We start from the raw sequence: 57,671 nt of genomic DNA, 5'->3' as shown, positions 1-57,671 counted from the left end.
GTTTTTTGGTGTATTTATTTTTCAATAGTCGTTTCGTTTGTACAATATCAATATTATACCTCTGCGACAATTTTAATATGACTTCTTTTTCTTTGGATGAGATGATTCCATCCCTTTTTATTATCTGTGCCAATAGCTTTATGACTTGCTCCCAGTCTGCATCGTCGTACAGAAGGGCATAAAACTCCGAATCAGACATTTTGCTATCTGTAGCAAACGATGAAGCGATTTTCTCTTTTACGGCTTCTGCCTTACGGTCTTTATCGTCTACCAGCAATGCTCCCTCCAGCATACACACTTCCTTCTTAATTTTATAGAAGAACTTATCCAGCTGTGAAGTTTGAAATCTGTTTTTCTTTTCCTGATATCGTATGTAAAAATCAGCTATCAGGAGGTTCTCGAATACATTGTTATTCATAGGGTAAAAAGTATTTAGTTGTCACTATTATTCAAAGGCTTTATCACTATTTTTATCTCTTCATAACGTATTTTATCTATATATACAAAAAGAGCGCAAACTCACTTTAAAACTTATCCGTTAGAGAAGGCTCTGGTAAACCCGTAATCAAGAATAAGTAAAAGCAGTCCACGCCCTTGGAGGGTGTGAACATCACTTTCAGCTTATTATCCGTGATTACAAAAATAAATTTACCAGACTTATCTCTTAACCGAATAACACGCCGATGATGTTCTGTTAATATGTTCCTTCTGTTTTTATGTCATATTCTCTATTTTATGTTTAGCTTTACAAAGCTAAGAAAAACAAGAGAAAACTCCAAAAAAATAAGAAGTAAAAATAACCGGACTGCTTTTATCTTGCAAAATTACATAGAGCTTGCCCAATATTTTTAGGCAAGTTCTATGTATTTTTGTAGCAAACAATAGTACAAATCAATATGAAGACTAAATTTTGCATCTGGTTAATTAATTTTTTATTAAAGAGAAAAGCCACACGACAGGAAATAAACAATGCTTGGAGAAGGTCCGCCTACTATGATGGCAAAGATATTTCCAGAAATACATTCTTAGAATATAAACGGAAAGCAGAAGAACTGTTTGATATTGATATTATCTGTGACCGCAGAACCAATCAATATCTTATAAAAAAACCGGAAGTGCTTGAAACTGACCATTTGAAAAAGTGGCTATTATCTTCTCTTTCGGCGGCTACAACCATAGAACAATGTAAGAATCTGTCGCAACGCATTATGCTGGAACAGACATTTGGAGGGGAGTCATTCCTTCCAACTATTACAGAAGCGATGTCATCTAATCTGTGTATCAACGTGATATATAAGCCGTTTTGGTATGAAGAACCTTATACTTTTTGCTTAGAACCTTATTTTATCAGGCTATTCCGGCAACGATGGTATATGATCGGTTTTTCACACAAACACAAGATGATCAGAGTTTTTGCATTTGACAGAATATTGGAAGTGAATATTATCGGACAAAAATTCACCATGCCCGAAGGATTAAACGTGGAAAATTATTTCTTCGATAGTTTTGGAATCATGCAACAAGATAATATAAAACCGGAAACCATACGTTTGAAGTTCATTGCAGAACAAGGTATCTATATCGAAACAAGACCATTGCATTCTTCACAAAGACTGGTGTCTAAGGACGACGATTATATGGTGTTTAAACTTCGCTTGAAGCCAACCTTTGACTTCTTTCAGGAATTGTTGTCGTATGGTTCGGACATGGAAGTGCTTGCTCCGGCATCGTTGCGCGAACAGATGGCGCAATGCGTCCGAGCAATGGCAAATATCTATTGTCCTGCACAAATCATCCCAGAAAAAACACAATAAGAACATTTGCTTCTGTGTTGTGTCATTCATGAATATGCCGCTCCATATTTTTAGATTACCGATAATGGACTATTTTTATAATTTATTATTTGCAAATAATATAAATAAAAGATGAGAATGTCGCTGTTTTCGGGAAGATGTTTATCGCCGTATGGAATATTGGCAATGGGTAAATACATTTTGTGTAAAGTCTTATTATATGCACTGATTTTTGATACTTTCTGCATCGGTGTCTCTATATTAAATATTTTATCATTATCTTTGCATAAGATAGGATTCGGCTCGGCAAAGTCAACTCCGGTAAAACACCGTTTTCCCTTTTTGCCTCTGCTCTCGCCTTTCGCTATCTTTACAGACAGAATGATGGGCACGGTAATGGTGTGGACGGGAATTATCCCGGTCACGTCTTCGTTTCCGGATGTGTTTCAGATAATTTTGTTTGTAGCAGTGCTTGCGTGACTGTCATTAATGTAATTGATCGGTGTTGGAGATATGCACTCTAATTACAGGACAGCGGAGCCACAACCTAAAGCTATTTTTTAATATTAACTGATAAATCATGAAAAGAATAATTGCTATGCTTATATGCGGAATGTTTGTGTTTTCCGCATACGCACAGAAAGTTTTTACATTGAAGTCGCCGTCGGGTAAACTGTCCGCGACAATCTCTGCCGGTAAACAGCTCACGTATGATGTGTCGTGCAACGGGCGGCAGGTCATGGCGCCTTCTGCCATATCAATGACGCTTGACAACGGCGAAGTGTGGGGAGCCGGTGCGCGTCTGTCTGGAAGCAAGACAACGAGTGTTGACGAGATGGTGGCTTCACCGTTCTATCGCACAAGCGAGATGAGAGATCATTATAACGGACTGGTGCTGCGTTTCAAGGGCGGATACAATGTTGAGTTCCGTGCTTATGACGATGGTGTGGCCTATCGTTTCGTTAACAATACAAAGAAGAAGTTCAATGTGGTGAACGAACAGGCTGACTTCTCTTTCTCGTTCGACGCTACAGCCTCTGTGCCTTATGTCAACAGAGGTGATGATGACAATATGGAATCGCAGTTCTTCAACTCGTTCGAGAATATTTATGAAACCAACAGCATTTCCGAACTTAACAAAAAACGTCTGATGTTCCTGCCGCTGGTGGTGGACGCCGGAGAGGGTGTGAAGGTGTGCATCACCGAAACTCATCTGGAGAACTATCCGGGACTTTATCTTTCCAGCGCGAAAGGCGGCAATCAGCTCACATCCGTATTCGCTCCGTATCCTAAGAAGGTGGAGCAGGGCGGACACAATCAGCTTCAGCTGCTTGTGAAGGAACGCGAGAATTATATTGCTCGTGTCGATGGTCAGCGCTCCTTCCCATGGCGCATTGTCATCGTGACAACCGAAGATAAGGACCTTGCCGCAAGCAACCTCAGCTATCTTCTGGCTGCGCCTTCGCGTGTGAAGGATCTGTCGTGGATCAAACCTGGAAAGGTGGCATGGGAATGGTGGAATGACTGGAATATCGAAGGTGTTGATTTCGAAGCGGGAATCAACAACGATACATACAAGGCTTACATCGACTTTGCCGCATCAAAGGGCATCGAATATGTTATCCTTGACGAGGGATGGGCAGTGAACCTACAGGCCGACCTCATGCAGGTTGTCAATGAAATCAACCTGAAGGAACTGGTGGACTATGCTGCGCAGCGCAATGTAGGAATCATACTGTGGGCTGGATATTATGCCTTCGAGCGCGATATGGAAAATGTATGCCGTCACTATTCGGAGATGGGTGTGAAGGGATTCAAGGTGGATTTCATGGACCGTGACGATCAGCTCATGACAGATTTCAACTACCGTGCGGCGGCTATGTGTGCCAAATACAAACTGCTTCTCGACCTGCACGGCACGTCTAAGCCTGCCGGACTTAACCGCACCTATCCTAATGTGCTCAACTTCGAAGGCGTGAACGGTCTGGAACAGCTGAAGTGGAGCCCCGAATCTCACGATCAGGTGAAGTACGACGTGATGATTCCTTTCATCCGTCAGGTGGCAGGTCCTATGGACTATACACAGGGTGCAATGAAGAATGCTGTGAAAGACAATTATTATCCTTGCTATTCCGAGCCGATGAGTCAGGGCACCCGCTGCCGTCAGCTGGCATTGTATGTCATACTCGAATCGCCAATCAATATGCTGTGCGACGCTCCGAGCAACTATATGCGCGAACCGGAGTCAACCGATTTCATCGCTGCAATACCTACAGTATGGGACGAGACAAAGGTACTGGATGCGAAGATGGGCGAATATATCATTACTGCACGCCGCAAGGGTGATGTGTGGTATGTCGGCGGTATCACCGACTGGACCTCGCGTGAAATGAATGTCGATCTGTCGTTCCTGCCGCAGGGCGACTATAACGTCGAGCTTTTCGCCGACGGTGTGAACGCCCACCGCAAGGGTACCGATTATCGCAAAGTGACGGAAACGCTGTCGTCGGATAAGAGTCTTAAGATAAAGATGTATCCGGGCGGAGGATTCGCTGCCAAGATACAGAAGAAGTAACATCGCTTAATAGTCGTTCTCAATAATATGCATGGACCTTTTGTGGCGTGCCTGATGTCATGCAGGCGTCGTGGCCATTACAGGTTCATGCTTTTTTTGCAGTATTCTCGTGAATGGTTTTCGCTAATCATCTGTTTACAGTCATTTACAATTCGTAGAACTCGCATTGATAATTATAATTTGTGGTTATGATAAAAAAAGTGGCATTAGCCTTATGTCTTGCAGTAGTAACTGATGTATATTCTTCTGATACTGTCTGGAACATAGGTAATTTAGATGGAAGGGCTGATGAGTTTGCGTTGGCTCCTGATAAATTCAAAGATTTTTTGTCAAAGGATTTTGGATATGAGGATAAGTTCTTTGTTATTGGTAAGTCTTCTATAAATAAAGACTTTCCTTATATATTACCGGGTCCTGTTGATACTTGGGGAGGCACATGGCCTACTTCAGGATGGAGAACTCATGAAGTAAATCTTCTGTTCGATGTAGCTGATAAACCGGAATCGGGTGATTATAAACTTGTTGTGAATCTTGCTGATTTCGCAAAAGAATTTTTGCCTCTTGTAAAGGTTTCAGTTAATAATCTTGATTATAAGGTTCAGTTGTCTGCGCCGGGATATGATGTGGCTTCTCAAAGAAAACCTTCACAAACGGAGAAAGTACAGGAGAGTGGGGCTCTATATGGCAATTATGACAAGGCAACGCCTTATTGTATAGAGGTTCCTGTCAAATCGTCTTACCTTAAAAGGGGTGGTAATAGTGTAAAGATTACGGTGTTGGAGGGTTCGTGGATTCTTTTTGATAACATAAGACTGGAAGGACCTGAAGATACAAGATTGTCTTCTGTAAAAGATGTTTTTATCCGCGATGTATATCCGGCTGACTATGAGTTGGCTCAAGGCAATCGGTTTGTCCAGCCTCTCATTGTCGATATGGAGCATCTTACGGGAACTCCTCTGTTGGAAGTGGAGCTGGATGGGAAGGTTATATTGAAAAAGTATATCGAGAAAGGGCGTTATCAACTGGAAGCACCAATGCCGGCAGTTGATGAAAAAATATCCGGTAAATATCGCATACTTTTAAATGGACAGCAGATATTTGCAGGTACAGTGGAACGTGCTCCTCAGAGAAAACAGGAGTTGTCTGACTATGTGGATACCCGTATTGGTACGGCTCATTCCCGATGGATGATAGCACCAGGCCCGTGGATGCCTTTCAGTATGGTTAAGATGAGTCCTGATAATCAGAATATGGGATGGCAGGCGGGATATCAGCCTTCTTTTGAGAATATAGGTTGCTTTAGTCATATCCATGAATGGACATTGGGAGGACTGGGCATTATGCCTGCTAATGGTGATCTTAAAGTGAAAGTAGGTGATGAACAGAAACCGGATGAAGGATATCGTTCCAGAATTGATAAACGCTCGGAAAAAGCTGGTATCGGTTTATATAGCGTGGATTTGTCTGATTATAAAATAAAAGCGGAAATAACGGCAACAACGCGATGTGGCTTTGAAAGATTTACATTCCCGGCTGACAGAAAAGATAATCGGATACTTGTAGAGTTGCATCCACAAACGGAATATGACTTTTCTTTGCATAATATTAGTGTGAAGAAAGTCAGTGATTATCGGATTGAAGGAACGTGCAGGCAATATTCTCCTAATGTATGGAGTAATGATGCGGAACAGAATTACACTTTGAATTTTGTTTTGGAGTTTGATCAGCCTGTTGCGGGTATGGGGATTTGGAAAAATGATGAAATAGTATATTCGACAGATGAATTGGTAGCTGAATCATGTAAGGAAGCCGGATTGTTCCTTTCTTTTGATACTGAAGAGAATCCTGTCGTGCAAGTCCGCTCCGGAATTTCGTTGGTCAGTGTGGAAAATGCATCGGAAAATTTACGGAAAGAGATAATAGAGCCATTTGGATGGAACTTTGATGCTGTTGTTCAAAATCAAAAGGATACATGGAATGAACTGCTTGGACGCATTATTATACAGACTGATGATAGATTGGAAAAGGCGCGTTTTTATAATAATATGTATCGTTCCATATGTAGTAGAAATATCTGGAGTGATGTTAATGGCGAATGGATCTCTACCGATGGTAAGGTGAGAAAGGTCTCTGATCCTGAAAGAGATGTTATGTTAGGTTGTGATGCTTTCTGGAATTCTTTCTGGAATCTTAATCAGTTTTGGAATTTGGTTATTCCGGAATGGTCTGGCAAATGGGTGAGATCACAGCTTGCTATGTATGATGCTAATGGTTGGTTGGCCAAGGGACCTGCCGGTTTGAATTATATTCCGGTAATGGTAGGTGAACATGAAATACCGTTAATCGTAGGAGCATACCAGATGGGTATTAGAGATTTCGATGCGGAAAAGGCTCTGGAAGCGTCAATAAAAATGCAGACAACTCCTGCGCAGAAGGTATTTAAGGGCTTTGCTGGTAACAGGGATTTGGTTGCTTATATGGAACATGGATATGTTCCTTTTGACAAGGGACGTTTCTCAAACACAATGGAATATTCGTATGATGACTGGTGTGTCGGACAGTTTGCAAAATCTTTAGGTAAGACGGATTTTTATAAAACGTTTAATGAAAGAGGGTATTGGTGGAAAAATGTGATAAGTAGTGAAGGATATTGTCACATGAAGGATAGCCAAGGTAAATGGCTTCCTGATTTTGATCCGTTTAGAAGTGGAGCTAACCAGCATTATGTAGAAGGTAATGCATGGCAACTTACTTTTTTTGTTCCTCAGGATGTCCCTGAGTTAATAAATCTGATAGGCAAAGAGCGTTTTATGGAAAGACTTACTTGGGGATTTAATCAGGATGAGGCATGGAGATATAATGCTCCTAATGACCAGTATTGGGATCATCCGGTGGTGCAAGGCAATCAGCAATCTATGCATTTTTCTTATTTGTTTAATTATGCAGGTTATCCTTGGCACACTCAAAAATGGAGTCGTTCAATTTTAGACAGATATTATGGATATGGTGTTGCTAACGCATATCTGGGAGATGAAGATCAGGGACAGATGAGTGCATGGGCTGTTATGACATCTATTGGATTATTTCAGATAGATGGTGGATGTAAAGTAAATCCTGAATATGAAATTGCGAGCCCTGCATTTGAGAAGATAATTATTAATCTTGGAGAGAAATATGGAAGAGGTGAAAAATTTGTCATAAAAGCGAAGAATGCTTCTAAAAATAATATTTATGTACAACGTGCTGTCTTAAATGGCAAAAAGTTGGAGTCTTTTAAATTTCCTGCATCAGAACTGTTGAAAGGAGGAGAACTGGTTTTGGAAATGGGAGATACTCCTAATATGAAGTGGGGAGTATCTGATTGATTGAGGTATAATTTCAGTATATCAGTACAATCTTAAAATAAACAAAGAGTTTTGTGTCAAAACTAAAATGACTGTTTTCAAAAGTTACAGATTGTAACTATAACGCTAAAAAGGGTCGTATCAAACTTTGTATTAAGTGATGATATGGCCCTTTCTTTTGTTTCTTACGATGCACAATTTACGCTAATCATCAGGTTTAAAAGCATTTACATTTCGGCAAACTCACGTTATTATGTTCTTGTGGACTGTTTTTATATGAAATATGTTTGGCTTGTAATGTTAATTTTACTAAATTTGCAAAATTATTATTCCCGCCGACTCTCGGCTCCACCATAATATTGATGCTGTCTCACTGACGCCGACTGGGATTCCTTAAAAATAACACTCTATGACCGTAATTCTCAGAACTCTGTTTATGGTTTTTCTTATAGCTTTATCCACCGCAGTGCGTTCGCAGGACGACAATACGGTGTTTACTCTCGTGCGTGATGCGTCGGAACTGAAAGAGGGTGATGTACTGGTTATTGTCAACAAGGCTGCGGGAGTGGCGTTGAGTACAGAGGCGAGTTCTTCTGTAAGTATAGCTCCTGTATCTGTTGAAATAGCCGGTGATGATGTAATCGTAAACGAAAAAGTACAATTCTTTTATCTTAAAGGATCAAGTTCTGCATGGAGGTTCTTTACAGGAAGCCAATATCTTACAACAACATCAAATGCTGCTTTATTTTTACAGGAGACTTTGACAGATTATACCAAAACCAAAATAACGATTGATTCAAATACAGGAGAAGCTGTAATAGATTTCCTGAAGTCTGGTGAAGTAGGATATAATTCAGATCGTGGGATATTTAAGTGTTATGAATCTTCATTGCCAAACAATGGGGAAGTCTGTCTTTACAAAGGCTCTGCCATTCCAGATTTTCCAACTTCTCTCATTCTCAACGGTGATACTCAGGATGCCGACAACAGCGATGCGATAACCTCTTATCTTAATACGACGGTTGACCAGGTGACGCTTCAGCGCACCTTTGTCGGTGATGGCGGATGGTACACCCTTTGTCTGCCTTTCGCTCTTACGGCCGATGATATTGCCACACAGTTTCAGGGCGCCGACTTCCAGAAGTTCACCGGCGTTACCATGAATGCCGATAATACGTTCAATCTTGAATTCCGGTCTGTTTCACAGACTCGGGCCGGAGTGCCGTATCTCGTACGCCCCATTAAGGATACGGAAATAATCAATCCTGTATTCACAGACAAACTGATTTCCGAAGCAAAGCCCGTTACTGTCGTACATGCTCTTCAGACAGAACCTTTATCCGAATACAGTTTCACAGGAATATACAACTCTACGGATCTTTTCACTGTCGATCCGTCTGCAAACCAGACCATCCGTTTTGTTAATGCTGACGGTACGCAGCTTGTAAGGCCCATTAATGATGGTACCAAACTTAAAGCCACAAGAGCATACGTCAAATTGCCATCTGCTGATACAAAAGCCATGATACGACATCACGAAGGAGAAACTGACGGCATACAACATACAATGAGTGATTCACAGTCACGTCATGCCGGTGTTTATGACCTTGGTGGACGTTACGTAGGACCTTCTGCCGAAGGACTTGAGTCTGGCGTTTACATCGTGGACGGAAGAAAAATCATGATAAAATAACAATACACAATAGAATCTATGAAGAAACTTTATGAAGTCCCTACTGTTTTCCTGCTCCGCATCCCGGCACATCTGCTGAGCGGTTCCGGTTCTGCCGTAACAGAGGGTGGAGGCAGTCTGCCTGACGGCGGTGTTGAAGGCTCTGCCGGTGACGGACGCGCCAAAGAGAACAGTGATGCATGGAACAGTTGGAATAAATGATGCGCACATCCTCCGTCGGGACGGGTGGTTCTGCCCCTTGGCGCTGGCCGTTCCCCGACCGATGAGTTAATAATGCGTGACACAGTTTATTTTACACTACCCACATCCTGCGTTTTGTCTTTACACAAATTCCCGCACATTGTTGCATAGCTTTTCTGATAAACGGCCTCAGAATATTTGTCGCGACACTCCAGCCGCACAACATTCTGGGGCCGCCTTATTTTCTGCTGTTCCTTTTCTGTCCTTCTGTGGGTGGTCTTCAATCCACCTCCAATTCATCTCCAATCTAACTCCAATCCGTCTCCGCCATGCCTCCGGCATATCCACTTCCTCATTTTAACGCCATAACTCTTGCCCGTTACTCTCTTTCATATTATTTTTGCATCATGAAGTATCTGTATGTATCCATCGGCTTCGTGTCCGTGGTTCTTGGTGTCATCGGCATTTTCTTGCCGGTCCTGCCCACCACGCCCTTTCTTCTGTTGGCCGCCGCCATGTTCTTCCGCGGATCGCCACGCGCATACCGTTGGCTGATGAATCATCCCCGCCTCGGTCCCTACATAAAAAGTTTCCGTGAGGATAAGTCCATCCCCTTGCGCATAAAGGTCATTGCCATATCCACCCTTTGGCTCACAGCCATCCATTGCGTGCTCTTCATTTTTCCCTGGCTCTGCCTCAAACTTGCAATGATACTCCTTGCCACTGCCATCACTCTCTACATCCTCTCCTTCAAGACACGCCGTCGCTAATACTCGCATCCCGTTATTGTCGCAGCAGTCTTGTTGTTACTTTATTTCAGGATTTAAGATATATACCCAACAGAAACACAATCTATAATTATTCAATATCTTACTTATTTTTTCTGTTTCAATATATGTAAAGCACAGGTGTGTGCATTGCATAAATATGCAAATCCAGAACTGCTGTTGCATATTTATTCATCGTCAACTTCGCGAGAGTTAAATATTTTCGAGCAAAAGCATCCTCGGGCGCAAATTCTCGAGTTTTGAGAGGCTTCGTTATCTGTCTGACAGACAGTGGTTTACGCATTCTGGCAATTCGATGATGTGTTTATGGATTGGCGAAAGAGCCTGTTTCAGGCCCTGATATAGGCTTTATCAGGCCATGATATGGTGCATTTCGGGCTCTGATATGGTGCATATCACAGGCTGAAAAAGCCCGTTTTGCAAGGCCGTCTGTTTTTTGTGCAGTTATGAGGAAAAAAGAGCTGATGCGGAAAAGGCTCTTTGGCTGACCGCGACGGGGTAGCTTTAGGGTCGTCGTTTTCTATTTTGAGAAAAATTTTTGTCAAAATTTTTTACTGTCGGAAATTGCATAAATATTCATTTCCGTGCGGTTAAGGCTTTTTTGTTTGGAGTGGGGAAGAGGCTCCACTGATGCCGCGCGACACGCAGACTGCGCTTTGTCGTATGGTGTGACATGGCATGTGGCGCAGTCGCGAGTGTCGCGCGGCAGATGGAGTGGGGCTTGTGGCGCCGCCGGCAGGCGGTCACCAGTTGTCAGTTCTGAACGGAACTACGGGCAGGCCCGATGCACCGTGCAGGTTGCCTGGCATGAAGTCGCGGAAGCAGTAGCGCACAGCCACGGGATGTTCGACGCTCTTCGACGATACGGCGATGGACGCGTTGCCCACTATGTGCACCTCGTCGGCGGGATGGAACACGCGGTCGTCGCCTGCCACCTCGAAGCCCGTGATGCCGCGGTCGCGGCTGAAGCCACCCGACACGTGATCGAACGTAAGAATGGCGGTGCTGCCTTCGGTGCGCATCTCCCTGTAGCGCGGTCCGTCGCACGGCAGCCACGAGTGGCCGTAACACCTGTTTAGTGCCGTCAGGGCGAGGCGCATGCCCACCTCACGTTTCTTTTTCGGATGAATCTGTCCGCACTCGTAAGGCTCCACAAGGTCGTTGGTGGATATGCAGGCAGAGTTTGGTATGAGTCCGGTCGAGCGGTGCTGCTGCTCGCGAAGGAACGGACCGCTGCCGCCGTAGCCCTCGTATGGCGCTATCTCGACGCTGTAGAACGGTATGTCGCCAAGGCCGAGTTCCTCCCTCCACGACTTCACCATGAGTGCCAGACGGTCGGCGTATGTCCGGTAGCTGCCGGTGTTCGACTCACCCTGATACCAGATAATGCCTTTGTATGTGTAGGACGTCACGGGGTGGAACATGGCGTTGTACATGAGCAAGGGGCGCGACCACTCCTGTTCCTTTTCCACATCCTCGCGCTTGAGACTTATGTCAGGGAAGTCCTCGAGCAGACTGCGCTTCATCCAGCTCTCCACTCTCGAGCCGCCGTAGGCGCACACCACCACACCCACAGGCACGTCGAGCGCACGACTCAGCGTCGTGGCGAAGTGGTAGGCCGTGGCACTGAACTCGGCGGCGTTCCGCGGTTCAGACCTCATCCACCGTCCGTCGCACGAGTCGGCAGGCTGCCAGCTCTGTGTCTTGGGTACGGTGAAGAGGCGCACGTCGTGGTTCTCGCCTGCCCGGAGTATTGTCTCGGTGCTGTTCTCCACGGGGCAGTTGTCGAATCCCCGCAGCGGCATCTCCATGTTGCTCTGTCCCGACGCGAGCCACACCTCGCCCACGAGCACGTCGTCAATGGTCAGAGGCTCGCCGTCGTCGAGTGTCAGCGTGTGTGGCTTGTGATCGGCCTGCGGGGTGCGTATGGTTACGGTCCAGCGTCCGTCGTCGTCGGCCTTGCATTTCAGTGTGCGTCTGTCCCACGACGCTTTTATCTTTATCGTTGCACCTTTGCGCGTTGTCGTTCCGCTCAGGTGCACGTCGCTGTTCTGCTGTATCACCATGCCCGGCGCTATGAGCGGTGCGGTTTTTATTTTCGCATAGGCTCCGCTGTGCGGCATGAGGGCTATGACCAGTGCGGCCATCAATGATGTTCTGTGCATGATTTCTGGTTTTATATGTTGGGTGTGTCCCATGTCTTTGTCTCGTTGCAGTGTATGGTGAGATTCTGTCCGCCGCAGGTCATGACGAAGTCGCCTTCCTCAAGAGTCCATCGGCCGTCGGCTCCTACAAACGCAAGGTCCGAAGCCTTGATGCTCATCTTCACCGTGCGGCGCTCGCCCGCCTTCAGTTCCACCTTGTCAAACTGGCGCAACCGTTTGTTGTCGGGCGACAGACTTGCCACCACGTCCGACGAGTAGAGCAGCACGGGTTCCTTTCCGTCGCGGTCGCCGGTGTTGGTGATGTCGATGCTGAACGTCAGAGTGTCACCGGCACCGAAGTCGGTCTTGTCGGCACGCAGGTTGTCGTAGGCGAACGTTGTGTAGCTCATGCCTGCGCCGAAGGGCCACTGCACGTCTATCACGGCTTCGTAGTTGTAGTTGCCGTCCATCTGTCCCATGTTCTCACACGGCTTGTGGTCGTAGGTGGTCAGCGAGTTAGGATGACTCGGATAGGTGAAAGGCAGCTTGGCCGAGAAGTTGCTGTTGCCTGCTATCAGCGAGGCGAGGGCGTCGCCACCGTAGTTGCCCGGCAGCATGATGTCTATCACCGCCTTTGCCAGCGGCACAATGTCGCTTATGATGCGTGGGCGTCCCTCGTTGAGTATGAGCACTACGGGCTTGCCCGTTGCGGCGAGAGCTTTCACCAGACTGCGCTGTGTGTCGGGCAGCCAGAGGTCGGATATGTTGCCCGGAGTCTCGGCATACGATGTCTCGCCTATGCATGCCACGATTACGTCGGCATCGCTTGCGGCGTTCACGGCAGCCTCTATGTCTGTCGTTCCCATCTCGTCTATCTTTCCGCCTTTCTTGTAGCTCACGCCCTCCACGAGCTTCACGTTGTCGCTTCCGAAGCGGTTGCACATGGCTTCGTATATGGTGTTGTATTGCGCTGCGCACTCGTCGGCCTTGTCGCCCTGCCACGAGTATGACCATCCGCCGTTGAGGCAGCGCATGGAATTGGCGTTAGGGCCGGTGAGGAGTATTCTTGTTCCCTCGCGCAGAGGCAGCGTGTTGTCGTCGTTCTTCAGCAGCACCTGCGACTCAGTGGCGAATGTGCGCGCCTCGTCGGCCCACTCCTTGCAGCCGAAGTCTGGATAGTCGGCCGGCCGGGTGTCGGGACGATTGAAAAGATTAAGACGGTATTTCAGTCGGAGTATGCGGCGCACGGCGTCGTCTATGCGGCTCATGCTCACCTTGCCTTCGTTCACAAGCGCCTTCAGATCGTCGCAGAAGCTGACGTCATAGGGCACCATCGACATGTCGATGCCGGCGTTTATGGCTATGCGTATGGCGTCCTTCTTAGTGGCGGCTATGTGGTCGCGTACGCACAGATTGTTGATGTCGGCCCAGTCGGTCACAATCATGCCGTCCCAGTTGAGGCCCTCCTTCAGCCAGTCGGTGAGCAGAGTCTTGTTGGCATGGAACGGAATGCCCATGTTGATGGACGAGTTGGGCATGAGCGTAAGTGCTCCGGCACGCGCCGCATGGAGGAAAGGCATGAAATATTTCTCGCGCATCTCCCTCTCGCCCACGGCCGACGGAGTGCGGTCGCGGCCTGTCACGGGCACACCGTAGGCCATGAAGTGCTTCATGCAGGCAGCCACGTTCTCAGGTCCTATGTGGTTGGGGTCGTCGCCCTGGAATCCTTTTACCGCCCGGCTTCCCATCACGGCGTTGACGTAGCAGTCCTCACCGAACGACTCCCATGCGCGTGGCCACACCGGATTGCGCCCGAGGTCCATCACCGGAGCGTATATCCACGGTATGTCGCATGCGCGCGACTCGTAGGCACACACTTGTGAAACGCGGTAGGGCATGTCGCGGTTGAAGCTCGCCGCCTGGTTTATCGGTTGCGGGAAGAGTGTGCCGCCGAGTGTGTAGGTGGTGCCGTGTATCTGGTCGACACCATAAACACACGGTATGCCTATGGCTTCTATCGAAACCTTCTGAATCTCGGCTATCGACTCCGCCCATTTCTCCTTGGTCTGCGCCACGCTGAGCGGAACGTTCAGAATGGAGCCCACCTTGTACTGACGGATGATGGTGTCGAGCTTCTCGCGGCTCAGTCTGAAGTCATCGGGTGAGTTCCAGTCGGTCACCACATCGACCGTTATCTCGCACATCTGACCTATTTTCTCGTCGAGAGTCATGCCGGCGAGCGTCTGCTCCACCTTGCGTTCTATTTCCTTGTCCTGCGGTATGGCGGGCTTAACGGGCGTCTGCGCCATGACCACGGCAGCCATTGCTGAGGTTGCTGTCATAATGATTGTACGTTTATTCATATATTCCGAGTTTATTCCAAAGCCATTCACACCATTCGTCCCATTGTTCCTGATACCAGTAATGTCCTGTCTGCAGGTAAGGCTTGAATTCCTTCGGTGCCTTCACCGAGTTGTAAGCGGCCTGCATTGAAGTAGGCGGACACACCTCGTCGTTGTATCCCCAGCTGAACCATCCGGGCACCGTGATGCAACGTGCGAAGTTCACCACGTCGTAGTGGCGTATGTTCTCAATGGTCTTGTCAGACGGTTTCGTGTCGTAATAGTAATAATGCGGCCATCCGCCAGCCCTGCCTTTGAGAAACGCCTCGTGGTCGCACAGTGCTGGATGTACGGCTGCATAGCACGTCACGCGGCTGTCCAGTCCGGCTGCCATTATCGAAAGTGCGCCGCCCTGGCTCGAACCTGTCACTCCGAGAGCCTTGTGGTTGTATTGCGGCAGCTGGTCGATGAAGTCGATGGCACGTATCACGCCGAGCACCACGCGACGATAGTAGAACGATGTGGGGTTGTCGGTGTTGAAGCGGTAGTACTCGCGCAGCGCGCCGTCGGCAAGCCGGTCGTACACGTCCTGGCTCATCGTCACCGGTATGCCGTGTATGCCTATCTCCAGAGTTATGGCTCCTTTGGATGCCGTATAGGTGTCGCCCGAGTAAGGACGCACGCCTGCTCCCGGCACACGCAGCAGAGCCGGATATTGTCCTTCGGCCTTAGGCATGCAGAGTATGCCGTAGATGCGCGAGCCGTATTGTTCGTTCTGGAAGCTCACCTCATACACGTTCACCTTGTCGGTGCAGCGTTCGGGCAGCAGATGCATGCGGCTGTCGAGCGGAGTCTGGCGCGCCTGACTTATGTTGCGTTCCCAGTATGCCTTAAAGTCGGCCGGCATCTGAGCCGCCGCTTCTATCTTCTCCGGCGCGAAAGCCACCGTGGCGAGTCCCTCGTATGTGCGTCCCCCGGAGTGGGCACGCACCTTGCAGCGATAGTATCCGGGCTTGTCCATGCGTCCGGTCAGCCGGCATGTGCCGTCCTTCAGCCTTACGTTCTCCTTCTTCACGTCGGCATACATCACCGGTCCGAGCTCATAGTCGATCACGACATCGCGCAAGAGGTTCTGCGCCTTGTACACCGACACGGTGAATTCGCATTTATCTCCGAGCCCGTAGTTCCAGTCGTCGTGGTCGGGCGACACCATCACCGTGATTTCGTTGCCCTTAATCTGGGCAGAGGTGCGGCATTGCCATGTCATCAGAAACAATATGGCAATGACAATAAAAAATCTGTCTCTTATCATTGTGTTTTTGTTTTTAGGTTTATTCTGTATGCAAAGTTAGTCGTAATGCTTTTATATGGACTGTATTATTTTTGCAGAATCGCGTACGATTATGCTTATTGGTGTGGTCTTGAGGATGTTCCCGTGTCGTGCTCTGCGGGCAGTCTTTGCTTTCTGTTTGCGTCGTGACGACAGGCCGGTTGCCGTAATATGTCAGACCGAATATTGCACAAAACGCCTCAAAATGTGCGGTATTTTCTTTTGAATTGCAATATTTATTATTGTTTTGTTGTTAAATTGATATTTTTATCGAATAAATAATGACGGTTTGTTTGTTCTTTACACAAAAACTGACTACCTTTGCATGCAGACCGTCTGAAAAGCCGTCGTAGGCTTATGTGTCGCATGAGGCGACGCGCATGGCGGTGTTTGTTATTTTTATATGGTTAGCGTTCCACCGCATACGGAGATGAACTGTAGTGCGGATTGGAACTGAAAGGGAGAACAGAGATGAAACACAAGTTGAGAAGTGCGGTATGTACCGAAGGCCGCCGCATGGCCGGAGCAAGGGCTCTGTGGGTGGCCACGGGCATGAAGCAGGAACAGTTCGGCAAACCTATAATAGCAGTTGTGAATTCGTTCACGCAGTTTGTGCCGGGACATACGCATCTGCACGAAATCGGACAGATAGTAAAGAAAGAAATAGAAAGCATGGGGTGCTATGCCGCCGAGTTCAACACGATTGCCATTGACGACGGAATCGCCATGGGACACGACGGCATGCTTTATTCACTTCCGTCGCGCGACATCATCGCCGACTCGGTGGAGTATATGGTGAACGCTCATAAGGCCGACGCCATGATATGCATATCCAACTGCGACAAGGTGACTCCGGGCATGCTCATGGCTGCCATGAGGCTCAACATACCGACCGTGTTCTGCTCGGGTGGGCCGATGGAGGCCGGACGGTGGCGCGGCGAGAATGCCGACCTCATTACGGCAATGGTGAAGGGAGCCGACCCTTCGGTGAGCGACGAGGAGATGCGTCAGATTGAAGGATGCGCGTGTCCGGGATGCGGAAGCTGCTCGGGCATGTTCACAGCCAACTCCATGAATTCGCTCACGGAGGCTATCGGACTGTCGCTGCCGGGCAACGGCACGATACTTGCGACGCATGCCAACCGCATCAGACTGTTCCGCGACGCGGCACGACAGATAGTAAAGAACGCGCTGGCCTACTATGAGGACGGCGACGAAAGCGTGTTGCCGCGCAACATCGCCACGCGCACGGCGTTCCTCAATGCCATGACGCTCGACATAGCCATGGGCGGAAGCACCAACACTGTGCTCCATCTGCTGGCCGTGGCAAACGAGGGCGGCGTGGACTTCAGCATGAAGGACATCGACCGTCTGAGCCGTAAAGTGCCGTGTCTGTGCAAGCTCGCGCCCAACACACAGAAGTACAGCGTGCAGGAATGCAACCGTGCCGGAGGCATACTCGGCATAATGAACGAGCTGAGCAAGGGCGGGCTGGTGGACGGAACCGTTAAGCGTGTTGACGGAATGACGCTTTCTGAGGCAATGGCCAAATACGACATAACGTGCGACTATGCCGACGCCGAGGCGTTGCGTATCTATAGCAGTGCGCCCGGACAAAGGTTTTCCACCGTCATGGGCAGCCAGGACTGTGAGTGGGAGACACTCGACACCGACCGCGCCACCGGCTGCATAAGAAGTCTGGAGCACGCCTATACCAAGGACGGCGGTCTGGCTGTGCTCTTCGGCAACATAGCCCAGGACGGTTGTGTGGTGAAGACGGCCGGCGTGGATCCGTCGATATGGAAGTTCAGCGGACCGGCCCGTGTGTTCGACTCGCAGGAGGAGGCTTGTGACGCCATACTGGGCGGACGTGTGAAAAGCGGCGACTGCGTGGTCATCACCCACGAAGGACCGAAGGGCGGACCGGGCATGCAGGAGATGCTTTACCCAACGTCGTACATCAAGAGTATGCATCTCGGCAAGGAATGCGCGCTCATCACCGACGGCCGTTTCTCCGGAGGAACGAGCGGACTGAGCATAGGTCACATATCGCCGGAGGCTGCCGCGGGCGGCAATATTGGTAAGATTGTCGACGGCGACATTATTGATATTGACATCCCGGCACGCACTATAAGTGTCCGTCTGAGCGACGAGGAACTGCAGGCACGTGGACAACGTCCTGTCAGACGAGTGCGCGAGGTGAGCAAGGCACTGAAAGCCTACGCACGAAGCGTAAGTTCTGCCGACAAGGGAGGAGTGAGAATAATTGATTAAAAACATAAAGCCGACGGCAGACATACAAGGTTTCTTCCTGCTGCATGGTTTTACAAAACATATTATAAATGTCGAAGGAAATTATAACAGGAGCTGAGGCACTCATGCGCTCGCTGCAGAACGAAGGGGTGAAGACCATCTTCGGCTATCCGGGTGGAGCCATAATGCCGGTTTTTGATGCTCTTTACGATTATACGGTAGGTGACAAACATGCTTTCAACCACGTGCTGGTGCGCCACGAACAGGGTGCTGCCCATGCCGCCGAAGGCTATGCGCGTGTGAGCGGTGAGGTGGGAGTGTGTCTTGTCACGAGCGGTCCGGGAGCCACAAATACGCTCACCGGCGTGGCCGATGCCATGATGGACTCTACTCCGATAGTGGTGATAGCCGGTCAGGTGGGTGTCAGCGCGCTCGGTACAGATGCTTTTCAGGAAGTCGATCTCGTGGGTATCGCCCAGCCAATTTCAAAATGGAGTTACCAGATACGCCGTTCGGAGGACATCGCATGGGCCGTCAGTCAGGCATTCTACATAGCCCGTTCGGGCCGTCCGGGACCTGTTGTGCTCGACTTTCCAAAAAATGCGCAGGTGGCGACAACCGAGTGGAAGCCTGTAAAAGTGACTTCCGTGCGCAGTTACGAACCTTACCCCAAGCTCGACGATGATGCTGTGGCGCGTGCCGCCGCACTCATCAACTCGGCCAAACGTCCGCTCGCCCTCGTGGGACAGGGCGTTGAATTGGGAGGCGCGCACAACGAACTGATAGAGTTTCTTGAGAAAGCCGATATACCGGCGGCACGCACATTGCTCGGTCTTTCGGCTCTGCCGTCGGGCCATCCGCTCAATATGGGCATGCTCGGTATGCACGGCAGCTATGCGCCCAACGTGAAAGAGCAGCAGTGTGACGTGCTGATAGCCATCGGTATGAGATTCAGCGACCGTGTGACAGGTCGTCTTGACACTTATGCCAAGCAGGCGAAGATAATCCACTTTGACATCGACAACGCCGAGATAGACAAGAACGTGAAGACCGACGTGGCCGTTCTGGGCGACTGCAAGATGTCGCTGCCTGCCGTGACACGCCTGCTCGACAAAAAGAGCCACCGCGAATGGATAGACAGTTTCGGCCCGTTGCGCGACGAGGAAGACGCACGTGTCATACAGCCAGCCATACATCCACAGGACGGTCCGCTGCTCATGGGCGAGGTGGTCAATGCTGTGGCCGAGGCCACTAAGGGCGATGCGGTGCTCGTGAGCGATGTGGGACAGAACCAGATGTTCTCCTGCCGCTACTTCAAATACAACAACAAACGTAGTGTCGTTACCAGCGGCGGCCTCGGAACAATGGGCTTCGGTCTGCCGGCAGCGGTTGGAGCTACGTTCGGAGCGCCACAACGCACGGTGTGTCTTTTCACCGGCGACGGCGGATTCCAGATGAGTATACAGGAACTCGGAACCATAATGGAGCAGCAAGCCCCCGTAAAGATTATACTGCTCAACAACAATTATCTGGGCAATGTACGCCAGTGGCAGTATATGTTTTTCGACAAACGCTATTCCTTCACCCACATGCTCAATCCGTCGTACGAACTCGTATGCCGCGCCTACAACATTCCTTACGAAGCCGTGACCGGGCGCGAGACACTGCACGAAGCCGTTGCCCGAATGCTCGCAACGCCCGGACCGTATGTGCTCGAGTGCGCCGTGAGAGAGGAAGACAACGTCCTGCCGATGACGCCTCCGGGCTGCAGCGTGGACGAGATGCTTCTTGAAATAAAATAACAATCAACAGTAAGGACATGGAGAAGAACTTATATACATTGCTCGTTTACTCGGAAAACCTTGCCGGCATACTGAACCAGATAACCTCTGTGTTCACCCGTTGCCAGATAAACATAGAAAGTCTGAACGTGTCGGCATCGAGCAAACGCGGCATACACAAATATACCATAACGGCATGGAGCGACGAAAATCAGATACAGAAGATAACAAAGCTTATTGAGAAGAAGATTGACGTGGTGAAGGCCGACTATTATCGCGACGAGGAACTGTTCATACACGAAGTGGGACTTTACAAGATATCGACACCGAAACTGCTCGAGAATCCTGAAATATCGCGCACCATACGCCGCCACGACGCACGTATGATGGAGGTGAATCCTACGTACAGCACAGTGCAGTATGCCGGACTGACCGAGGACGTTACTGACCTGTACTACTGTCTGAGCAAGTTCGGATGTCTGTTGCAGTACAGCCGCTCGGGCCGTATAGCCGTAACAAGAAGTTTTGACGAGCCGGTGGCCGATTATCTTCACCGGCAGAAATATAGTGACGATTATGGAACTGAAGAGTAAAGTAGGCGTCTACGATTTTCTGGTAGAGCCTTTTCACTGCGATTTCTCGCACCGTCTGTTCATGGGACATCTGGGAAACAACCTGCTAAACGCGGCTGATTTCCACTCCAACGAGCGCGGCTACGGCATGAATTATCTTAATCCGATACACCGCACATGGGTGCTTTCGCGCCTTGTAATAGAGATGGAGACCATGCCCGAGGCTTACGACACTATCAGTGTTGGCACTTGGGTGGAGAGCGTGAAGCGCTATTTTACAAGCCGCAACTATGCTGTCACCGACAGCAGCGGCCGCCGTTGCGGATACGGACGTAGTATCTGGGCGATGATAGACACCGTGACACGCCAGCCTGTGGACATTATGGCCGTGCGCGACGGACTGATAATGGAGTATGTGGACACTGACACACCGTGCCCCATAGAGCCGCCGTCGCGTGTGAAGATGGGCGACGGAGCCCGACTGGTACGCAGCATTGACACACGTTATAGCGATGTCGACGTGAACGGACACATCAACAGTGTGAAATACATTGAGCATATTCTCGATCTTTGGGACATCGAGTGGTACCGACACAACGACATACGCCGCATCGACATCGCATATGTGGCCGAGGCTTATATTGGCGACCGTCTGAATCTTTACGTCGAACAGACCGGCGACGATGAGTATTGCGTGCGCGTGGCCAAGCTGTCTGCCGGTGCGGAAAAGGATGTTGAGGCTTGTCGCTGTAAGATTAAATTTGTGAAAAAGTGAAAGAAAATTTGGCTGATAGCTATTAAATTGCTATATTTGCCCGCTGATTTATTGAAATAATATAACAAACCGTGGCCTTCGGGTTGCATAAAAACAAATTAAAAATATGGCAGAAATGAATTTCGGTGGCGTGTTGGAAACAGTAGTCACCAGTAAAGAGTTTTCATTGGAAAAGGCACGCGAAGTGCTCAAGAACGAGACCATAGCGGTTCTGGGCTATGGTATTCAGGGACCCGGACAGGCCTGCAACCTGCGCGACAACGGCTTTAATGTGATTGTGGGACAGCGTCAGGGCAAGACGTACGACAAGGCCGTGGAAGACGGATGGGTTCCCGGCAAGACATTGTTTTCTGTAGAAGAGGCTGCCGACAAAGGCACTATAATATGCATGCTCCTGTCTGACGCAGGACAGATTGCCGTCTGGCCGAAGGTGAAACCTTACCTCAAGGCAGGCAAGACACTTTATTATTCACACGGCTTTGCCATCACTTGGAACGACCGTACGGGCGTTGTGCCGCCTGAGGATGTTGACGTGATGATGGTTGCACCGAAGGGTTCGGGTACATCGTTGCGCAGCATGTTCCTCGAGGGACGCGGTCTGAACTGCTCGTATGCCGTATATCAGGATGCGTCGGGCAAGGCTGAGGAGAAAGCAATCGCTTTCGGTATCGGTATAGGTGCGGGTTATCTGTTTAAGACAACCTTCCAGCGTGAGGCTACGAGCGATCTTACTGGCGAGCGTGGTTCACTCATGGGAGCCATCGAAGGACTGTTGGAGGCACAGTATGAAGTGCTCCGTGAGAACGGTCACTCACCGTCAGAAGCGTTCAACGAGACCGTGGAAGAACTCACACAGAGCCTTATGCCGCTGTTCGCTGCCAAGGGAATGGACTGGATGTATGCCAACTGCTCAACCACAGCACAGCGTGGTGCACTCGACTGGGCACCGCGTTTCCGCGACGCTATCAAGCCCGTGATGCAGTGGCTCTACCTCTCTGTGAAAACAGGACAGGAAGCACAGATATCCATTGACAGCAATTCACAGCCAGATTATCGCGAGAAACTCAATGCCGAACTCAAGGCAATGCGCGAAAAAGAGATGTGGCGTGCAGCCGAGACCGTGCGTAAACTGCGTCCGGAAAGCAGCGAATTCTGACAAATGCCATAATTAGATATCCGGCCGCAGAGTGTCGGAGAACGAAAAGACTTATCCCGGGAACTGCCCAACATGGTGCGCCGGGATAAGTCTTTTTGTGTATATCTGGGGATGGAGGTATACCCACAGTGATGTGGCGGAACATTTATTCTGTGATGACTGAATGCGGAGCACTATGTGCCGCACGTGCCTACGCATAGCGTTACACACCTTATATATAATAAGGATGTATGACCTGTCGCCATGTTTTTCATTCATATAAATTTCATGTTTTGTATGTCGGACAGAATATATGGTATTTGTTTTTTTTGTATCTTTGCTAGGCCTTTTAACAAAACCGGGAGTCGCGAGACACTACAAGGAGCGTTACGGACGCATGCTGTGGCTTCCTTACAGATTGAAGTAAATGGAAATGAGAAAGACATTTTGGTTATTAAGTATCGTACTATTAGGATTTTTTTCATGCACATCGCATAATGAGGGCAACCTGCAGGAGCGGGATATGGTGGATTCTTTTCTGATAAGCCGCTACGACTCGATTTATACGTTCCCTGATCTTATGGAAAAACGTTTCAGCCAAGTACAGAAAGGACTGACGGACAGCATGGCCTTCTACCGCCTTGAGTTGTTCGAGGCTTACTGCCGGTTCCTGCAGGGAAACACGGACTATGCCATGCGCACCAACGAGAGAGTGCTGGCCTATGCGCGTGCTCACGAAGACGCTGAGGCTCTTGAGGCCGTATGCTGGAACCACCGATATGCAATGCTGCAGGGAATGAACCAGCGTGATTCGGCCATGGCATGCCTTCATCATGCCTACGATGCGCTCTACCGCACATCCGACAGGCGCGAGCTTGAGAATATCTGCATAAACCTTGCCGACCAGTATCGCCAGACAGGCGACCAGGCCAATTCTGCTAGATACTACCGTAAGGCTTTGTGGGTGGCCGACTCTCTGGGTTCGCGGCGTGTGAAATACAGTATATATGTAGGTCTGGCGTTGGTATATGCCGATCTGCATAACTTCACGCAGGCACACTATTATTTCGACATGGCCGAACATAATCCTGAGCCCAAACTCGAATATGAGCGTTATTATTTCTATAATTCCAAGGGAAACTGCTATTATTTCGAGGAACGTTATGCCGAGGCTCTGGAATGTTTCAAGAAGGCGTATTCCATAGTGAGACAGTTCAACCAGCCTTCGTTCAACGTCATAACCGAGGCCAACCTGGGTGAGATATATACACTTCTCGGCCAGCTCGACTCTGCCGGAGTGTATCTAGACCGTGCCTGCTCGTATGTATATGCCGATTCTACGGCCAACGACGAAGTGGTGTTCTATCTTAACAGTCTGCAGGCAGCGCTTGCGCTCAACCGTCATCAGTATGCAAAGGCGGGGAAGTATCTGTCACAACCGTATGATGCCAGACGCATAGGACCGTCGTACATGTATCTGCACAACAAGCGCCTGATGGAGTATTATCTGCGTCAGGAGGACTATCGCCGTGCCTTCCGCTACAAGGAGATGGTGGACAAATACAACGACTCCATAAGAAACGAACGCCATCTGAAGAGTATCGCTGAGATAGATTTCCGCTATCGTCAGGACACAACGCTGCTCAAGCGTGATATACTCATAGCGGGAAAGAACGTTCAACTGTCCGAACAGCGCACCACCATTGTCTTCACCGTGGGCCTGCTGCTCATTGTTGTGCTCGGTGCGGTGCTTGTGTTCGTGTATGTACGCCGCAAGAACGAGCGGGTGTATGCCCGTCAGCTCGCTCTGGTGACGAAACTGCGTATGGATAATGTGAAGAACCGCATATCGCCACACTACACTCTGAACGTGCTCAACGCCATCATGCCGGCTTTCAGACAGTATGATGATCTGTCGCAGAAGCTGCGTCTTTTTATTAAAGTGTTGCGCTCCAATCTGCTTGCTTCGGACAAGGTGGCTGTGACACTGGAGGAGGAGATGGAACTCGTGAAGGACTTTGTGGCTCTGCGGGAGGAGACAAATCCCGACACACCGCGTGTGGAGTGGCATGTGGATGAGGGTGTTGACGTTCAGGTTTTGGTGCCGTCAATGTGCATACAGATTCCTGTGGAGAATGCCTTGAAGTATGCCTTCGATGGTATGGAAGACACTGGAGAAATTGTGGTGACCGTCGACGACAACGGCAAGGGCGTGTTTGTAAGTATACGCGACAATGGCAACGGCTATAATCCCGGTGCATACAATAATTCGGAACGCGGTACAGGCAATGGTCTGAAGATGATTTTCCGTACGGTGGAGATGCTCAATGCCAGAAATGTGGAAAAAATGCGGTTCGACATCAGCAATCTTTCAGCGACAGGGGAGAGAGGCACTCTTGTCACCATTTACGTACCTTACCGCTATCAGTTCAACCTATAAAACACACAAATCAGATGAATACCAAGATAATGTCAGCCGTCATAGTGGACGACGAACCCGGCGCGATAAGTGCTTTGGAGAACGATCTGCAGACTTACGATGATATAGTCGTGGCCGATACGCAGACCAACGTGCAGAAGGCACGCCGCAGTATAATGCGCCATCAGCCCGATATACTTTTCATGGATGTGGAGATGCCCGGCATCAGCGGCATAGACTTTATGAAGGAGATGAAACCGCTCATCGGACCAAACACGCATGTTGTGTTCTACACAGCATATGACAAATATCTCATCGACGCGTTGCGCGCCTCGGCGTTCGACTATCTGCTCAAGCCCTACACACCCGAAGAGTTGCAGACTGTCATCGATCGTGTGAGGACTGACAGTCGCAGCGGCATTTCGGTTTCGGCTTCACAGACCGCCACTGCTGGCTCCGGTGACAGATTCGCGGTGCAGACCGTGGACCGTCTGATGCTGCTCCGGCGTCAGGAGATACTCTATTTCCACTACGATGACAGCCGCTGTTGGGTGATAACGCTCACCAGTATGGAGGAGCACCGCCTGCGCCGCACCACCAAGGCCAAGGACATACTCGCCATGAGCAGTACCTTTGTGAAGGTGAGTGCCAGCTGCATTCTCAACATCGACTATCTGGCTTCGGTAGAGTACACCACGCTACGTTGCGTGCTTTTCCCGCCGTTCAACAATGTTGAGATAATGGCCAGTCGTCGTCACTATTCGGAGATAAGAGAGGCGCTCAGACTGTTGTGAGTCTGTCGTGCGGCATTGGGAAAGAATAATACGGCTGACGGCCTTGCGCGAAAACGCCTTGTGCGCCGTCTCCCGGCTATAAATACACTGTTTGGCTTACGTCCGTCGGGCTGCATGTCCGTCGGACGTTTCTTTTTGAGAGAGACATGGACTGCTCCCGGGCGTCTGTCCTGTGGTCAGGTGTCTGGATTCTTTCTTTTTATCTTGACTGGTTGGTGAGACTGCATATTTATGAATTTGTGATTTGCTATGGATGTTTATTCATTTTCTCATATCGGTTTATGCAAGTTCATGCAAATCCGCGTCTGCAGCATGTCGCATTCTTACAGCATTGCCGTAAAACGACATGTTGATGTATATTAACTACCACATAAACATGTTTTTCTACCGTTTAGGCACGCTCACTGCACGTATGGTGCATGCGTGCTGCCATGGTGGTTGCATCTTTTATGATGTTTTCCTACTTTTGTGCATATAATGATGGCGCGCTTTCCGCGTCTTCGATGAGACCGTACTATGCAGGCGATGGAGTGTCCGTCGCATTGATTCGCATTAAATATATATATACATACAGAGAGTTTAGCCTCATGTTGGTATTATAGGATTAGGCTTTCCTGATATAGAATGTCTGATATCGTTGTCGGCTTGTTACAACTATGGGAAAATAAATATATATATATGAGCCGTGGCGAAATTCGGACATTCTTTTTTTGTAATCATCTCATACGTGTCGTGTCCCGATGAAATATATACCGTATGGGCACGATTTTCCACCGTTTGAACCGGTCTGTTGCCGCTCCGGTAATTCTGCGCCTTTAGGCCGGTTGCGGACATGCCGCGCTTTGTGTAACTTTGCACAAGACAAACGTTTTGTTTTATGTGTCGCTGCGGGTTCACCCGAATGTACTTCGGTCACCACAGCATATATGGAAAAACAATCAATAATAAAATAAACAAACCACAAAATCAGATTTTATGAAAACATTAAAGTGTATTCTGTTCTCGGCGATGTGCTGTCTTTGCAGCGTCGGAGCGAGTGCGCAGAGTCTTGGTGACATTCTTGGTTCCTTAGGCGAAGGACTCACTGTGAGCGCCGTTCTCAAGAATCCCAACATGCAGTCGGCTGACATGAAAAACTTCTTTGCTTTTATCAATGCCGGCCACAGCAGTTTCAATGAAGGCAAATATGGCGATGCCGTCTCTCATTATTCAGAGGCAAGAAAGATTGTGAATGCCACCAACGACAAGATACTCCGGAAGGTTTATCTCAACTATGGTGTCAAGGCACAACTGGACGAATGGTACAGCAACGCATACACACAGTATAAGTTGCATAATCCTTCGCAGCCGGTGGAAAGTAGCGGTTCTGTCTCAGGTTTCTCCGGTGGAGGTTTTTATACAGCTCCGAGTACAGGAGGAACCACTACCACGCAGACCAAGACCGTGTGCCGTCTGTGCGGCGGAACAGGCCGTAAGATAAAGGAATTCTACAGTGCCGGTCAGCACAAGTGGTGCGCCACATGCAACCGGGAAGTTGGAACGGGCCATCAGCACGTCACGTGCGACTTGTGCCATGGAACAGGATCATACTGACATGATTGACTTATGACAGAACCGTCATGTGCTGAACATGTGTTCTGTATAAGATACCTTAAAGCTGTTTTGTACAATATTATCATGGTATCCGGTGCATTTCAATGTATGCACCGGATTTTGTTTTTGTTATGAAGCGTTTCTGTCGTTTGCTGTCAGTCCGTGACCGTTGTGCCCATACGTGTTTCTTGTCCGCACTGCATGCGGGTTTGTGAGGATATACAGTCGGTCTTCCAGCCATGACATGATGCAAATACTGACTGACCGGTGTATGTCGCGAAAAATTATTTACCATGTGATTACTGTTTTTTACCGTCTGGACCACGATATGTTTTGTTTGGGCTCTATCCTTGATTTTCGCGGTTGTCGGCCTTTGTGTATTTGTGTAACTTTGTGTCATAAAAGGTTAAAAAATGACGGTCGGGCAGATAACGAGTTCAGCTGCTTGTATCGTAATGGTTATTGATTGACAGAACTCATATTAAAAGAAAGAAAATGAGAAAATTTACTAAAGTTGTCGCAGCATTGTCTGTAACTACATTGATGTTCACAAGTTGTGCGTCTTACCAGAAGACAGCTCCGGTTATGGGTGTGGGTGATAATGTCATCGCCACTTATGTCGCAGCTGACCTGGACTATGCAAATGCCAAAAAGGTAGAGGGAACAGTAGAGACAAAGACTCTGTTTGGCTTTATCCAGCTCAACAAGAACGGCAATAAGACTCTTAAGAGTTCCAACCGTTACAGAGGATTGGGCAAGAGAGAAGCCCAGGCTCTTTATCGTGCAAAGGAAAGTTCTAATGTTGACATAATACTCGAACCGGAGTTCGACAAAGAGAAACACAGCTATTTCTTCGGATTGTACAAAACATCCGTGACAAAGGTGACAGGTTGGGGAGTTAATATAAAAGGTATAAAAGAAGATACTCGCAGATAGTTTGCTTTGTTTTCTTATTGCTGTTTGCATTTTCATAACAGTGGTAAAAAACGGCCCGGCTCCGGTTTTCGGAAGTCGGGCATTTTTGTTTTCTTGTGTCGTTGCCTTACGGTTTATGCGTGGACTGGCTGGTTCAGCTCTGTGGAATGCGGCTTTTCTTCCGGTGGTTTTACGTCTTTCGTGCCGTCAGATACTGTTTTCAATGTGTTATCCTCCGGCTTCTTTTTCTGCGGAATATGCCTGTCAGTGATACCGTTCTGGTATGTCCTTATCATGCTTTATACGGGCTTTTAATAAAAATAAACACTTTTTTGAATGTAAAAGCCTGAATTTGGAATCATATTTCAGATTCTTTTCAGAATTCGACAATAATTTCGCAGCATGAAACAATAATCAGAACTAACAACTAAAAATAATGTATATGAAAGGAAGATTCACTATTTTAACACTCATGATGGCGATGTTCATCATGGTATCGTGCGACAACAATGATTCTTTTGACGACGGTAAGCTGAGCGAGAAGCAGGTGCCTAAGGCTGTGCTGGCTGAGTTTGAGGAGAAATATCCCGACGCTACAAACGTCACATGGGCCAAGAAATATGATTCGTATGCTGTTGCAAGTTTCACAACAAGCGGACAGCAGACATCCGGCAAAGACCATACGGCATGGTTTGAATGGGGCACTGGTAAGTGGAACATGACCGAAGTGGAAATGCCATACAGCATGATTCCCGAAGCAGTGAAGACCGCATTCGAAGCCAGCGCTTATTCCAAGTCGCCGTGGGTGAGAGACAACGAGGTTGATTTCCTGCAGAGACCGGACAACACAGAAGCACTTTATGTGATAAACGTGGAGAAGAAGGAATCGGGCGTTGAGACAGAGATGGAACTCTATTACACCGCTGCCGGTGTGCTGGTGAAGGAGATTGCCGATGTGGACAAGGACAACGACTATCACGACTACCTGCCGCAGACACCGTCGGACGCTATCAACGCATGGCTCAGCACAAACTATCCGGGTGCCCGTATGGTGGACATGGAGCGCGAGCACAACTCCACAGAGATTGAGTTTGTGTGCAACGGACTGAAGTACGAAGCCGTATTCGATGCGTCAAACCAGTGGGTTTACACCAAGACCGACTTCGGCCGCAACTACGCCAGCCTCGTTCCTGAGGTGGTGATGACTGCTCTCACCGGCAAATACAGCACAAGCGAGTGGCGCGTTGAAGACGCCGAGGAGTTCGAGTCTGCCGCAAACCACTACTTCAGCTTCGAACTGGAGCGTCTGCAGAGTGCATGGGACGACGAGATAGATGTGTATATCAGCGTTGACGGAACATTCATTGAGCGTCCGCAGAATCCGGAAAATCCCGGTGGCGAAGGTGGCAATGTGCCCGTGGCAGAAGACCTTCTGACCTTCATTCAGCAGCAGTACAGCGGTGCGGTGGTGATAGGCAAGGAGTATGACGACGGTCTGCTGGAGATAAAGATCAGCCACAACGGACTGATAAAGGAAGTGAAGTTCAACGGCCGCAACCAGTGGGTGAAGACCGAGTACGATATTTACAACTACGAGGACCTGCCGCTGGCAGTGAGAACAACGCTCGAGGCTGACAAGGATTTCCAGAAAGTGAAGATGGAGATGGAGGCCACCGAAACACCTTCGGACACTGTTTACAAGATTGAGATAGAAACCGCACGTGCCGAAGTGCAGTACACCATAAACGCTGCGGGCACTCTCCTTCACAAGGAATACGACGACTGATAAATGTCCGCAAGTATCATGTTGTGCTTCAACCGTTTGTCTGACGGTATATATCAGACAGTTTGATCGATACTGAGTTCACAATACCCGATCCGCCGGCATACGTCAATCGGCTCACAGCTGATACTGCCGGCGGATCTTTTTTTGTCTTCTTACGGGTTTTCAGATACAGAAAAACAGTTGTTCCGTTTTCTTCATTACGCCGTACGGACGGTTCCCTCACGTAATGACAAACTCACTTTGCCACAACCGGTAAATCATCACCGCAAGGCCGGGGCATTTTTTCCGGGTTCGTCTTCGCTCCTCTTGTCAGTGTTTTCAAAGAAAACTCAGGCGATGCACTTACAGTTTTTCTTGACTTTTTTTTGACAAAATAAAATCGCAAAAGAGAAGTAAGGATATGTTAAATCAGAACTTATAAAGCCCCTTTCAGCCCGTACCATATCGCCACATACCCTGTAGTGTAATCCGTAATGGTTCATCCGGCATTCCGATCATGCCCGTTTTAGCCTGTGGTTTCGGCTGTTTTAGGGTGTGATATTATGCATTTCAGGCCCTGAAACGGGCAATATCACATGCCGAAACGGTGCTTATTGCAAGATGAAAAAATGGCTGTTGAATGTAAACCGCTTATGTTCAGTGTTTTGTGTAACCCTCTTATTTTTCGCGTATTTGCGTTCGACGGAGAGTCTGCCCGCAAAAACTCGCTTATTTTTAGGGGTAGAACTGAAAACTCTGACGAAAAAATCGCAAGACGCTTTAAATTTGAAAGTGCCCGGATTACCTTGCTCTCAGCAGAAAGAAACAATGTTTATCGGGGATTGAAACAGCGGTTTCTCATCGAAATCAATTTCCCTTACATTTCTGCCGATTTCTGTTCAGACGGCAGATCCGGACATATATATCACGTCTTTGCATACAGCCGGTGTGTTATTATTCCTTTGGCAATGCTTTCACTATATTTCTATAATATGGATTCGGCTCGACACTGCCAATCCAAATAAACAAAAGTTTCTTTGTCTTGCCAGTGTGCTCGCCTTTCACTATATTTGCAATATCAATTTATTTTTTGTCTTAGAATATGCGTGTAAAACTGTTTTTCTTGCTTCTTCTGCTTCTTCTGCCGTGCCGTTCGTGGTGTGGCGGTGTGTCGTCGTCACTCGGTGAGCGCATCGATTCTTTGCTTTCAGGTAAGCGTATGACCGTCGGCGTGTCGGCCGAGTGCGGAAGTTTCAGTTATGTAAAGAACGCCCGGGTGCGCTTTCCGCTCATGAGTGTGTTCAAGGTGCACGTCGCCATGAAGGTGCTTTCCGACCTGGCGGCCAGCGGAACGAGCCTCGACACCATAGTGCATGTGGAAAGAGCAATGCTTCGTGAGAACACTTACAGTCCGCTGCGCGACGCCCGCCCCACGGGAGACGTGGATATCAGCGTGGCAGAACTAATGAGATACAGTGTGGCGGAGAGCGACAACAACGCATGCGACATACTCATCGCCATGGCTGGAGGTGTGCGTCAGATAGACCGCTACGTGCGTTCGCTCGGCGTGAAGGACTTCCGTCTGAAGCACGACGAGGACGGTATGCACCGCGACCTCACCAACTGTTATGACAACTGGAGCCGTCCCGAGGCCATGACGCAGCTCATGAAACTGATATTCGAAAGCAATGCGCCGCTCTACGAACCCCTGCGCCGCATAATGGCAACCACCGTGACGGGTGCCGACAAGATACGCGCCGGTGTGCCTGACGGTATGCCCATAGCCCACAAGACGGGCAGTTCCGACCGCATAGATGGCATAAAGACCGGCGACAACGATGTGGCTGTGGTGCGTATGCCGTCGGGTCGCAACTGCTACATCACGGTCTTCATAAAGGATTCGGCCGAGAGCGACGCCGTCAATGCCTCTGTCATAGCCTCCGTGGCACGCGAGATTGTGGCCGAGGTGGAGGCACGCGGGCTCTAAGGGCTTTCATGTCCGCAAGCATAACCGCGCTGTGTCGCGGTTCGTGGCGGTGCTCCGCGTCAAGTGCCGTCTCACTTATATAAACCTGATAATCTGCTAATCAAAACAATAAAACCTTATGAACCTCAGAACATTTTTTCTCTCCGGTATGCTGGCTTTGAGTCTTACGGCCGGTGCCGACGGCTGGAAAGGTCGTCCCGTAGACTTCTCCCACGGCCGCATCGTTGTGTCCGAAAACCATCGTTTCCTGCAACATGAGGACGGCACGCCCTTCTTCTATCTCGGCGACACTGCCTGGGAACTGTTTCACCGCCTGTCGCGTGAGGAGGCGGATACCTATCTTTCCGACCGCGCGTCGAAAGGATTCACCGTCATACAGGCCGTTGCCATAGCTGAGCTCGACGGCCACACCGTGCCAAACGCATACGGACACCTGCCTCTCAACGACTTCGACCCGGCGTCGCCAGCCGTCGCCGACGGACCCGACAACGACTATTGGGACCATGTGGACCACATCGTGGCACGCGCAAACGCCCTCGGTATGTATGTGGGCATGCTGCCCACGTGGGGACGCTACTGGCATGAAGGGGCGGGAGTGCGCGACAACCGTCCGCTGTTCGACGAGCGCAACGCCGAGATTTACGGCGAGTTTCTCGGACGGAGATATAAGGACAGCCGTGTGATTTGGATTCTCGGAGGCGACCGCAATGTGGACAACGACAGTCAGAAAACCGTGATACGTGCCATGGCGCGCGGACTGCAGCGCGGTCACGGAGGTACGCAGCTCATGACGTTCCATCCCATAGGCGGGCAGGGCTCGTCCACATGGTTTCACAACGACGAATGGCTGAGTTTCAACATGAGGCAGAACGGTCATAACTCCGACTACACCGGATGCTACAGCAATACGCTCGAGGACTACCGGCGCACGCCCGTGAAACCCGTCATCGACGGCGAACCGCTCTACGAGGACCATCCGCTCTCGTTCGATGCCTCGCGCCTCGGCTATTCCATATCGTCGGATGTGCGCCGTCCTCTTTACTGGGACCTCTTCAACGGAGCATGCGGTCACACCTACGGACACCACTCCGTGTGGCAGATGTTCGACCCCGACAAGGGCCGCCACCCTATAAACAATCCGCTCTGCACGTGGCGGGAAGCCCTTGGCCGTCCCGGTTCGGGACAGATGATGCACGCCCGCCGGCTCATGGAGTCGCGCCCGTACTTCAGCCGCGTGCCCGATCCGTCGCTCATAGTCAGTGCCCGTGTGGTGCAGTCGGTGCCCGGTGAAGGCCGCTACCGCCTTGTTGCCACGCGCGACACAGCCGGAACATACGCCATGGTTTACGTGCCGTCGGGCCGACGTTTTGCCGTAAATACCTCACAGCTGCGTGGCAAGCGATTGAAAGCATGGTGGTTCAATCCGCGTGACGGTAAGGCAACCGCCATCGGTACATTCGCCAATGACGGCAATCCGTTGACCTTCGCACCGCCCACCGACGGCGAACTGATCGACTGGGTGCTCGTGCTCGACGATGTCTCATGCCGCTATCCTGCACCCGGAAGCCGTCGGTGGAAGGGCGACTGGAGCCGTTAGCGCTTTCCGTGATGTCGTTTCTTCCGATTGTCATGCCGGTTTGCTACGTGTCTGTCAGGACGTGTAGACATATTATTGTTGAGGCTTCGGATGCATAAATATGACATCACGGAAGTAAAAAAATCTGACGGATAAGATTCTCAAAACAGAAAACGAAACAACATCCACGGCCACGGTGCGGAAAGTAAAAAGGGGTTTTCCGCAACCGTGTGCCGTCCGTCGCAGAGTGGTCCGCACACCGCCTGCGTGCCAAACGGCCTTTTTCGCATTGCCGTACGGGCCATATCACAACATGAAATGTACCATATCATGGCACGAAACGAACCATATCATGACATGAAACGGGCTTTATTGCAGTGCGAAACGGCCCGTTCCGCACCGTGTTCCGTTGGTTTGTGAAATACAAAGATGAACAATCCGCTGATTATTAATGGAATATGCAAAGTTCCTAAAACTCGCGTATTCGCGACCGGAAGTACTCCTGTACGCTTCTTCGCAATTCTAATGCACTTGACGTTACATAATTATTTATAAGCCGTATCCGTTTTTGCATAAATATACATATTCGTTCTTGTTCCGCCTTCTTTTACGGTCTGTGTGCTTGCAAAGTGAAAGGAATGATATTTTGTGGATTTTATGGCATTTTTATTTTATAAATATTGTCTTATTTACTATATGTTATAAAATCAAGCTTTTTACTTACATATATTATATTTCTATAGTAAAATATATGTGTGATGTGATAATTTGTTACATCGTCTGAATTTTTTTGACGAAAGATTTTGTGTGTTTTATCATTCTGAAACAAATTTTCTATTTTTGCACGACAATAGAAATGATTTGAGAGAAATATATTTCATATAGATAGTTTTAGTGGTAAAAAGATAAATTTTTAATAACATGACAATGTCGGAAAGAACAGGATTGTATGACGCATCACACGAACACGATGCTTGCGGAGTGGGCATGATAGTGGATATTCACGGCAACAAGTCGCACGAACTGGTGGATTCGGCTCTCAAAGTGCTTGAGAACATGAAGCACCGTGGGGCCGAAGGTGCCGACAACAAGACCGGCGACGGTGCCGGAATAATGCTCCAGATACCGCATGAGTTCATTCTTTTACAGGGTATTCCTGTGCCCGAGAAGGGCAAGTATGGTACGGGTCTGGTGTTCCTTCCGAAGGACGAGAAGGAGCAGGCGGGCATGCTCAGCATAATGATAGAGGAGATTGAGCGCGAGGGACTCAACCTTATGCATCTCCGCAACGTGCCCGTCAATTCGTCGGTGTTGGGTAAGGACGCGCTGGCTACCGAACCGGACATCAAGCAGGTGTTCATAACCGGTGTGACAGATGCCGCCAACATCGACCGCACGTTGTACATCATACGCAAACGCATAGAGCGTCGCATCAGGCATAAGGATTTCTACATCGTGTCGCTCTCGAGCAAGAACATAGTTTATAAGGGTATGCTGTCGTCGGTACAGGTGCGCGAATATTTCCCCGATCTCACACAACCGTATTTCACAAGTGGTCTGGCGGTGGTACATTCGCGCTTCAGCACCAACACGTTCCCTACGTGGAGCCTGGCCCAGCCGTTCCGTCTGCTGGCGCACAACGGTGAGATAAACACCATACGAGGCAATCGTGCGTGGATGGAAGCCCGCGAGAGTGTGCTCTCTACTCCGGCTTTGGGCGATGTCAGGGACATACGTCCAATCATACAGCCCGACATGAGCGACAGTGCTTCGCTTGACAATGTGCTGGAGTTTTTCGTCATGTCCGGACTCAGTCTGCCGCATGCCATGGCGATGCTTGTTCCAGAATCGTTCAACGACAAGAACCCTATCAGCGAAGACCTCAAGGCTTTCTACGAGTATCACTCCATATTGATGGAACCGTGGGACGGCCCTGCCGCGTTGCTGTTCAGCGACGGTCGCTACGCCGGAGGAATGCTTGACCGCAATGGTCTGCGCCCGGCACGCTATCTGATAACCCGCAACGACATGATGGTTGTGGCTAGTGAGGCCGGTGTCATCAGTTTCGAACCGGGTGACATAAAGGAGAAAGGACGCCTCCAGCCGGGCAAGATTCTGCTCGTGGATACACAGGAAGGCAAGATATACTACGATGGAGAGCTGAAAGACAGTCTGGCTTCGATGAAGCCCTACAGGCAGTGGCTCTCGGCCAACCGCATAGAACTCGACGCCCTGCGCAGCGGACGCAAGGCGCCGAACAGTGTTGACGATTACGAACGTCGCCTGAGAGCGTTCGGCTATACACGCGAGGATGTGGAGCAGATCATACAGCCCATGAGTGCCAAAGGCTCTGAACCGACTGCCTCCATGGGCAACGACACTCCGTTGGCTGTGCTGTCCGACCGCCCGCAACTGCTCTTTAACTACTTCCGTCAGCAGTTTGCCCAGGTCACCAATCCGCCGATAGATCCTATCCGCGAAGAGCTGGTTATGTCGCTTACCGAATACATCGGTGCCGTGGGTATGAACATTCTTCTGCCCGACGAGTCGCATTGCAAGATGGTGCGTCTGCCGCATCCCGTGCTCACCAACACACAACTCGACATTCTCTGCAACATTCGTTACAAGGGATTCAACACTGTGAAGCTGCCCATCGTCTTTGAAGCGTCGCGCGGAAAGGCTGCTCTGCACGCCGCACTCAACGATCTTTGCAAGCAGGCGGAGGCGTCGGTGGACGAGGGTGTGAACTACATTATCCTTTCCGACCGTGATGTTGACGATACACATGCCGCCATACCGTCGCTTCTTGCCGTGAGTGCCGTGCATCATCATCTTATTTCTGTGCAGAAGCGTGTGCAGACAGCGCTCATCGTTGAGAGCGGAGAGATACGCGAGGTGATGCATGCTGCGCTGTTGTTGGGCTACGGAGCAAGTGCCATAAATCCGTATATGGCGTTCGCGGTGATAGACGATCTGGTGAAGCGCAACGAGATTCAGCTTAACTATGAGACCGCCGAGAAGAATTATATCAAAGCCGTATGCAAGGGCTTATACAAGATAATGAGCAAGATGGGCATCAGCACCATACGCTCATATCGCGGAGCAAAGATATTCGAGTCCATCGGATTGGGCGAAGAACTGTTGCGCGACTATTTCGGAACCACCATATCTACGGTCGGCGGAATAGGTCTGGAGGAGATTGCACGCGACTATACCGTCTTCCATGACGAGGGCTTCCGGCCGGCTGACGCGTCTGGTCTGTTGCCTCATGTGGGCCTTTTCTCCTATCGCAAGGACGGTGTGAAGCATGCGTGGAACCCTGTCACGATATCCACTTTGCAGCTTGCCACTCGTCTGGGAAGCTACAAGAAGTTCAAGGAATTCACATCTCAGGTCGACGGGAAGGAGAGCGAGATATTCCTGCGCGACTTCTTCGACTTCAAGCGCAACCCTATTCCGATAGAAGAAGTGGAGCCTGTGGAGAACATCGTGCGCCATTTCGTGACGGGAGCAATGTCGTTTGGAGCCATCAGCAAGGAGGCTCATGAGGCTCTCGCGCTTGCAATGAACGAGCTGGGAGCACGCAGCAACACCGGAGAAGGTGGCGAAGACAGCAGCCGTTTCCACGATATGGTGGACGGTATTGCACTCAACAGTAAGACAAAACAGGTGGCATCAGGACGTTTCGGTGTGACTGCCGAATATCTGGTGAACGCTGACGAGATACAGATAAAGGTGGCTCAGGGAGCCAAACCGGGTGAAGGAGGACAGCTACCGGGCTTCAAGGTGAATGAGGTTATTGCCCGAACGCGTCACTCTATTCCCGGAATATCACTCATTTCTCCGCCACCTCATCACGACATTTACTCAATAGAGGACCTCGCGCAACTCATCTTCGACCTTAAGAATGTCAATCCTAAGGCGCAGATAAGCGTGAAACTCGTAGCAGAGAGCGGCGTAGGAACAATCGCCGCGGGCGTTGCCAAGGCAAAAGCCGACCTGATTGTCATCTCCGGAGCGGAGGGAGGAACAGGTGCTTCGCCTGCTTCGTCAATGAGATATGCCGGTATATCGCCGGAGATAGGACTAAGCGAGACTCAGCAAACGCTTGTTCTCAACGGACTGCGCGGACAGGTTCGTCTGCAGACTGACGGTCAGCTGAAGACCGGACGCGACATCATCAGCATGGCGCTGCTTGGTGCCGACGAGTTCGGATTCGGTACGACGGTGCTCATTGTGTTGGGTTGCGTGATGATGCGTAAGTGTCATACGAACATGTGTCCGGTGGGTGTAGCCACTCAGGACCCGAAACTGCGTGAGCATTTCCGTGGACATTACAAGTATGTCGTGAACTATTTCCGGTTCCTTGCACAGGAAGTGCGTGAGTATCTTGCGCAGATGGGATTCAGAAAACTCGACGACATAGTAGGTCGTGCCGACCTCATAGAGATAAAGAAAGACAAAGAGCACGGCAGATCATCGTTGCTAGACTTCGACCGTATGCTCCATATGGTGGACAACGGAGCGGCAATACATCATGTGAATGAGCAGAAGCACGACATTGACCATGTGAAGGACGTCGACATCATTGCTGCTGCACGCGACGCGATAGATAACGGTAAGGAGGTATCGCTCGACTATGCCATTGCCAATACCGACCGTTCCGTCGGTGCGATGCTGTCGGGTGTGGTTGCTGCCAAGTATGGTAACGGTGGACTGCCAGACCAGTCTGTCAATGTAAGATTCAAAGGATCGGCCGGTCAGAGCTTCGGAGCGTTCCTCGCACACGGTATCAGTTTCCGTCTCGAAGGCGAGGCCAACGACTATCTTGGCAAGGGCTTGAGTGGCGGACTCATATCCGTACAGCCGCCTATCAGGTCTAACTTCAAGGCTGAGGAGAACACTATCGCCGGCAATACACTGCTCTACGGTGCGACGAGCGGACAGGTATATATCAACGGTTGCGTGGGCGAGAGATTCGCAGTGCGCAACTCCGGTGCCGTAGCCGTTGTGGAAGGTGTGGGCGACCACTGCTGTGAGTATATGACAGGCGGCCGTGTTGTAGTGCTCGGAAAGACCGGACGTAACTTCGCCGCAGGTATGAGTGGAGGCGTGGCATACGTCTGGGACCGTGAGCACACGTTCGACTACTTCTGCAACATGGAGATGGTGGAACTGTCGTTGCTCGAGAACTCCACTGCTAGAAAGGAACTCCACGAACTCATACGCCAGCATTATCTGTACACAGGTTCGCCGTTGGCGCGTACGATGCTTGACGACTGGAATCACTATGCCGATGAGTTCATACAGGTGACACCTATCGAGTACAAGCGCGTACTTGCCGAAGAGCAGATGCGCAAGCTGCAGCAGAAGATAGCAGACGTACAGAGAGATTATTAAACATTAACAGAACCTTATCACAAAAATATATATGGGAAATCCTAAAGCATTTCTTACCGTACCGCGTCAGGAAGCCGGTTACCGCCCTGTTCACGACAGAATAAGCGACTACGGCGAGGTGGAACAGACGTTGAACACAAGTGAACGCAAGCTGCAGGCATCACGTTGTATGGACTGTGGTGTGCCGTTCTGCCATTGGGCATGCCCGCTGGGTAACCGTCCTCCGGAGTTTCAGGACGCGCTGTACAAGGGAAAATGGAGAGAGGCTTACGAGATATTGAGTGCCACAAACGACTTTCCGGAGTTCACCGGACGCATATGTCCGGCACTCTGCGAGAAGAGTTGTGTGCTTAAACTGGCCATCGACGCGCCGGTGACTATACGCGAAGACGAGGCCGCTATAATCGAAGCGGCTTTCAGAGAGGGCTATGTGCAGCCCAAGACCTACGAGCGCAACGGCAAGAAAGTGGCCGTAGTGGGTTCAGGTCCTTCGGGACTTGCCGCAGCCAACAGGCTTAACGCCATGGGCTACGAGGTTACAGTGTTCGAGAAAGATGAATATATCGGCGGACTGTTGCGTTTCGGAATACCTAACTTCAAGCTCAACAAATCGATCATCGACCGTCGTGTGGACATAATGAAGGCCGAAGGTGTGACATTCAGCGTGAGCACTTCGATTGACGTTCAGAAACTGCCTGAAGGCTTCGATGCCTATTGTCTTTGCACTGGAACGCCGCAGGCACGCGACCTCAATATACCCGGACGCGAACTGAAAGGCATACATTTCGCTCTGGAGATGCTGTCGCAGCAGAACAGAGTGCTAGCCGGACAGACCTTCGACCGCGAACACCGTATCGACGCCAAGGGCAAGCAGGTGCTTGTTATAGGCGGCGGCGACACCGGTAGCGACTGCATCGGCACAAGCAACCGCCAGGGAGCAGTGTCGGTTACGCAGATAGAGATAATGCCGAAACCGCCTGTCGGCCATAATCCGGCTACTCCGTGGCCGCAGTGGCCGATAGTCTTGAAGACCAGCTCGAGCCACGAGGAGGGCTGCGAACGTCGCTGGTGTCTGACGTCCAACCGATTCATCGGCACGAAGAACGGCCATGTGTGCGGTGTGGAAGTTGAAGAGGTGGAGTGGATTCCGTCGCCCGACGGCGGACGTCCTACCATGAAACCCACCGGAAAGAAAGAGACAATAAAAGCCGACCTGGTGCTTCTTGCCATGGGATTCCTCAAGCCGCAGCACCCCGAATATGCCGCCAACGTGTTTGTGGCGGGTGACGCTGCCACGGGAGCAAGCCTCGTTGTGCGCTGCATAGCAGGCGGACGGAAGGCTGCGCAGGACATAGACGCTTATCTTAAAAAACAATAGACCATGTGTGGAATAACTGCCATATTCAATATAAAGGACGATGTGAACGCTCTGCGGAGAAAGGCTCTCGACATGTCGAAGAAAATAAGACACCGCGGACCGGACTGGAGCGGCATTTACTGTGGCCGTTCTGCCATACTGTGTCATGAACGGTTGTCGATTGTCGATCCGCAGAGCGGCAGACAGCCTCTATTCTCTCCCGACGGCAAACAGATACTTGCCGTGAACGGCGAGATATACAATCATCGCGACATACGCGCCCGTTATGCCGGAAAATACGAGTTCCAGACCGGCAGCGACTGCGAGGTGATCCTTGCACTCTATCGTGACAAGGGCGTGGACTTCATCGAGGAGCTGAGCGGTATATTCGCCTTCGCCCTCTATGACGAGGAAAAGGAAGAGTTTCTTATAGCCCGCGACCCGATAGGAGTGATACCTCTCTACATCGGATACGACAATGAGGGCCGCGTATATTGCGCCAGTGAATTGAAGGCTCTCGAAGGCTATTGCGACCGCTACGAGCCTTTCCTGCCGGGCCACTACTACTGGAGCCGCGAGGGAAAGATGAAACCCTGGTACAGGAGAGAGTGGACATCGTATGACAACGTGAAGAACAACTACACTCCGGCCGCCACAAACGACACTCATGTGGATGCAGGCGTAGATGCCTACAAAGTACAGGTCGATGCCCTGCGCGATGCTCTCGACAACGCCGTACGCAGACAGCTGATGAGCGATGTGCCTTACGGCGTGCTGCTTTCGGGCGGTCTTGACAGTTCGGTTATATCGGCAGTGGCAAAGAAATATGCCGCGCGCCGCATAGAGACAGACGGATGCAAAAGCGCATGGTGGCCTCAGTTGCACAGCTTTGCGGTGGGTCTGAAGGGTGCGCCCGACCTTATCAAGGCACGCGAGGTGGCCGAACACATCGGCACTGTGCACCATGAAATAAACTATACTATAGAAGAAGGACTGGACGCTGTGCGTGACGTGATATACTACATCGAGACATACGACGTAACGACGGTGCGTGCATCCACTCCCATGTATCTGCTCGCGCGTGTCATAAAGAGCATGGGCATAAAGATGGTGTTGAGCGGTGAGGGAGCCGACGAGGTGTTCGGCGGATACCTTTATTTCCATAAGGCGCCCGACGCCCGGGCCTTCCACGAGGAGACAGTGCGCAAGCTCTCCAAGCTGTATATGTACGACTGCCTGCGCGCCAACAAGTCGCTGTCGGCATGGGGAGTGGAAGGCCGTGTGCCGTTTCTCGACAAGGAGTTTCTCGATGTGGCCATGCGGCTCAATCCTTCAGTGAAGATGTGCCCCGGAAAAACCATCGAGAAGAAGATCGTGAGAGACGCTTTCGGAGACATGCTGCCCGAAAGTGTGGCTTGGCGGCAGAAGGAACAGTTCAGCGACGGAGTGGGATACAGCTGGATAGATACGCTGAAGGACATCACGTCGAAAGCTGTGACCGACGAACAGATGGCGTGTGCGGCAGAGCGTTTCCCGATAAATCCGCCGATGAACAAGGAGGAATACTACTACCGCAGCATATTCGAGGAGTATTTTCCTAGTGAGAGTGCCGCACGCAGCGTGCCCAGTGTGCCGAGCGTGGCGTGCTCCACAGCCGAGGCACTTGCATGGGACGCTTCGTTCGCCGGTTGCAATGAACCGAGCGGAAGAGCTGTGAATGGTGTGCATGAGGAGGCTTATTGAGGCCGAACCTCAGCATTTCGGTTGACAATAATTTGCAATACCGTGATAGCTGTCTGCCTTGTCTGTAGCTGTTGCCTGCCGTATGTGCCGGCACAGCTCAGACGGGGCGGACTTTTTTAATGGCCGTACTTATAGACTTTACGGATGTGGCTGGCGGCAATTATGGGCCTTCGCGCAAGGTTATGGTGCTGTGTTTGCGGCAAGAGCGTATGTCGGAGTGAGAGTGAAAACGGTTCTGCATAAATATGCAATTTGCTTAGCGCTGTGATGAATAAATATTCATCGTAACTCGAAAATACGCGCGTTTTTTCGTCCGGACATGCTTCCGGTTGCAAATACGCGAGTTTTGAGCACTTTGCGCATCCTGCTGACAGTCATGGGGTTGCACGCTTTTATGTTTCGTTGACAATCGGAACGCGCTGCGAAACGGGCCGTTTTGCACTGCATTATAGCCTGTTTCGTGTCATGATATGGTACGTTTCATGGTGTGATATAGCCTGTATTACAGTGCGAAAAAGGCCGTTTTGCACGCAGGTGGTGTGCGGACCACTCAGTGACGGACGGCATACGGATATGGAAAAGCCTTTTTTACGTTCCACACCATGCCCGTGGAGGGTGTTCCGTTTTCTATTTTGAGATTTTTTTTTGTCAAAATTTTTTACTTCCAAAGCTGTATATTTATTCATTTTTCTGGCCAGACAGGCTCTCTCGTATGGATGCGCAGGAGGGCGGAAATACGGTGTGGCAAGGCTGTGGTGTGCTTGTACGGTGGCAAAAAAATAAGTCCGGACTGTCTCACGACTGTCCGGACCTGATTATCAAATAACTAACAATGAAGGAAATTATGTTTACCTAATAAATAACAACTCTCTGTATTTAGGCAATGTCCACATCTGATCATCGACGATTAGCTCCAGTTTGTCGATGTGATAACGTATCTGTTCGAGCATCGGAGCTATGGTGTCGTGGTATGCTACGGCCTTCTCGCGTTCGTTCTCAATTCTGTTGGCCACCTTGCGTGCCTCCACCATGTCGTCCACATGCTTCTTGATGTAGGCTGTGCGTTCGGATATCTCTCTGATGAGCGAGAGGTTTTCGGCCGACAGACTGGCGGCTTCCTCGGCGTCGAACAGGCCTTTCATCTTGTACACATTGTTGATGAGCACACTCTGATACTGTGTGGCGACGGGCACGATGTGGTTCATTGCCAGGTCGCCGAGCACGCGTGCCTCTATCTGTATCTTCTTGGTGTAGGTCTCCCATTTCACTTCGTTGCGTGCCTCGAGCTCCACTTTTGTCATCACGCCTGTGGATGTGAACATCTTGATGCTGCTTTCCGACAGATAATTGTCGAATATCACAGGGCAGCTTGTTTCGCAGTCGAGACCGCGGCGTGCGGCTTCTTCTTTCCACTCTTCACTGTAACCGTTGCCGTCGAAACGTATGGGTTTGCATATCTTGATGTATTTTCTGAGCACCTGAAGAATGGCAGCCTCTTTAGAAGTGCCCTGTGCCATGATTGCATCTACATCGTGTTTGAAGTCGGCGAGCTGTTCGGCCATGGCCGTGTTGAGCGCAATCATTGCGCTGGCACAGTTGGCTTCGGAACCTACGGCGCGGAATTCGAATCGGTTACCGGTGAAGGCGAAGGGCGACGTACGGTTGCGGTCGGTGTTGTCTATGAGCAGTTCGGGTATCTGAGGTATGTCGAGCTTCATGCCGTGCTTGCCCATCAGGACACTCATGTCCTCGTCTGAGCTCACCTCGAGATGGTCGAGCACCTGGCTGAGTTGTGTGCCGAGGAACGAAGAAATGATTGCTGGCGGTGCCTCGTTTGCTCCCAGACGGTGAGCGTTTGTGGCACTCATGATGCTGGCTTTTATCAGTCCGTTGTGACGATATACGGCCATCAGTGTGTTTACTATGAATGTTATGAAGCGCAGGTTGTCCTCGGCGGTCTTTCCCGGAGCCATGAGGGCTGTGCCGTTGTCTGTTCCGAGCGACCAGTTATTGTGCTTTCCTGAGCCGTTTATGCCCTTGAACGGTTTCTCGTGGAGCAGCACTCTGAATCCGTGGGCACGTGCCACCTTGCGCATAAGCGACATGATGAGCATGTTGTGGTCCACAGCCAGATTGCATTCCTCGTATATCGGGGCAAGCTCAAACTGGTTGGGCGCCACCTCGTTGTGGCGTGTCTTCACCGGAATGCCGAGTTCGAGGGCCTGTATCTCTAGGTCTTTCATGAATGCAGCCACACGGATTGGAATTGCTCCGAAGTAGTGGTCTTCGAGCTGCTGGTTCTTCGATGCCTCGTGGCCCATGAGTGTGCGGCCTGTGAGCAGCAGGTCGGGGCGTGCTGCGTAGAGCCCTTCGTCGACGAGGAAATACTCCTGCTCCCATCCGAGATAAGAGAAAACCTTCTTCACCGAAGGGTCGAAGTAGTGGCATACGTCCACTGCTGCCTTGTTGAGAGCGCGCAGAGCCTTGAGCAGCGGAGTCTTGTAGTCGAGCGACTCGCCTGTGTATGATATGAAGATAGTAGGTATGCACAGAGTGTCGTCAACCACGAATACCGGTGACGAAGGATCCCATGCGCTGTATCCGCGAGCCTCGAACGTATTGCGTATGCCGCCGCTCGGGAACGACGATGCGTCGGGTTCCTGCTGCACAAGCAGTTTGCCGGAGAACTCCTCCATCATTCCGCCCTTGCCGTTGTGCTCCACAAAGGCGTCGTGTTTCTCAGCCGTGCCCTCCGTGAGTGGTTGGAACCAGTGTGTGTAATGGGTGGCTCCGAGCTCCATGGCCCAGCGCTTCATGCCTGCAGCCACCTGGTCGGCGATGCTTCTTTCGAGTGTTGCGCCGTTGTCTATCACATCGACAAGTTTTGCAAACACGTCACTCGAGAGATATTTGAACATCTTCTCACGGTTGAACACGTACTTTCCGAAATACTCGCTCGGTCTTTCGGTCGGTATGGCAAACTCTTTGGCTTTGGTCTGAAAAGCCTTTTCTACTACTCTGAATCTTAAACTCGACATAATTGTTGTTTTGTTTTTGGTTTTTATTGTTATTTATTTGACATTGTTGTTTCTGATGTTTCCTACAGATCGTATGCCGCTTCGCCGTGCTCATATATGTCGAGGCCTTCTTCCTCAACTCTTTTTACAACTCTTATTCCGCACACTGCGTCGACTATCTTGAATATGATGAATGTCATCACGGCGCTGAAGACAATCGATATTATGGTTGTTTCGGTCTGTATCCAAAGCTGGTGCCAGTCGCCGTAGAGAGCACCCTGCACACCGTTGCTACCCGTTACGTATCTCGTGGCGAAGACACCTGTGAGTACCGAACCTATTATTCCGCCTATGCCGTGTACGCCGAATGCGTCGAGCGCATCGTCATATCCGAATCTGGGTTTCACCACGGCCACCATGCAGAAACATACGATTGAGGTTATGAATCCTATACATACGGCGCCGAGTATGTCTGTGGTGCCTGCCGCAGGAGTTATGGCCACAAGGCCGGCTACGGCTCCTGTACATGCTCCGACGGTGGTAGGCTTCTTGTTGACAATCCAGTCCACGGTCATCCATGTCACTGCAGCCATACACGTTGCGATGTGTGTCACGAGGAAAGCGTTGGCTGCCAGTCCGTCGGCTGCCAGTCCGCTGCCGGCGTTGAAGCCGAACCATCCGAGCCATAATAGGGCAGTGCCGATGAATACGAACGGGATGTTGTGTGGTGTTATGGGCTTTCCGGGTCTGTAGTCGTTGCGTCGTCCTACGAGCAACGCCATGACGAGGGCCGATATTCCGGCGTTGATGTGCACCACAGTACCGCCGGCAAAGTCGATAGCTCCCATCTCCATAAGAAATCCTCCGCCCCATACCCAGTGGGCCATAGGCAGATATACGAATATGCTCCACAGGATGGTGAAGACGAGAAAACCGGAGAATCTGACGCGTTCGGCAAATGCTCCGAGAATGAGTGCCGGAGTTATGACGGCGAACATGCACTGGAACATGGCGAAAAGCAGTTCGGGTATGCCGCCTGTGGTCATGGTGTTGAGGTTTATTCCTTTGAGCATTGTCTTGTCAAAGCCTCCTATACCGTATTTGAAAAGACTGCCGTCGAATCCTGAACCGAATGCGAAACTGTAGCCGAAGGCAACCCATATCAGACTGATTACGGCAACTATGGTGAGGCTTTGCATTATGACGCTTAGCATGTTTTTCCTTCTTACGAGGCCGCCGTAGAAAAGGGCTATGCCCGGAATGGTCATAAGAAGAACCAGAATGGTGGCCATTATCATCCATGCAGTGTTTCCTGAATTAAGTGTTATTGTAGCTGACATCATATCGTTTGCTTCCTTTTTGTTTTTCCTTTCAATAGTTCTCTCTCCCGTTAGTTTCTATTTCTCGTGCTCGGCGTTGTAAAGCGCTATGTCGCCTCTTTCTCCTGTGCGTATCCTTATGGCGTCTTCCACAGGAATGATGAATATCCGCCCGTCGCCTATCTCGCCCGTATATGCGGCTTTCATCACGGCTTCTACTGTCTTTTCCACGTTTTTCTCTCTCACGACAATCGATATGAGGATGCGCTCGATGGAGCTTGTGTCGTAAGCCACTCCGCGATAGATACGCGCTTCACGTGTTTTTCCCACACCTCTCACTTCGTAGTATGAGAACCATTCGATGTCCGCCTCGAGCAGTGCTTCCTTCACATCGTCAAACCTGGTACGGCGGATGATCGCTTCAATTTTCTTCATAATGATGTGTCTTTTAGTGTTATATCGTTTTGTTTGGATACATCTTTGCCGGATATCCGTATGGATTGCAGACTGTGGCCTGTTGCGCAACGTATGACATCTGCTGCTGTGTCCGGTGCTGACGGAGGTCGTCTTTCACACTGGTATGCCTGTCTGTGTCTGACATACGGCAATCCTCTGTTGACGTGATAAGAAGTCTTGAATGTGGGAAACAGGATTCTTTTCCTGATAATAATGTTGGTGACATTCCGCAGGAACCATAGGTCGGGTGACAGTGTAGTGTATGGTTGTGTGATGTACCGGCGGCTGTTGATACTTCAGGTCGTTCCTGCGCATGGGCAACCTGTGCGGTTGCTATGAACGATAATAGCAGGATTATTGTGTTGTTATAAAAAATCTTCATCATACTCTAATCTTTTAAGTTATTATATGTGGTGGATTTTTCCTGAATGTATCTATGTCTTTTTGAAGCTTAAATGTCGTATATCCTGTCTTTTTGCTTCTGTATGGATGCAAAATTACTAATTAATGTAATGTAAAAGCGAATGGCGCTGACTTTTGAGAAAAATATTTTTGTGTTCTTACAGTATGGAAATTGTAAGGTTAAGAAATTGTTATTTTGTAATAAAACAGGCGGTATTTTTGATAAATTGTAATTAAGACGTATAATGAAAATCTTTTTTATAATCTGCGGTTTGCACAATATTGTCTGATGATAAGATGCTTTTTGTCGCGTGAAAAGGGCGTTTCTGCTTTACGGTTAGGGTGTTTTAAGGTTGTGTTATGGCTTTTGTTTGTTTTTCAGTGTGTGCAGGATATGCAGCCTTATGGGCATGGTGGCTATATAAAATATGCAGGATATCCTGTTTGGAGGAATATCCTGCATTTATATGATTATAATAAATGTTTGAAAGCGCAGACTATTGTCCGGTTCCGATATATTCGGAATGTATGGCAGGTGGCAGTCCGCTTTCGGTAAATTTCCATATTTTTTTAGCTTCCCATGATGTTCCGTCGGTTGCTTCCAGGTCGCTTACGTCTGTTATGAGAGTGTTGAAATCATTGTTTCCAATCTGTACGCAGTGGTCGGTTGTGCCTTGACCGGTAAGGTTTATGCCGCTTACTCCGTCGGGAAGGATTGCGTAGCATGAAATGACATAGCCGCTCGAATATCCTGTTATGGCGCCGATGCCTGATTCGGTGCCGCTTACGCTTCCTGCGAAGGTGATGTGGGTGGAATAGCATCCGTAGATATAGGCTTTGCTGGTGTAGTTGTATCCGACGATGCCACCCATCGATTCGGAAACTATGCCATCGGTTCCGACAGTGGAAAATGCAGAATAGCACGCAACGACATCGCCTCTTGAGTTATATCCGACTACGCCGCCCAGTCTGGCACTTTTGTCTGTTGAGTTGTGGGTCACCTTGATGTTGTTGGCCACGCACTGCGCTATCGTGCCGAATCCGTTCTCGCCTGCTATGCCGCCGGCCATCGATCCGGACACCGTTATTCCGTCTGTCGCACACTTGAGCAGGCGTCCGCTTGTGGTGATGCCGCCTTCCTCGGTGGTCTGTCCTACGATTCCTCCGGCACGGCTGTTTCTCTCACTTGATGAGATGATGCTGTTTCCGGTGACAGAACAGTATTCCACTTTTCCGTGACTTGTGCCGGCTATTCCTCCGGCTGCGGTGGATGCGCTCACCTTTGTGTCCGAAACAAGACACTTGTTCACCTGCACACTGTTGTTGCCGGTGATAGCTCCGGCATACTGTCCGGTGATTTCTGAATTGTTTACTTTGCAGTTTTCTATTATTCCGAGGCTCGCTCCTGCCACGGTGCCCACGTAAGTCTTTCCGCTTACATTGGCATTGGTGAAGGTCACGTCGTGCACTTTCGCACCGGCCGAAAGACCTCCGAAGAAACCTGCATTGGCATCATTGCTTACGGTAAGATTTGATATGGTCTTACCGTTGCCGTTGAAATCGCCTGCGAAACCGTTCTGCATGTCGCTTCCCAGCGGTGTCCATGTGACACCGTTCATGTCGATGTCTGCTTCAAGCACGGCTTTGCTGTTCAGACAGTCGGACTGTGCTCTCCAGCATTCCAGTCCTTCCGCATTGTAAATGTGATACACTCCGTCTATCTTGACAGCGCCACATGCGGGCACCTGGAAGGATGCCGGCTTTATTATTCCCAGGTTCAGAACACGTCCGGCGATGAGAGTGGCCTTGCTCGAACCTTTGCGCTGGAACATCATTCCTTTGTCATTGTAGAGTTTCAGGGTGAGTCCGTTGCTGAGAGTTCCCGGCAATGCAATGATGTAATAGGTGTTGCCGGTGGTGAATTCGCCCGCCAGTTCTATTTCTTTCACAGCATTCGCGTTGTCGGCTGTGACGGCCACGGGGTCGCTTGCTGCCACATCGGCCTTGACAGGACCGGCCAGCGCCTCTCCGTTGTTGCCGCTCAGACGTACGCTTCTTATGACTTCGCTTTCAGAGTCGAGTGTGAATTTCACCACAGCACACACGTTTCTGAAATACAGGTTCCTGTTTGCGTCGGCTACGGCAACCGAGGGATTGAGTCCCTGCGCAAAGCTTCCGGCTCTTGGTTCCTGCACTCCGGGCAGGGTGGTGCTTATCTGTGTGCCGCTGATTGTCGCATCCTTGTCGTACGGATACAGGGCGTAGTAGTTGCCGTCTGCCTCTGTAGCCTTGCCGGTGAAGGTTACGGCGGCTCCCCCTTGCGCTGTCGTGAACTCATTGTTCTGTCCCGTCGGGTCAAAAAGAGATATGGCGTCTCCTGCTTCCCACAGTATCTTGTTGCCTTCGGTCAGTATGCTGAAGGTCATGGCATTTGACCCTGCGGAAAACGACATCCATACTTTCTCCTGAGAAGGGCCTGCCTGCTGTTCGTCCTCAGAGCATGAAACGAACAGAGTGGAAAGGCACACCAGGCACAGCAAGTGTATAAAAAGACATTTCCTTTTCATATAATTACCATTCATAATTGTCTTCTTCCTCATCAAGGTCTTCGTGCGTGGAAGAACCTTCCGGCTGCGGGCTGGCGCATAAAAACTGCATAGTTTCCATCTTTATTATATTGCATGCAGGCGCAACATAATATTTTTTTACGGTTTTCATAATTCTTTTGTGTTTATTTAAGTGACAATGTAATATGTTGCCATCGCTTTATAAGCTTGCGGGTGAACTATTACGGAGCAAATATACATATATTTTTATAATACAGCCTTTTGATTGTCATTTATTTTCAAACCATTGATTTTTTATGGTCCCGGCAGAAATTCGGTGAGGACTTGGTTTTATTAGTAAATCATTACTGAAGTCGGTAAAGCGTCCTTACAGTTTGTGTCGGCACGGACCGTGCGGGCATCACGTGAAGGGAAATAAGTGTTGGCTCAACCGCCTGACCATCGCCGCACAACATGTGAGGGTTTCTGGTGTTTATAATAGCGCCCGATTCCGGCTTTTTAAAAGAAAACCCGGGCGGCGGACTTACAGTTTTTCTTGACTTTTTTTTGACAAAATAAATTCGGAAAATAGATGTAAAGGAATGTTAAATCCGTCGTATCAAAGCCTGTTTCGGCTTATACCGTCTTTTAATATACCCAGTCAGGTAGTCAGGAACAATCCGTATGACGTTCCGGTTATGCCCGTTTCAGCCTCCGATATGGTCCGTATCATGGTGCGATATTGCGCATATCAGGCCCTGAAACAGGCCATATCGGAGGCTGAAACGGTGCATTTCGTACGATGAAAGAATCACTGTCGGATGTAAGTTATTGGCATACAGTTGTTTGCACAAGGCTCTTATTTTTCGCGAATTTTCGTCCGAAGGAGAGTCAGCTCGCAAATTCGCGAAAAATAAACGGGGTAGAACAGAAAACTCAGACGGAAAAACCGCAACATGCTTACAATCTGAAAGAGTGCTTGCAGGGAGCATCCGGACAGAGAAGGACAGCGCTTATCCGGGACAGTAAAGGCAGGCTTACATAACGGTATCAATCCACACTGATTTTCTATCGGGGCTCTTTTTTGTCCGGTAGAACATTTTTACGGCATGAAGAAGCGTATGGTGTACGTGGGAAAACCACTGTACGGGCAGCTGACAGGCCGTTTGTGTGAAACCGGTCGGTGAAAGATGTAAATGAAAACCGAGGCATTTGCGGATGGGTGGATTGCAGATGCGTAAGGTGGTAAGCACTTTCACGTATAATAAAAAAAGACAGACCACAATCCGTTTCTGCTGTATATGCCGGATTGCGGTCTGCCGTTCATGGGGTGTATGCACCCCTCCGCTTATTTCTGAAGGGTGAGTGTGTAGTTCAGTTTTGAATCGATCGGTGCCATTTCTTTATCGAGCATCTGTATCTTACCGTCGAGTTTGCGGAAGTTCATTGTCTCTTTTCCGTCGAAGGATATGAGCTGTATGACGGTGGAATTCTTGTCAGCCTTGTCGCCTTTCAGAGTGTACTGTCTGCCGTAAACCTCATAGCTGCGGTCCTGGCCTTCCTCTGCTTCAAGATAATTGAGTGTGGCATGGAACACACCGTCGCCGCTGTGTTCCTGGTGGGATATGTTTACGGTGTATTCTATTCCCGGACACGAAGCGGCGGGAAGCGTACCTTTATAAACATCTGTCACAACTTTTCCGGCGTCAGGATTCTGTTTCAGGGAGTCGAGAACGTTGAATGGTTTCACTCCGTTCGGGTCTTCCGTCTTCACGTATGTCAGTCTGAATGTCTCGTTCTTGCCTAATATGAGAGTGTCAGCCGTATGTTTCACTATGTTGAATGTATCGTCAAACTCAATAGTCTGCCCGTTTCCGATGCTTTTTCCGCTCAGGACTATCTTTCCGTCGGCCTGTTGCCATTTCTCATAGAGCAATGTAGCCATGCCGATGGATGCGGCGCTGCCGTCCTCGTTGAGTGTCATTCCCTGTACGATGTGCGGACTTCCCGGCATTACTTCAATCCAGTTTCCTACTAAGTCTGCACCGTTGATTCCGCTTTTCGGGCCGCATGCAACCAGTGCGAGCATGGCGGCTGCTGACAAAATCTTGTTCATAATAGTTTTGGTTTGAGATGAATTGGTTTGTGAAACAGTTAATAAACTTCTGAATGAATACGTAGTCTTGTACTTGTCGCTTCGTTGTCTTCTGCTGTAACAGATATTTCTGCATGCGCGAATACAGCCGCAAATATATCGATTTTTTCAATACGCAAATATGGGTATATACTATTTTAATATGTTTTAGCACATTATGTCAAATCGGGTGTGGCGTAACAGTCATGATGCGGTGGCGCATACATGTGGCGGAGCGGGTCTTCTGAGGCAGTTGGAACATGTATGTGACGGTTGCACGTGGCCTTGGCCGTTATGTCCGGACAATGCGGTGGGGAAGTGAAAAGCAGGATGGTATGTCAGTGTAAAACACAGCTGGATCGGTGAAAAGTATGAATAATAGATGTATCTTTGCATGATGAAGGCTGCCGTATGCCGCTGCCGCGCCGGCCGGCATATGGCAACGGCCGGCACGAAAGGCCGGCAACAACAGAAAAAAGAGAAAATATGGAGAAGGAAATGACACACAGTTGCGTGGACTGCGGCACGCAGAACTGCAAGTACAAGAACCGCACTTATCCCGACTTCTGCCTCACCACCAATCTGAAAGAGGAAGACATGCAGTGGGCACTCGAACGTTACGACGAAGGACGCAACCGTGAAGTGATGGTTGCCAGTGCCGAAGTGGAGTATGAAGGTTACTGCCGATGGACACGTGTGCAGGAAATAATGGAGTTCGCCCGCAAGATAGGGGCTCACCGCATAGGCATTGCCAACTGCATAGGACTGATAAACGAGGCACGCATCTTCGCTCGCATACTCCGGGCAAACGGCTTCGAGGCCTACTCGGTGATATGCAAGGTGGCCGGCAAACCGAAGACATCGATGGGCATTCCGGCCGAGTGTGAGAGCATAGGTGCGGCGATGTGCAACCCCATACTGCAGGCGCGGCTGCTCAACGAAGCCCACACCGACCTCAATGTGGTGATTGGTCTTTGTGTGGGCCACGACAGTCTGTTCTACAAATACTCCGACGCTTACGTCACAACTCTTGTTACCAAGGACCGCGTGACGGGCAACAATCCGGCCGCCGCGCTCTATACGGCAGGTTCGTATTACAGGAAAAAGTTTTTCGGTGATAAGGAAAAATGAGCCGTGACCTTCGTGCAGGGCGACAATTATCGTCCCGCACGAAGGCCGCAGCGTTTACTTCAAAGCCTTGCCGTCGGAGAAAGCGTTGCCTGCTTTCTCGCCAAGGGCAATATAGTTGTGGTGTATCGGGTCGTAGGTGATGGGTTTCAGCTTGAATACATCAATCTTTCCGTCGTCGCCAATCACCGCCTCGTCGGCCGAGATGTTCACTATACGGCCCGTCATGTAGCAGCTCTCTTTGTCGTAGGTCAGCAGTTCGCACTCCAACGTCATGGGCAGTTCGGCTATCAGTGGAGCGTTGACAAAGTCGGACTTAACGGCGTGGAAGCCTGCCTTTGCAAACTTGTCGGGCTCCTTGTTGCCCGAAACTATGCCCACGTAGTCGCACTGCGCCACGGTGTCGGCCGTGCCCATGCTTACCGTGAATGCCTTTGTGGCGAGAATGTTCTGTGTTGTCTTGTGGCCCCTCCGACAGGCACAGACCTATTGTGTCGTCGGTGTTGATGCCTCCCCATGCGGCGTTCATCACGTTCGGGCGGCCTTCCTCGTCGTAAGCCGCTACGATGAATACGGGCATGGGATAGAGCCATGTCTTTGTTCCGAAGTTCTTTCTCATGATTTGTTCTGTTTTATTCTGATTGTTCTTTGCGCCCCGCCGCGTCTGGTTTTCTTCAGAAGGGTGGGCGGGTATCGTTGTTTTGTTTATCCGTTATCGTGTTTTTGGTCGTTGCTCACGGCCACTTTTATCACCCCGTCCAGCCGGTTCTCGAACACGCGGTAGGCCTCCTCTATCTGCGACAGGCCGAAACGGTGGGTGATGAGCGGTGTTGTGTCTATCTTGCCCTCGGCTATGAGGCGCAGTATCTCCTCGCAGTCGCAGCCGTCAACGCCGCCTGTCTTGAACGTGAGATTCTTGCCGTACATGTCGGGCAGGGGCAGAGTCTGCGGACGGTCGTACAGGGCCACCACCGTAACAATGGCGTTGGGACGCGCGCACTGCCACGCAAGGTGGAACGTGTCGTCGGCCCCCGCCACCTCAATCACCACGTCTGCACCGCCATGGCTGCTGTTCTTTCTGACAAACTCCAGGCAATCGTCCGGTCCGGTGACGAGCACGTCGGGATAGTGACTGCGCACGAATGCCGCACGCTCTTCCGACTTCTCACACACGATGATGCGCCGCGGTGTCTTCAGCATGACGCACAACAGGGTGCAGATGCCCGTCGGTCCGGCACCGATTATGAGCACCGTGTCGTCCGGAGTTATCTCCGATATGCGCGCGGCCCAGAATCCTGTGGCGAGAATGTCGCCCGTGAAGAGAGCCTGTTCGTCGCTCACGCCGTCGGGTATTCGGTTCAGTCCCTGGTCAGCGTGCGGCACACGAACATACTCCGCCTGCCCTCCGTCGATGCGACATCCCAGAGCCCATCCTCCGTCGGGGTCCTCGCAGTTGTTCACATAGCCCTTGCGGCAGAAGAAACATTCGCCGCAGTAGGTCTCCACGTTCACCGTCACGCGGTCGCCCGGTTTCACGTTCCTCACCTCCTCGCCGGTCTTTTCCACTATGCCCACCATCTCGTGGCCCACGGTTATGCCCGGTACAGCCCGCGGCACACTGCCGTGTTTGATGTGCAGGTCGCTCGTGCAGATGCTTCCAAGCGTCACGCGCACAATGGCGTCGCGAGGATCTTTCAGTTCGGGCACGGGTTTCTCTCTCATTTCGAAGTGCCCTTTCTCGATGTAAGTATATGCCAACATGATATATTTCTCCTTTCTTTATATATGCAATATTATAATGTCAGTGCAGCGGAATCATTCCACCACCTCTATGAGAAAGCTGACCGGGCGGAATCCGTCGTTGCACGATATCATGGCCGAATGCTTGTTTTTCATCCATCCGTCGTAGAAGTCGCCGCCTCCGTGAGCCAGAGCCATGACGAAGGGCGACATGCTCTGCCACGCGCTCTCGCACAGTCCTTCGGGTTTCTGCCATCCTTCGGCTATGAACACCTGGCCTTCCTCCATGTCGCAGGCGTGCTCTATAGGGTTTTCATATCGCTCCATGAGGTCGCGGTGGCACACCTTTCTCATCACAGTTATTCTTATCTGTTTCATTGTCTTTTGCGTTGTTGGTTTATGGTTCCTATGGCGCGCGGTGCAGACTATTGCAGTTCGCCTCTGCCGTCGCCGCGGCCGAGTCCGTCGTCGTAGGTCCATCCGCAGTCGTCGTGATATATCATCAGCCGGCTCATGCCGCCGTCCACCGTTATGTTCTCGCCGTTGATGAACGAGTTGCGCGGGTCGCACAGAAACTCAACTACACGTGCTATGTCGCCGGGTTCGCCCACACGGCCCGACGGATGCTGCGCCGTGTCGCCGTGACTGTATTGCGGTGCGTAGCTGTCGGAGTGCCATGCGCCGGTGTCTATCCATCCCGGAGCAATGGAGTTCACTCTCGCCACGCCCGCAAGGCTAACCGACAAACCGTGCGTGAGTGCTGTTATGCCGCCCTTGGCTGCCGTGTAGCTCTCTGTGTCGGCCTGCGACTGGAACGCCCGTGTGGACGATATGTTGACTATGGAGCCGAGTCCCTGAAAATGGTTCTTGAACAGACAGGCGAGCCAATAGGGTGCTGCCACACCCACACGCTGTACATACATGAAGTCGTCGTAGGAGCATCCGCTCAGCACTCCGCCCTTCATCAGGCACGCGTTGTTGATGAGGCAGTGTATGCCTTCGGGGTGTTTGTCGAGCACCATGGCGGCGAACTTCTCCAGTTCCTCCTTCTCTGCCACGTCGCCTGCGTATCCGCAGACGTCCCAACCGCGGCTGCGCATTCTTGCGGTCTGTGTCTCTGTGGCTTCGCGGTCGGCGTCGATGAAAAACACTGTGTCGCCTTTCGATGCGAAAAGTTCGGTTATGCAGCGTCCGATGCCGTTGGCGCCGCCGGTCACAACTATTATTCTGTTCATATTGTTTCTATTTATTTTCCTCTATGTATTGTCGGTTTATTATCTCGTATATGGTCTGATAGAAGTCGGGCGACGTCTCCTTCTCGAGAAAAGGAGAGTGTCCGCATTGCGACAGATGGTGGAGTCTGTAGTTTATGCCGGCTTCGTCGAGTGGTTCAATGACACCCTGCAGCGGATGCGGATCCTTGTCGCCATGTATTATGTCCACCTCGCAACTTATTTCATGGAGCATACGTTTCAGTTCTCCCCGTTCGCGCATGGCTGACGATTCTGTCCATACGGCGTTGTACATCCTGCTGTCGAAGTCCGTTTCTTTGTGGTTTATCAGACAGTGGTTGTCCGTTATTTCAGTGTATCTTTTCAGTTCGCACACGGTCTGTCTGTCAGGATGAGCGTCAAGTCCGGACAGTATGAGGGCGAAACGCTCTCTGTCTGCCCCCTCTAGACGGCGCAGTCTGTTTGTGGTTATCAAAGGTACGTATTTTTCCTCAAACGGCGGACAGCCTATGAGTATGAGCCTTTTCACTTTCGCTATGTGTTCGGCCGCCACCATGACAGAAAGCCATGCACCCCACGAATGGCCTATGAGCGTCAGACTGTCGGCCTCATTCCGGTCAATCTGCTGCATGAGTTCGCGCTTCAGTCCGTCGACAGTGTATTCGGTCTGCCTGCATTCTGTCGTGCATACCAAGCCGGACAGGCGTTCAGCCATCGCGTGCAGGCTGCCTGTGGCTCCCGGTCCGCCGTGCACGAGTAGTACGTGTCTCTTTATGCTGTTGTCTGTGTAGGGTAGTGTCATGAGTGTTGTTATGTTGGTTCTGTCAGTGTCCGGTATTCCACAAATCCGCTTTATGCGGAGAGCATTGTCCTGTTGCGGTTCTTCACAAGGATATGTCTTCGTTCTCCAAAGATAGTACATATTTGTCAATATGTGTCTGCCGGAAATGAAAAACCGGCTTTGGCGTACGATTATTTAACACGCACCTGCTGTCGTCCGTGGTGTTTATGCCGGCAGATAGTATCTTTGGACTGCGCATTTGTTTGCAAATTTCTGTTAACATCCGTTTGCATTCGGGGTGTGGAATTTAACATTCCGTTTTCCGGATTACAGGGGATTTTCCTACACCTGATGCTCTCCGGAAAGCCTGTTCAGGACATTCCACGAACCGTCACAGTGCTGACGGTCTTGCGAAAAAGCCCGTTTTGCACTCTGATATTAACTGTTTCAGGGCCTGATATGCACCATATCACCACCCCAAACGGCCCGTTTCGGAGTGCAATAAAGGCTGTTTTGCATGACGAAGAAAATACAGTTGGAATTTTATTGGTTGTAAGCATCTGTCTGACAGTGATTTATAGAGACTCTTCATTTTTGCGATTTTCCGAACAAAATCCTGTTGCAAATGATTTTACACGGATTTTGCGTGATTTTCACGATGA

At 50.2% G+C, this 57,671-nt stretch carries 39 protein-coding genes and 1 pseudogene (2 of these 40 only partly in view); 23 read left to right on the top strand and 17 right to left on the bottom strand.

The genetic code is table 11. The features are described 5' to 3' along the window. On the bottom strand, positions 1 to 418 hold the 5' end (the start) of the coding sequence (locus WKT13_RS04610) for a hypothetical protein (protein ID WP_340323020.1). 848 nt of this gene lie to the left of the window's left edge; 418 of the gene's 1,266 nt are visible here — the first part of the coding sequence; it begins with the start codon at positions 416 to 418; the stop codon falls past the left edge of the window. Between the two features lie 478 nt (positions 419 to 896). Here WKT13_RS04610 and WKT13_RS04605 point away from each other — a divergent pair, with 478 nt between their 5' ends. The 6 genes from WKT13_RS04605 to WKT13_RS04580 all read left to right on the top strand — a co-directional run bounded on the left by WKT13_RS04605 (position 897) and on the right by WKT13_RS04580 (position 10,355). Further along, complete coding sequence (locus tag WKT13_RS04605) at positions 897 to 1,814, top strand: WYL domain-containing protein (RefSeq protein WP_340323019.1); 918 nt, start codon at positions 897 to 899, stop codon at positions 1,812 to 1,814. 559 nt (positions 1,815 to 2,373) lie between these two features. Further along, positions 2,374 to 4,368: a glycoside hydrolase family 97 protein gene (locus WKT13_RS04600; protein ID WP_340323018.1), complete on the top strand. Its 1,995-nt coding sequence runs from the start codon at positions 2,374 to 2,376 to the stop codon at positions 4,366 to 4,368. Positions 4,369 to 4,556: 188 nt separating this feature from the next. Further along, positions 4,557 to 7,733 carry a GH92 family glycosyl hydrolase gene (locus WKT13_RS04595; RefSeq protein WP_340323017.1) on the top strand — a complete coding sequence of 1,059 codons (3,177 nt, stop codon included), beginning with the start codon at positions 4,557 to 4,559 and terminating at the stop codon, positions 7,731 to 7,733. A gap of 388 nt (positions 7,734 to 8,121) precedes the next feature. Further along, complete coding sequence (locus WKT13_RS04590) at positions 8,122 to 9,405, top strand: hypothetical protein (RefSeq protein ID WP_340323016.1); 1,284 nt, start codon at positions 8,122 to 8,124, stop codon at positions 9,403 to 9,405. Between the two features lie 18 nt (positions 9,406 to 9,423). After that, complete coding sequence (locus WKT13_RS04585) at positions 9,424 to 9,606, top strand: hypothetical protein (RefSeq protein ID WP_340323015.1); 183 nt, start codon at positions 9,424 to 9,426, stop codon at positions 9,604 to 9,606. A 386-nt stretch (positions 9,607 to 9,992) separates the two neighbouring features. After that, positions 9,993 to 10,355, top strand: coding sequence for a YbaN family protein (locus WKT13_RS04580; protein ID WP_340323115.1), 363 nt, complete (start codon positions 9,993 to 9,995; stop codon positions 10,353 to 10,355). 761 nt (positions 10,356 to 11,116) lie between these two features. Here WKT13_RS04580 and WKT13_RS04575 read toward each other — a convergent pair. The 3 genes from WKT13_RS04575 to WKT13_RS04565 are packed head-to-tail and all read right to left on the bottom strand — an operon-like array spanning position 11,117 to position 16,171. After that, the gene (locus WKT13_RS04575) at positions 11,117 to 12,538 is read right to left on the bottom strand and encodes a sialate O-acetylesterase (RefSeq protein WP_340323014.1); all 1,422 of its coding nucleotides are present in this window, start codon (positions 12,536 to 12,538) and stop codon (positions 11,117 to 11,119) included. A gap of 11 nt (positions 12,539 to 12,549) precedes the next feature. After that, positions 12,550 to 14,880 carry a glycoside hydrolase family 3 N-terminal domain-containing protein gene (locus tag WKT13_RS04570; protein ID WP_340323013.1) on the bottom strand — a complete coding sequence of 777 codons (2,331 nt, stop codon included), beginning with the start codon at positions 14,878 to 14,880 and terminating at the stop codon, positions 12,550 to 12,552. Beyond that, entirely contained in the window at positions 14,873 to 16,171 is a 1,299-nt protein-coding gene (locus tag WKT13_RS04565; RefSeq protein ID WP_445323576.1) for an acetylxylan esterase, read from the bottom strand. Before WKT13_RS04565 ends, WKT13_RS04570 begins: the two co-directional genes overlap by 8 nt. Positions 16,172 to 16,660: 489 nt before the next feature. Between WKT13_RS04565 and ilvD the strand changes: the two genes are divergently transcribed. From ilvD to WKT13_RS04520, 9 genes are all read left to right on the top strand, one after another. Further along, a complete protein-coding gene (ilvD, locus tag WKT13_RS04560) occupies positions 16,661 to 18,463 on the top strand; it encodes a dihydroxy-acid dehydratase (RefSeq protein WP_340323012.1) in 1,803 nt (600 codons plus the stop codon). Positions 18,464 to 18,531: 68 nt separating this feature from the next. After that, positions 18,532 to 20,244, top strand: a complete 1,713-nt coding sequence (ilvB, locus tag WKT13_RS04555; RefSeq protein ID WP_340323011.1) for a biosynthetic-type acetolactate synthase large subunit — start codon at positions 18,532 to 18,534, stop codon at positions 20,242 to 20,244. Positions 20,245 to 20,261: 17 nt separating this feature from the next. After that, complete coding sequence (gene ilvN, locus WKT13_RS04550; protein WP_298620578.1) at positions 20,262 to 20,816, top strand: acetolactate synthase small subunit; 555 nt, start codon at positions 20,262 to 20,264, stop codon at positions 20,814 to 20,816. Beyond that, positions 20,800 to 21,570, top strand: coding sequence for an acyl-[acyl-carrier-protein] thioesterase (locus tag WKT13_RS04545; RefSeq protein WP_340323010.1), 771 nt, complete (start codon positions 20,800 to 20,802; stop codon positions 21,568 to 21,570). The genes ilvN and WKT13_RS04545 overlap by 17 nt, the downstream gene beginning before the upstream one ends. Positions 21,571 to 21,676: 106 nt before the next feature. Further along, entirely contained in the window at positions 21,677 to 22,726 is a 1,050-nt protein-coding gene (ilvC, locus tag WKT13_RS04540; RefSeq protein WP_298620576.1) for a ketol-acid reductoisomerase, read from the top strand. A gap of 412 nt (positions 22,727 to 23,138) precedes the next feature. Further along, on the top strand, positions 23,139 to 25,145 hold the full coding sequence (locus WKT13_RS04535; protein ID WP_340323009.1) for a histidine kinase: 2,007 nt from the start codon (positions 23,139 to 23,141) through the stop codon (positions 25,143 to 25,145). A 14-nt stretch (positions 25,146 to 25,159) separates the two neighbouring features. Continuing rightward, on the top strand, positions 25,160 to 25,918 hold the full coding sequence (locus WKT13_RS04530) for a LytR/AlgR family response regulator transcription factor (protein ID WP_298620573.1): 759 nt from the start codon (positions 25,160 to 25,162) through the stop codon (positions 25,916 to 25,918). 975 nt (positions 25,919 to 26,893) lie between these two features. After that, complete coding sequence (locus WKT13_RS04525; RefSeq protein WP_340323008.1) at positions 26,894 to 27,511, top strand: hypothetical protein; 618 nt, start codon at positions 26,894 to 26,896, stop codon at positions 27,509 to 27,511. Positions 27,512 to 28,006: 495 nt separating this feature from the next. After that, positions 28,007 to 28,447, top strand: coding sequence for a hypothetical protein (locus tag WKT13_RS04520; protein ID WP_298620569.1), 441 nt, complete (start codon positions 28,007 to 28,009; stop codon positions 28,445 to 28,447). 113 nt (positions 28,448 to 28,560) lie between these two features. On the opposite strand, the gene WKT13_RS04515 is transcribed toward WKT13_RS04520, so the two are convergent. After that, positions 28,561 to 28,722, bottom strand: a complete 162-nt coding sequence (locus WKT13_RS04515) for a hypothetical protein (protein WP_340323007.1) — start codon at positions 28,720 to 28,722, stop codon at positions 28,561 to 28,563. 146 nt (positions 28,723 to 28,868) lie between these two features. Here WKT13_RS04515 and WKT13_RS04510 point away from each other — a divergent pair, with 146 nt between their 5' ends. From WKT13_RS04510 to asnB, 6 genes are all read left to right on the top strand, one after another. After that, positions 28,869 to 30,212, top strand: coding sequence for a PepSY-like domain-containing protein (locus tag WKT13_RS04510; protein WP_340323006.1), 1,344 nt, complete (start codon positions 28,869 to 28,871; stop codon positions 30,210 to 30,212). 1,081 nt (positions 30,213 to 31,293) lie between these two features. After that, the gene (gene bla, locus WKT13_RS04505; RefSeq protein ID WP_340323005.1) at positions 31,294 to 32,178 is read left to right on the top strand and encodes a class A beta-lactamase; all 885 of its coding nucleotides are present in this window, start codon (positions 31,294 to 31,296) and stop codon (positions 32,176 to 32,178) included. A gap of 118 nt (positions 32,179 to 32,296) precedes the next feature. Beyond that, complete coding sequence (locus WKT13_RS04500) at positions 32,297 to 33,775, top strand: glycoside hydrolase family 140 protein (RefSeq protein ID WP_340323004.1); 1,479 nt, start codon at positions 32,297 to 32,299, stop codon at positions 33,773 to 33,775. 900 nt (positions 33,776 to 34,675) lie between these two features. Continuing rightward, positions 34,676 to 39,154, top strand: coding sequence for a glutamate synthase large subunit (gene gltB / locus WKT13_RS04495; protein WP_340323003.1), 4,479 nt, complete (start codon positions 34,676 to 34,678; stop codon positions 39,152 to 39,154). A gap of 31 nt (positions 39,155 to 39,185) precedes the next feature. Continuing rightward, positions 39,186 to 40,532, top strand: coding sequence for a glutamate synthase subunit beta (locus tag WKT13_RS04490; protein ID WP_340323002.1), 1,347 nt, complete (start codon positions 39,186 to 39,188; stop codon positions 40,530 to 40,532). Between the two features lie 3 nt (positions 40,533 to 40,535). After that, a complete protein-coding gene (gene asnB / locus WKT13_RS04485; protein WP_340323001.1) occupies positions 40,536 to 42,254 on the top strand; it encodes an asparagine synthase B in 1,719 nt (572 codons plus the stop codon). Positions 42,255 to 43,102: 848 nt separating this feature from the next. Here asnB and WKT13_RS04480 read toward each other — a convergent pair. From WKT13_RS04480 to WKT13_RS04450, 7 genes are all read right to left on the bottom strand, one after another. After that, positions 43,103 to 45,292 (bottom strand): glutamine synthetase III family protein, encoded by a 2,190-nt coding sequence (locus WKT13_RS04480; RefSeq protein WP_298620553.1) that lies wholly within the window; start codon positions 45,290 to 45,292, stop codon positions 43,103 to 43,105. A gap of 62 nt (positions 45,293 to 45,354) precedes the next feature. Then, the gene (locus tag WKT13_RS04475) at positions 45,355 to 46,611 is read right to left on the bottom strand and encodes an ammonium transporter (RefSeq protein ID WP_298620588.1); all 1,257 of its coding nucleotides are present in this window, start codon (positions 46,609 to 46,611) and stop codon (positions 45,355 to 45,357) included. A gap of 57 nt (positions 46,612 to 46,668) precedes the next feature. Next, positions 46,669 to 47,025: a P-II family nitrogen regulator gene (locus WKT13_RS04470; RefSeq protein ID WP_340323000.1), complete on the bottom strand. Its 357-nt coding sequence runs from the start codon at positions 47,023 to 47,025 to the stop codon at positions 46,669 to 46,671. A 19-nt stretch (positions 47,026 to 47,044) separates the two neighbouring features. Further along, a complete protein-coding gene (locus WKT13_RS04465; protein ID WP_340322999.1) occupies positions 47,045 to 47,431 on the bottom strand; it encodes a hypothetical protein in 387 nt (128 codons plus the stop codon). 514 nt (positions 47,432 to 47,945) lie between these two features. After that, positions 47,946 to 50,015, bottom strand: coding sequence for a fimbrillin family protein (locus WKT13_RS04460; protein ID WP_340322998.1), 2,070 nt, complete (start codon positions 50,013 to 50,015; stop codon positions 47,946 to 47,948). 4 nt (positions 50,016 to 50,019) lie between these two features. After that, positions 50,020 to 50,166: a hypothetical protein gene (locus tag WKT13_RS04455; RefSeq protein WP_294460069.1), complete on the bottom strand. Its 147-nt coding sequence runs from the start codon at positions 50,164 to 50,166 to the stop codon at positions 50,020 to 50,022. 1,176 nt (positions 50,167 to 51,342) lie between these two features. Next, positions 51,343 to 52,110 carry a lipocalin family protein gene (locus WKT13_RS04450; protein WP_340322997.1) on the bottom strand — a complete coding sequence of 256 codons (768 nt, stop codon included), beginning with the start codon at positions 52,108 to 52,110 and terminating at the stop codon, positions 51,343 to 51,345. Between the two features lie 504 nt (positions 52,111 to 52,614). Here WKT13_RS04450 and WKT13_RS04445 point away from each other — a divergent pair. After that, positions 52,615 to 53,259 carry a DUF1847 domain-containing protein gene (locus tag WKT13_RS04445; protein WP_294460075.1) on the top strand — a complete coding sequence of 215 codons (645 nt, stop codon included), beginning with the start codon at positions 52,615 to 52,617 and terminating at the stop codon, positions 53,257 to 53,259. A 54-nt stretch (positions 53,260 to 53,313) separates the two neighbouring features. On the opposite strand, the pseudogene WKT13_RS04440 reads toward WKT13_RS04445, so the two are convergent. The 5 genes and pseudogenes from WKT13_RS04440 to WKT13_RS04420 form a co-directional block, all read right to left on the bottom strand. Beyond that, positions 53,314 to 53,875: pseudogene (locus WKT13_RS04440) on the bottom strand (flavin reductase family protein). Positions 53,876 to 53,961: 86 nt separating this feature from the next. Beyond that, entirely contained in the window at positions 53,962 to 55,017 is a 1,056-nt protein-coding gene (locus WKT13_RS04435) for an alcohol dehydrogenase (protein WP_340322996.1), read from the bottom strand. 54 nt (positions 55,018 to 55,071) lie between these two features. Then, positions 55,072 to 55,374 (bottom strand): TIGR04076 family protein, encoded by a 303-nt coding sequence (locus WKT13_RS04430; RefSeq protein ID WP_294460080.1) that lies wholly within the window; start codon positions 55,372 to 55,374, stop codon positions 55,072 to 55,074. A 47-nt stretch (positions 55,375 to 55,421) separates the two neighbouring features. After that, positions 55,422 to 56,231, bottom strand: coding sequence for an SDR family oxidoreductase (locus tag WKT13_RS04425; RefSeq protein WP_340322995.1), 810 nt, complete (start codon positions 56,229 to 56,231; stop codon positions 55,422 to 55,424). Positions 56,232 to 56,238: 7 nt separating this feature from the next. After that, entirely contained in the window at positions 56,239 to 57,150 is a 912-nt protein-coding gene (locus WKT13_RS04420; RefSeq protein WP_340322994.1) for an alpha/beta fold hydrolase, read from the bottom strand. A gap of 159 nt (positions 57,151 to 57,309) precedes the next feature. Between WKT13_RS04420 and WKT13_RS04415 the strand changes: the two genes are divergently transcribed. Then, a protein-coding gene (locus tag WKT13_RS04415; protein ID WP_340322993.1) for a hypothetical protein crosses the window boundary here: on the top strand, positions 57,310 to 57,671 show its 5' portion. Its footprint extends 82 nt past the window's final position; only the first 362 of its 444 coding nucleotides appear in the window; it begins with the start codon at positions 57,310 to 57,312; its stop codon lies off the right edge, out of view.

The organism is Prevotella sp. HCN-7019, assembly GCF_037890215.1.
GTDB lineage: Bacteria > Bacteroidota > Bacteroidia > Bacteroidales > Bacteroidaceae > Prevotella.
The sequence above is the reverse complement of the archived record's forward strand: the minus strand, read 5'-3'. Positions and strand labels throughout refer to the sequence as shown.

Excerpts from the sequence above, each read along its gene's own strand:
- WKT13_RS04565 (WP_445323576.1), bottom strand. The coding sequence starts at position 16,171 with ATGATAAGAGACAGATTTTTTATTGTCATTGCCATATTGTTTCTGATG.
- WKT13_RS04465 (WP_340322999.1), bottom strand. The coding sequence starts at position 47,431 with ATGATGAAGATTTTTTATAACAACACAATAATCCTGCTATTATCGTTC.
- WKT13_RS04455 (WP_294460069.1), bottom strand. The coding sequence starts at position 50,166 with ATGAAAACCGTAAAAAAATATTATGTTGCGCCTGCATGCAATATAATA.
- WKT13_RS04510 (WP_340323006.1), top strand. The coding sequence starts at position 28,869 with ATGAAAGGAAGATTCACTATTTTAACACTCATGATGGCGATGTTCATC.
- WKT13_RS04570 (WP_340323013.1), bottom strand. The coding sequence starts at position 14,880 with ATGAATAAACGTACAATCATTATGACAGCAACCTCAGCAATGGCTGCC.
- ilvC (WP_298620576.1), top strand. The coding sequence starts at position 21,677 with ATGGCAGAAATGAATTTCGGTGGCGTGTTGGAAACAGTAGTCACCAGT.
- WKT13_RS04595 (WP_340323017.1), top strand. The coding sequence starts at position 4,557 with ATGATAAAAAAAGTGGCATTAGCCTTATGTCTTGCAGTAGTAACTGAT.
- WKT13_RS04450 (WP_340322997.1), bottom strand. The coding sequence starts at position 52,110 with ATGAACAAGATTTTGTCAGCAGCCGCCATGCTCGCACTGGTTGCATGC.
- WKT13_RS04420 (WP_340322994.1), bottom strand. The coding sequence starts at position 57,150 with ATGTACTATCTTTGGAGAACGAAGACATATCCTTGTGAAGAACCGCAA.
- WKT13_RS04600 (WP_340323018.1), top strand. The coding sequence starts at position 2,374 with ATGAAAAGAATAATTGCTATGCTTATATGCGGAATGTTTGTGTTTTCC.
- WKT13_RS04575 (WP_340323014.1), bottom strand. The coding sequence starts at position 12,538 with ATGCACAGAACATCATTGATGGCCGCACTGGTCATAGCCCTCATGCCG.
- WKT13_RS04475 (WP_298620588.1), bottom strand. The coding sequence starts at position 46,611 with ATGTCAGCTACAATAACACTTAATTCAGGAAACACTGCATGGATGATA.
- ilvD (WP_340323012.1), top strand. The coding sequence starts at position 16,661 with ATGAAACACAAGTTGAGAAGTGCGGTATGTACCGAAGGCCGCCGCATG.
- WKT13_RS04580 (WP_340323115.1), top strand. The coding sequence starts at position 9,993 with ATGAAGTATCTGTATGTATCCATCGGCTTCGTGTCCGTGGTTCTTGGT.
- WKT13_RS04430 (WP_294460080.1), bottom strand. The coding sequence starts at position 55,374 with ATGAAACAGATAAGAATAACTGTGATGAGAAAGGTGTGCCACCGCGAC.
- WKT13_RS04435 (WP_340322996.1), bottom strand. The coding sequence starts at position 55,017 with ATGTTGGCATATACTTACATCGAGAAAGGGCACTTCGAAATGAGAGAG.
- WKT13_RS04515 (WP_340323007.1), bottom strand. The coding sequence starts at position 28,722 with ATGATAAGGACATACCAGAACGGTATCACTGACAGGCATATTCCGCAG.
- WKT13_RS04535 (WP_340323009.1), top strand. The coding sequence starts at position 23,139 with ATGAGAAAGACATTTTGGTTATTAAGTATCGTACTATTAGGATTTTTT.
- WKT13_RS04480 (WP_298620553.1), bottom strand. The coding sequence starts at position 45,292 with ATGTCGAGTTTAAGATTCAGAGTAGTAGAAAAGGCTTTTCAGACCAAA.
- WKT13_RS04520 (WP_298620569.1), top strand. The coding sequence starts at position 28,007 with ATGAGAAAATTTACTAAAGTTGTCGCAGCATTGTCTGTAACTACATTG.
- WKT13_RS04590 (WP_340323016.1), top strand. The coding sequence starts at position 8,122 with ATGACCGTAATTCTCAGAACTCTGTTTATGGTTTTTCTTATAGCTTTA.
- WKT13_RS04445 (WP_294460075.1), top strand. The coding sequence starts at position 52,615 with ATGGAGAAGGAAATGACACACAGTTGCGTGGACTGCGGCACGCAGAAC.
- WKT13_RS04585 (WP_340323015.1), top strand. The coding sequence starts at position 9,424 with ATGAAGAAACTTTATGAAGTCCCTACTGTTTTCCTGCTCCGCATCCCG.
- WKT13_RS04525 (WP_340323008.1), top strand. The coding sequence starts at position 26,894 with ATGAAAACATTAAAGTGTATTCTGTTCTCGGCGATGTGCTGTCTTTGC.
- ilvN (WP_298620578.1), top strand. The coding sequence starts at position 20,262 with ATGGAGAAGAACTTATATACATTGCTCGTTTACTCGGAAAACCTTGCC.
- gltB (WP_340323003.1), top strand. The coding sequence starts at position 34,676 with ATGACAATGTCGGAAAGAACAGGATTGTATGACGCATCACACGAACAC.
- WKT13_RS04460 (WP_340322998.1), bottom strand. The coding sequence starts at position 50,015 with ATGAAAAGGAAATGTCTTTTTATACACTTGCTGTGCCTGGTGTGCCTT.
- WKT13_RS04500 (WP_340323004.1), top strand. The coding sequence starts at position 32,297 with ATGAACCTCAGAACATTTTTTCTCTCCGGTATGCTGGCTTTGAGTCTT.
- WKT13_RS04470 (WP_340323000.1), bottom strand. The coding sequence starts at position 47,025 with ATGAAGAAAATTGAAGCGATCATCCGCCGTACCAGGTTTGACGATGTG.
- WKT13_RS04490 (WP_340323002.1), top strand. The coding sequence starts at position 39,186 with ATGGGAAATCCTAAAGCATTTCTTACCGTACCGCGTCAGGAAGCCGGT.
- asnB (WP_340323001.1), top strand. The coding sequence starts at position 40,536 with ATGTGTGGAATAACTGCCATATTCAATATAAAGGACGATGTGAACGCT.
- WKT13_RS04605 (WP_340323019.1), top strand. The coding sequence starts at position 897 with ATGAAGACTAAATTTTGCATCTGGTTAATTAATTTTTTATTAAAGAGA.
- ilvB (WP_340323011.1), top strand. The coding sequence starts at position 18,532 with ATGTCGAAGGAAATTATAACAGGAGCTGAGGCACTCATGCGCTCGCTG.
- WKT13_RS04545 (WP_340323010.1), top strand. The coding sequence starts at position 20,800 with ATGGAACTGAAGAGTAAAGTAGGCGTCTACGATTTTCTGGTAGAGCCT.
- bla (WP_340323005.1), top strand. The coding sequence starts at position 31,294 with ATGCGTGTAAAACTGTTTTTCTTGCTTCTTCTGCTTCTTCTGCCGTGC.
- WKT13_RS04530 (WP_298620573.1), top strand. The coding sequence starts at position 25,160 with ATGAATACCAAGATAATGTCAGCCGTCATAGTGGACGACGAACCCGGC.
- WKT13_RS04425 (WP_340322995.1), bottom strand. The coding sequence starts at position 56,231 with ATGAACAGAATAATAGTTGTGACCGGCGGCGCCAACGGCATCGGACGC.